Annotated in this window: 55 protein-coding genes, 1 tRNA gene and 1 pseudogene (1 of these 57 running past the window's edge); 20 read left to right on the top strand and 37 right to left on the bottom strand. The window is 67.5% G+C overall.

The features are described 5' to 3' along the window. Both ASD37_RS30445 and ASD37_RS32810 read right to left on the bottom strand, forming a co-directional pair. A protein-coding gene (locus ASD37_RS30445; RefSeq protein WP_235568608.1) for a prolyl oligopeptidase family serine peptidase crosses the window boundary here: on the bottom strand, positions 1-116 show its 5' end (the start). It extends 805 nt beyond the left edge of the window; the window shows 116 of its 921 coding nt (coding positions 1-116); its start codon is at positions 114-116; its stop codon lies beyond the left edge, outside the window. Between the two features lie 18 nt (positions 117-134). Next, a complete protein-coding gene (locus tag ASD37_RS32810; protein WP_370073107.1) occupies positions 135-617 on the bottom strand; it encodes a hypothetical protein in 483 nt (160 codons plus the stop codon). Positions 618-877: 260 nt separating this feature from the next. Here ASD37_RS32810 and ASD37_RS30440 point away from each other — a divergent pair. After that, positions 878-1096: pseudogene (locus tag ASD37_RS30440) on the top strand (phytanoyl-CoA dioxygenase family protein); the annotation flags it as partial. Positions 1097-1315: 219 nt separating this feature from the next. Here ASD37_RS30440 and ASD37_RS32470 read toward each other — a convergent pair. Further along, a complete protein-coding gene (locus tag ASD37_RS32470; protein WP_056560976.1) occupies positions 1316-2266 on the bottom strand; it encodes a TetR/AcrR family transcriptional regulator in 951 nt (316 codons plus the stop codon). Continuing rightward, a complete protein-coding gene (locus tag ASD37_RS31265; RefSeq protein WP_255354960.1) occupies positions 2230-2472 on the bottom strand; it encodes an acyl-CoA dehydrogenase family protein in 243 nt (80 codons plus the stop codon). The genes ASD37_RS32470 and ASD37_RS31265 overlap by 37 nt, the downstream gene beginning before the upstream one ends. 367 nt (positions 2473-2839) lie before the next feature. Here ASD37_RS31265 and ASD37_RS30430 point away from each other — a divergent pair, with 367 nt between their 5' ends. From ASD37_RS30430 to ASD37_RS30410, 5 genes are all read left to right on the top strand, one after another. Further along, positions 2840-4000 (top strand): cytochrome P450, encoded by a 1161-nt coding sequence (locus ASD37_RS30430; protein ID WP_235568601.1) that lies wholly within the window; start codon positions 2840-2842, stop codon positions 3998-4000. A 54-nt stretch (positions 4001-4054) separates the two neighbouring features. Then, a complete protein-coding gene (locus tag ASD37_RS32805; protein ID WP_056560973.1) occupies positions 4055-4552 on the top strand; it encodes a helix-turn-helix domain-containing protein in 498 nt (165 codons plus the stop codon). Positions 4553-4961: 409 nt separating this feature from the next. Further along, a complete protein-coding gene (locus ASD37_RS30420; protein ID WP_056560970.1) occupies positions 4962-6266 on the top strand; it encodes an NAD(P)/FAD-dependent oxidoreductase in 1305 nt (434 codons plus the stop codon). A gap of 29 nt (positions 6267-6295) precedes the next feature. Next, positions 6296-6613, top strand: a complete 318-nt coding sequence (locus ASD37_RS30415; RefSeq protein WP_056560967.1) for a hypothetical protein — start codon at positions 6296-6298, stop codon at positions 6611-6613. Positions 6614-6736: 123 nt separating this feature from the next. After that, complete coding sequence (locus tag ASD37_RS30410; RefSeq protein ID WP_056560964.1) at positions 6737-8650, top strand: primary-amine oxidase; 1914 nt, start codon at positions 6737-6739, stop codon at positions 8648-8650. A gap of 437 nt (positions 8651-9087) precedes the next feature. On the opposite strand, the gene ASD37_RS31770 is transcribed toward ASD37_RS30410, so the two are convergent. Next, positions 9088-9258 (bottom strand): hypothetical protein, encoded by a 171-nt coding sequence (locus ASD37_RS31770; protein ID WP_156721185.1) that lies wholly within the window; start codon positions 9256-9258, stop codon positions 9088-9090. Between the two features lie 67 nt (positions 9259-9325). On the opposite strand from ASD37_RS31770, the gene ASD37_RS30405 reads away from it, so the two are divergent. Next, the gene (locus ASD37_RS30405) at positions 9326-11557 is read left to right on the top strand and encodes a tetratricopeptide repeat protein (RefSeq protein ID WP_056560961.1); all 2232 of its coding nucleotides are present in this window, start codon (positions 9326-9328) and stop codon (positions 11555-11557) included. Positions 11558-11756: 199 nt separating this feature from the next. On the opposite strand, the gene ASD37_RS30400 is transcribed toward ASD37_RS30405, so the two are convergent. From ASD37_RS30400 to ASD37_RS30370, 7 genes are all read right to left on the bottom strand, one after another. Then, positions 11757-13073: an aspartate aminotransferase family protein gene (locus tag ASD37_RS30400; protein ID WP_200960039.1), complete on the bottom strand. Its 1317-nt coding sequence runs from the start codon at positions 13071-13073 to the stop codon at positions 11757-11759. Between the two features lie 164 nt (positions 13074-13237). After that, positions 13238-14323, bottom strand: coding sequence for an S-(hydroxymethyl)mycothiol dehydrogenase (locus tag ASD37_RS30395; RefSeq protein WP_056560955.1), 1086 nt, complete (start codon positions 14321-14323; stop codon positions 13238-13240). Positions 14324-14531: 208 nt separating this feature from the next. Beyond that, positions 14532-16007, bottom strand: a complete 1476-nt coding sequence (locus ASD37_RS30390) for an APC family permease (RefSeq protein WP_162253335.1) — start codon at positions 16005-16007, stop codon at positions 14532-14534. A 251-nt stretch (positions 16008-16258) separates the two neighbouring features. Continuing rightward, the gene (gene solA, locus ASD37_RS30385; RefSeq protein WP_056560948.1) at positions 16259-17392 is read right to left on the bottom strand and encodes an N-methyl-L-tryptophan oxidase; all 1134 of its coding nucleotides are present in this window, start codon (positions 17390-17392) and stop codon (positions 16259-16261) included. A 346-nt stretch (positions 17393-17738) separates the two neighbouring features. Beyond that, on the bottom strand, positions 17739-18752 hold the full coding sequence (locus ASD37_RS30380; protein WP_056560945.1) for a phosphotransferase enzyme family protein: 1014 nt from the start codon (positions 18750-18752) through the stop codon (positions 17739-17741). A 228-nt stretch (positions 18753-18980) separates the two neighbouring features. After that, the gene (locus ASD37_RS30375) at positions 18981-19610 is read right to left on the bottom strand and encodes a TetR/AcrR family transcriptional regulator (RefSeq protein ID WP_056560942.1); all 630 of its coding nucleotides are present in this window, start codon (positions 19608-19610) and stop codon (positions 18981-18983) included. A gap of 124 nt (positions 19611-19734) precedes the next feature. Further along, on the bottom strand, positions 19735-20367 hold the full coding sequence (locus tag ASD37_RS30370; protein WP_056560939.1) for a TetR/AcrR family transcriptional regulator: 633 nt from the start codon (positions 20365-20367) through the stop codon (positions 19735-19737). A 191-nt stretch (positions 20368-20558) separates the two neighbouring features. Here ASD37_RS30370 and styD point away from each other — a divergent pair, with 191 nt between their 5' ends. After that, a complete protein-coding gene (styD, locus tag ASD37_RS30365) occupies positions 20559-22025 on the top strand; it encodes a phenylacetaldehyde dehydrogenase StyD (protein ID WP_056560936.1) in 1467 nt (488 codons plus the stop codon). A 56-nt stretch (positions 22026-22081) separates the two neighbouring features. Here the strand turns inward: styD and ASD37_RS30360 are convergent, their stop codons facing one another. Continuing rightward, entirely contained in the window at positions 22082-23047 is a 966-nt protein-coding gene (locus ASD37_RS30360; RefSeq protein WP_056560933.1) for a helix-turn-helix domain-containing protein, read from the bottom strand. Between the two features lie 139 nt (positions 23048-23186). On the opposite strand from ASD37_RS30360, the gene paaK reads away from it, so the two are divergent. After that, positions 23187-24491 carry a phenylacetate--CoA ligase PaaK gene (gene paaK / locus ASD37_RS30355; RefSeq protein ID WP_056560930.1) on the top strand — a complete coding sequence of 435 codons (1305 nt, stop codon included), beginning with the start codon at positions 23187-23189 and terminating at the stop codon, positions 24489-24491. 5 nt (positions 24492-24496) lie between these two features. On the opposite strand, the gene ASD37_RS30350 is transcribed toward paaK, so the two are convergent. The 3 genes from ASD37_RS30350 to paaZ all read right to left on the bottom strand — a co-directional run bounded on the left by ASD37_RS30350 (position 24497) and on the right by paaZ (position 27583). Beyond that, entirely contained in the window at positions 24497-25114 is a 618-nt protein-coding gene (locus ASD37_RS30350; protein ID WP_056561143.1) for a TetR/AcrR family transcriptional regulator, read from the bottom strand. Positions 25115-25238: 124 nt separating this feature from the next. Further along, a complete protein-coding gene (locus ASD37_RS30345) occupies positions 25239-25526 on the bottom strand; it encodes an EthD family reductase (protein WP_162253334.1) in 288 nt (95 codons plus the stop codon). A gap of 8 nt (positions 25527-25534) precedes the next feature. Then, the gene (gene paaZ, locus ASD37_RS30340; protein ID WP_056560923.1) at positions 25535-27583 is read right to left on the bottom strand and encodes a phenylacetic acid degradation bifunctional protein PaaZ; all 2049 of its coding nucleotides are present in this window, start codon (positions 27581-27583) and stop codon (positions 25535-25537) included. A 115-nt stretch (positions 27584-27698) separates the two neighbouring features. Between paaZ and paaA the strand changes: the two genes are divergently transcribed. From paaA to ASD37_RS30295, 9 genes are read left to right on the top strand one after another with little or no spacing between them, the layout of a single operon-like run. Then, entirely contained in the window at positions 27699-28652 is a 954-nt protein-coding gene (gene paaA / locus ASD37_RS30335) for a 1,2-phenylacetyl-CoA epoxidase subunit PaaA (RefSeq protein ID WP_056560920.1), read from the top strand. Beyond that, positions 28649-28948: a 1,2-phenylacetyl-CoA epoxidase subunit PaaB gene (gene paaB, locus ASD37_RS30330; RefSeq protein ID WP_056560916.1), complete on the top strand. Its 300-nt coding sequence runs from the start codon at positions 28649-28651 to the stop codon at positions 28946-28948. The genes paaA and paaB overlap by 4 nt, the downstream gene beginning before the upstream one ends. Before the next feature lie 14 nt (positions 28949-28962). After that, positions 28963-29898, top strand: a complete 936-nt coding sequence (gene paaC / locus ASD37_RS30325) for a 1,2-phenylacetyl-CoA epoxidase subunit PaaC (RefSeq protein ID WP_056561140.1) — start codon at positions 28963-28965, stop codon at positions 29896-29898. Beyond that, positions 29898-30422 carry a 1,2-phenylacetyl-CoA epoxidase subunit PaaD gene (paaD, locus tag ASD37_RS30320; protein ID WP_056561137.1) on the top strand — a complete coding sequence of 175 codons (525 nt, stop codon included), beginning with the start codon at positions 29898-29900 and terminating at the stop codon, positions 30420-30422. Before paaC ends, paaD begins: the two co-directional genes overlap by 1 nt. A 1-nt stretch (position 30423) precedes the next feature. Continuing rightward, a complete protein-coding gene (gene paaE / locus ASD37_RS30315) occupies positions 30424-31509 on the top strand; it encodes a 1,2-phenylacetyl-CoA epoxidase subunit PaaE (RefSeq protein ID WP_056560913.1) in 1086 nt (361 codons plus the stop codon). 25 nt (positions 31510-31534) lie between these two features. Beyond that, on the top strand, positions 31535-32278 hold the full coding sequence (locus tag ASD37_RS30310) for an enoyl-CoA hydratase/isomerase family protein (RefSeq protein ID WP_056560910.1): 744 nt from the start codon (positions 31535-31537) through the stop codon (positions 32276-32278). Continuing rightward, a complete protein-coding gene (locus ASD37_RS30305) occupies positions 32275-33102 on the top strand; it encodes a 3-hydroxyacyl-CoA dehydrogenase family protein (RefSeq protein WP_056560907.1) in 828 nt (275 codons plus the stop codon). The genes ASD37_RS30310 and ASD37_RS30305 overlap by 4 nt, the downstream gene beginning before the upstream one ends. Continuing rightward, positions 33096-33533 carry a hydroxyphenylacetyl-CoA thioesterase PaaI gene (paaI, locus tag ASD37_RS30300; RefSeq protein ID WP_056560904.1) on the top strand — a complete coding sequence of 146 codons (438 nt, stop codon included), beginning with the start codon at positions 33096-33098 and terminating at the stop codon, positions 33531-33533. The genes ASD37_RS30305 and paaI overlap by 7 nt, the downstream gene beginning before the upstream one ends. Further along, positions 33530-34339 carry an enoyl-CoA hydratase/isomerase family protein gene (locus ASD37_RS30295; protein ID WP_056560901.1) on the top strand — a complete coding sequence of 270 codons (810 nt, stop codon included), beginning with the start codon at positions 33530-33532 and terminating at the stop codon, positions 34337-34339. The genes paaI and ASD37_RS30295 overlap by 4 nt, the downstream gene beginning before the upstream one ends. 622 nt (positions 34340-34961) lie before the next feature. Here ASD37_RS30295 and ASD37_RS30290 read toward each other — a convergent pair. Further along, positions 34962-35035, bottom strand: a tRNA-Pro gene (locus ASD37_RS30290). 100 nt (positions 35036-35135) lie between these two features. Here ASD37_RS30290 and ASD37_RS30285 point away from each other — a divergent pair. Further along, positions 35136-36638, top strand: a complete 1503-nt coding sequence (locus tag ASD37_RS30285) for a cryptochrome/photolyase family protein (protein WP_056560898.1) — start codon at positions 35136-35138, stop codon at positions 36636-36638. Positions 36639-36660: 22 nt separating this feature from the next. Then, positions 36661-37731: an aldo/keto reductase gene (locus ASD37_RS30280; RefSeq protein WP_056560895.1), complete on the top strand. Its 1071-nt coding sequence runs from the start codon at positions 36661-36663 to the stop codon at positions 37729-37731. Here the strand turns inward: ASD37_RS30280 and ASD37_RS30275 are convergent. The 20 genes from ASD37_RS30275 to ASD37_RS30180 form a co-directional block, all read right to left on the bottom strand. Beyond that, positions 37728-38501 carry a sulfite exporter TauE/SafE family protein gene (locus tag ASD37_RS30275; RefSeq protein ID WP_056560892.1) on the bottom strand — a complete coding sequence of 258 codons (774 nt, stop codon included), beginning with the start codon at positions 38499-38501 and terminating at the stop codon, positions 37728-37730. The two genes, ASD37_RS30280 and ASD37_RS30275, sit on opposite strands and share 4 nt — an antisense overlap. A gap of 34 nt (positions 38502-38535) precedes the next feature. Continuing rightward, complete coding sequence (locus tag ASD37_RS30270; RefSeq protein WP_056560889.1) at positions 38536-39447, bottom strand: sulfite exporter TauE/SafE family protein; 912 nt, start codon at positions 39445-39447, stop codon at positions 38536-38538. A 223-nt stretch (positions 39448-39670) separates the two neighbouring features. Then, positions 39671-41125 carry a ribosome biogenesis GTPase Der gene (gene der / locus ASD37_RS30265; RefSeq protein ID WP_056560886.1) on the bottom strand — a complete coding sequence of 485 codons (1455 nt, stop codon included), beginning with the start codon at positions 41123-41125 and terminating at the stop codon, positions 39671-39673. Continuing rightward, the gene (cmk, locus tag ASD37_RS30260) at positions 41122-41817 is read right to left on the bottom strand and encodes a (d)CMP kinase (protein ID WP_056560883.1); all 696 of its coding nucleotides are present in this window, start codon (positions 41815-41817) and stop codon (positions 41122-41124) included. Before cmk ends, der begins: the two co-directional genes overlap by 4 nt. Further along, positions 41814-42560, bottom strand: a complete 747-nt coding sequence (locus ASD37_RS30255; protein WP_056560879.1) for a pseudouridine synthase — start codon at positions 42558-42560, stop codon at positions 41814-41816. The genes cmk and ASD37_RS30255 overlap by 4 nt, the downstream gene beginning before the upstream one ends. Position 42561: 1 nt before the next feature. Beyond that, positions 42562-43257: an SMC-Scp complex subunit ScpB gene (scpB, locus tag ASD37_RS30250; protein WP_056560877.1), complete on the bottom strand. Its 696-nt coding sequence runs from the start codon at positions 43255-43257 to the stop codon at positions 42562-42564. An 11-nt stretch (positions 43258-43268) separates the two neighbouring features. After that, the gene (locus tag ASD37_RS30245; protein ID WP_056560874.1) at positions 43269-44081 is read right to left on the bottom strand and encodes a segregation/condensation protein A; all 813 of its coding nucleotides are present in this window, start codon (positions 44079-44081) and stop codon (positions 43269-43271) included. Beyond that, complete coding sequence (locus tag ASD37_RS30240) at positions 44078-44959, bottom strand: ParA family protein (RefSeq protein WP_056560871.1); 882 nt, start codon at positions 44957-44959, stop codon at positions 44078-44080. The genes ASD37_RS30245 and ASD37_RS30240 overlap by 4 nt, the downstream gene beginning before the upstream one ends. Before the next feature lie 98 nt (positions 44960-45057). After that, positions 45058-46227 carry an NAD(P)/FAD-dependent oxidoreductase gene (locus ASD37_RS30235; RefSeq protein WP_056561134.1) on the bottom strand — a complete coding sequence of 390 codons (1170 nt, stop codon included), beginning with the start codon at positions 46225-46227 and terminating at the stop codon, positions 45058-45060. A gap of 2 nt (positions 46228-46229) precedes the next feature. Further along, entirely contained in the window at positions 46230-47165 is a 936-nt protein-coding gene (gene xerD, locus ASD37_RS30230) for a site-specific tyrosine recombinase XerD (RefSeq protein WP_200960042.1), read from the bottom strand. A gap of 8 nt (positions 47166-47173) precedes the next feature. After that, positions 47174-47797, bottom strand: coding sequence for an NUDIX hydrolase (locus tag ASD37_RS30225; RefSeq protein ID WP_056560868.1), 624 nt, complete (start codon positions 47795-47797; stop codon positions 47174-47176). Next, complete coding sequence (locus ASD37_RS30220) at positions 47790-49538, bottom strand: CTP synthase (protein WP_056561129.1); 1749 nt, start codon at positions 49536-49538, stop codon at positions 47790-47792. The genes ASD37_RS30225 and ASD37_RS30220 overlap by 8 nt, the downstream gene beginning before the upstream one ends. A 100-nt stretch (positions 49539-49638) precedes the next feature. Then, entirely contained in the window at positions 49639-50580 is a 942-nt protein-coding gene (locus ASD37_RS30215; RefSeq protein ID WP_056560865.1) for a copper transporter, read from the bottom strand. Between the two features lie 31 nt (positions 50581-50611). Further along, positions 50612-51796, bottom strand: a complete 1185-nt coding sequence (gene steA, locus ASD37_RS30210; protein ID WP_056560861.1) for a putative cytokinetic ring protein SteA — start codon at positions 51794-51796, stop codon at positions 50612-50614. 120 nt (positions 51797-51916) lie between these two features. Next, positions 51917-53677, bottom strand: a complete 1761-nt coding sequence (gene recN, locus ASD37_RS30205; RefSeq protein WP_056560858.1) for a DNA repair protein RecN — start codon at positions 53675-53677, stop codon at positions 51917-51919. Next, positions 53667-54599, bottom strand: coding sequence for an NAD kinase (locus tag ASD37_RS30200; protein WP_056560855.1), 933 nt, complete (start codon positions 54597-54599; stop codon positions 53667-53669). Before ASD37_RS30200 ends, recN begins: the two co-directional genes overlap by 11 nt. After that, complete coding sequence (locus ASD37_RS30195) at positions 54596-55405, bottom strand: TlyA family RNA methyltransferase (RefSeq protein ID WP_056560852.1); 810 nt, start codon at positions 55403-55405, stop codon at positions 54596-54598. The genes ASD37_RS30200 and ASD37_RS30195 overlap by 4 nt, the downstream gene beginning before the upstream one ends. A 6-nt stretch (positions 55406-55411) precedes the next feature. After that, entirely contained in the window at positions 55412-55579 is a 168-nt protein-coding gene (locus ASD37_RS30190; RefSeq protein ID WP_198952130.1) for a hypothetical protein, read from the bottom strand. 8 nt (positions 55580-55587) lie between these two features. Continuing rightward, a complete protein-coding gene (locus ASD37_RS30185; RefSeq protein WP_056560846.1) occupies positions 55588-56610 on the bottom strand; it encodes an HAD-IIA family hydrolase in 1023 nt (340 codons plus the stop codon). A 6-nt stretch (positions 56611-56616) separates the two neighbouring features. Beyond that, positions 56617-57483 (bottom strand): tetratricopeptide repeat protein, encoded by an 867-nt coding sequence (locus ASD37_RS30180; protein WP_082570498.1) that lies wholly within the window; start codon positions 57481-57483, stop codon positions 56617-56619. Between the last annotated feature and the right edge of the window lie 188 nt (positions 57484-57671).

The raw sequence follows: 57671 nt of genomic DNA, 5'->3' as shown, positions 1-57671 counted from the left end.
CAAATAACTACGGGCACTGGCTCAGTCGCCTCAGGGAGGTAGAGGTCAAGCAGATGGCCGGACTTGTCTGCGTCGCCGTCGGACCCGCTGTACTGAATGTCCTCGATCGTTGACATGTTTGTCACGCGCCCAGCCTAGAACAGTTTGCGATGCGTGCGTCGGTCACCAATGCTCCGCGCCGGTGGCCGGCGCCGCTTCCGCGGAGTTCCCCGCGGAATGGTTGGCCGACCAACTCGCCAACAACACCAGACCGTCGGCAGAGGCGCTGCGGGCTCGGCGGTGTACGCGGTCAAGGCGAGCCCGGCATCGGCCGACAACGTCATGGTGTCGAAGGCCAGGTCGAGGGCGCCTACGACGGGATCATGGAAGTGCTTGCGTCTGGACCGGTGCAAGCGCACGTTGCCCGCTGCACACCGGATTCGGAATATCTCACTGGGCGTAAGGATCTCGCCGATGAGGTCCGACAGCGTCGGCCGAACGGCGCCTGGATGGGCTGTACCGCATAGGCGCAGAAGCACAAGGGCGATCCACTGCGACACCCTCTTTAGAGGGTTCAAGCGCCGGGCCTCGGCATGGCCCGCAACCGAACTGCCGCCCCTGCAGTACCCGCGTCTCATACCTGATGTCCAATGGCCGGTCACACTCCTCACCACTTGTCAGGTCAGGTCAGGTCAGGTCAGGTCAGGTCAGCTCACCTCACCGTCCGTCCGACTCATCATCACCTGTGGCTTCTCAAGTTTGGTGTCCACTTGAGATCCTCTTATCTGCGACGAAGCAACCGTGCTCACGCAATGTCCACACCAAGAATTCTCACTTTCATGTCCACCCGCTCGGAGACGCGAATTGACGCAGGGCCGCGATCTGCCTAAACAAACCAATGCCGCACAACGACTTTCGTCACGTCTGCATGTATCCCGCCTCCCGCCCGAGAGCTGCGCTGAGCGCAGCTACCATCTGGGCGATCACCAACTTCACCGCCGACAATGGTGCAACGGTGGTCATCCCCGGCAGACACAACTGGGATGACACCCGCAAACCCGCCCACACCGATGAGCACGTCAGTGTGGTGATGCCCGCCGGATCGGTCGTTTTCTTCCACTGCCCGGAGGTCGGATGGTGACGGGTTGCCACCCCAGACCGCCGAGGCGTCAAGGCTTCTGGTGAGCGCGCGACCGTGGGGTGCCGCCAGGTGCCGGGCGCGCCGTGGCGCACCCATCCCGGTGGGCGACGTGACGACGGCCAGTTCTCGGGTGAGTGCGGTGAGGACCCGCGGTACTGCGGGTGTCGCGCACGCGCAACTCTGCGGATGCGGGATTTAGGGGCGCTTGCGCCGCGCCTTGACCGGTCGCAGACGCAGACCCTCGATGAGAACGGTGGAGACCAGGTCGGCGTGCTTCTCGACGTCGGCGCCGTTGGCTGCGGTGGGCGAGGGCGAGCCCAGTGCCGCGGCGAGGGGTGCAAGGGTGAAGGGTGCCGCCCCACCGTGGGTAGCGAGGAAGAAGAAGGTGCTGTGCGGAATCCGCCGGATGGTGCCGTCGTCGGCGAGGTGGGCGAGCAGGCGGACGATCTGGGTCTGCGAGGGTGTGATGTAGCGCCTGAAGATGTAGTCGAGGCGCTCGGTGGATTGTCGCCCTTCGTAATTCATCAGGGCCAGCAGTTCCGGATGGGCGTGTGAGTAGACGAGGAACTGTCGCAACGCCAAGCGCAGCTGTTCCAGCGGTTCGGTGATGGTGGGGTCGAAGACGCTTTGCATGTAGCCGACCAGGCCGCCGAACCCGTGGTCGACCGCCGCGCGCCAGAGCCCCTCCTTGGTGCCGAAGCGCTGATGTAGAACGTTGTGACTGACACCGAGCTCACGGTTGATGGTCCGCAGTGAGGCACCGTCGTAGCCGAGCAGGGCGAATTGCCTTAGTGCCACGGCTAGGATCGTGTCCAGCGGCACGCCGTCGGAGGCCTTGGGTCGGCCGCGCCGCCGCTCCTGGGTCTCTCCGCTCACCACAGCCATCGCCCTAGTATGCATGAGATCGACCATTAATATATTGCTAGGCGTCCATTTGCTGAGGGAGGGTCGCCGAGATCCCAGGCCAAGGGTCTTGGCGATGATGTCGCGCTGGACTTCGCTGGTGCCGCCGACGTTGGTGGAGGCCAGGGCGGATCGGACGAGTTCCTCCATGCCGTATTCGGTGGCGTAGAGGTACCCGCCGAGCATCTGCATGCATTCCAGTGTGCTCAGCTTGGCCAATTCGGTTGCCTTGAGCTTGACCATCGACGCGGCTTGCAGCAGCAGCTGCCGGGGGTCTTTTCGACGCGTTGGACGACGTCGGAGGCCAGTAGTCGCGTGGCCTCCAGTTCGGTGGCCAGATCGGCGAGTCGGTGCGAGAGCGCTTGAAAGGAACCGATGAGAGTCCCGAACTGGTGGCGTTGGCCTACGTAGGCCAAGGCGTCGTCGAAGGCGCGTTGTGCCCCACCCAGGTAGAGCGCTCCGATGATGACGCGTTCGACGTTGAGGCCGGCCCTCGCCGGGGACAGCGCCTACCTCGACGATCACGGCGACCACACCCGTGCGACGGAGATACTCACATCGCTGTGGCTGCAATCGATCTGGCCGAGCGCAGGGAGTTGATGCACCACGGTTGGGGTCCAGGATTAAATGGTCACCTATCAATAAAAATGTTGCCGTGGCGCACCATAATTGCTAATGTGAGGCGGACATCACAGCCGAGGGCGGTCTCGCCTCTGGCGACCGCCAAGACGAGGTTGAACGACGATGATGCTGTTGCACAAAAGGATTCGTCACACCGGACCACGCTTGGGCGTGGACCTCTATGGTCGTGAGACATTGTCGAACCCTGTCAAGACCTACCGCCGGATCCGCGAGACCGGCGCCGCGGTATGGCTACCGAAGCATCAGATGTGGGCGGTCGGTCGCCACCGCGACGTCCGTCAAGCGCTGCGCGACGACGACACCTTCCGCAGCGGTCACGGCGTCGCCGCCAACAAGCTGACGAACGCACTCACCCAGGGCACCACGGTCGCCAGCGACGGCGACGAGCACGCCAACCGCCGGCGTGTCCTGCTGCACTCGCTCTCGGCCAAGGCCTTGGCCGACGTCGAGCCGACACTGCAGCAGGAAGCCTCGGGCCTGGTCGACCAACTCCTCAAGCGCGGCACCTTCGACGGCGTGTCGGATTTCGCCACCCACCTTCCGGTGCGCGTGGTCGCCGATCTCATCGGCGTCGACATCGACCACGGCCAGATGTTGCGTTGGGCCCGCGCCGGATTCAACGGATTGGGTCCACTGAATCGTCGTGGCCTGGCGGCGTTGCCGGACTCGCTGCGCTTCGTGCGATACGCCCGTGCACTACGGCCGGAGCACTTGTCTCCCGGTGGCTGGGCCGCGGCCATCATCGCCGCAGCCGACGACGGAATCCTCAGCGTGCAGGAAGCCAAGACCATGATGATCGGCATCATCAGCCCAAGCCTCGACACCACCATCCTGGCGTCGGCCCAGTTGCTGTGGAGCCTTGCCCGTACTCCCGGTGTCTGGGACGAATTGCGCGACAATCCCGACCTCGTACCGGCGGCCGCACTCGAGGCCGTGCGCCTGTCCTCACCCGTGCGGGGATTCACCCGAGTCGTCCACCGCGACGTCGAGATCGAAGATTCACAACTGCGAGCAGGCGACCGGGTCGTCCTGCTCTACGCCTCGGCCAACATGGACGAAACCCAGTACCAGAACCCCGAGGTGTTCTCGTTGCACCGCAAGGGAGCCAACCTCGGTTGGGGATTCGGCGCGCACGCCTGCGTCGGAATGCATCTGTCCAAGCTGGAGATGCACGCACTGCTGCGAGCCATGATCCCCGTCGTCGCCGACATCACGACCTCCGCCCCCGTGCCGCTCCTCAACAACACCCTGCAAGGTTTCGCGTCCTTCCGCGCCACCTTCGGCGCAGACCACCGCGGCAACTCACCGGCCAGACAAACGGGTCCCTCGCGGTGACGCCGAACGTGGCCGCCGAGCAGGCGTCGAGAATGGTGGCGCCCACGCTCCTCGATGAAGGACGCCATCATCGAAGACCCCCGCACCAGTGAACAGCACGACCCTCTGCGGCCCGAACGGCTCGCCTGGCTCCTGGCCGACACGATCAAAACCTCGGTCGCCAAACGCGCCATGTACGACACCTACGTGGAACTGGGTTGCCATCAATACCGCCGGGCCATCGCGGCCTCGATCAACACCGCTGTGCGCCATGGCGTCTTGAAACCGTTCGGACTGGCCGACGACGTCATTCGATGGCTCGACGCCGGCTGCGCGTCCAGTGGCTTGTCGACCACCGAGGCGGCGACGGCCGCCGGGTTGCCCCGGCCCACGGCTCATCGTCTCCAAACCACCCTGGACGGCGAAGGAATGGTCGACCGAAATGCGCACACCGGCCGCTGGTCACTTGGCCCCGAGCTGTATCTGCTGGGGGCCAGCGCGTCCAGTTTTCGTCTACGACTGTGCGCAGGGGTGCCCGGATGCCTGCGCACGCTTCGGGCGCCAACGATGTGAAACCAACTCTCCGGAGAACGCACCGCTGAGGTCTGGCGCGGATGCCAGTAGCCAGATGACCCGCGCCACCGACGTGAAGACGGGCGCGGTGTGAGCGCACACCCCCGCAACTGCAGGCGGGAATCGAAAGTGCATAGAAGCGGGATCGCGAGACGGCTGTACCACAGGGCCATTCACTATCGATGCCACGCGCCCTAGCCGTGCGCCGCGCATCACCGCTGATTGCAAGGTCCAGTCCGCTTCCAATCCTCGGCTCCATCAGGAATCCGTCCGACGTTCCACCTGACCGCAGATGCCCACGTTTGGTGCGCACACAGACAAGTTCGTACCCCACCTCCCGGCGCATAGTGGTCAACACCACACCTCCCGACTGTCGCCGGCCGGGCGGACTGACAACAGGAGTTCGGTGATGTCGAGTTTTAAAACGGACGTCGTGATCGTCGGCGGCGGTTTCGCCGGTATCACTGCGGCTCGCGAATTGACCCAGCGTGGCGCGTCGGTGATCCTCCTCGAGGCCCGTGACCGGCTCGGAGGTCGGACCTGGACCCGAGACAGTGACCTTGGCAAGTCTCTGGACTTCGGCGGAACGTGGGTTCACTGGAGCCAACCGCATGTGTGGGCCGAGATCGAGCGCTACGGACTTCCATTGGTCAACAGCCCTAGCCCCGACACGGCCCTGTGGCAGAGCGGCGGTCAGGTCAAGCGCGGCACCGCCGAGGAGATGTTCGCCCTGCTGGACCCGGGCATGACGGCAGTTCTGGCCGACTCGGCAGCGTTGTTCCCCAATCCCTATCGGATCCATCCGGTGTCCGACCAGGTCAAAGGAATTGATGACATCACGGTCGCTGAGAGGATCAACGAACTCGGTCTCGACGACGACCAACAGGCACTCGTCGAGGGCATGTGGGCGCTGAACTTCAACGGGCGACCAGAGGTGTCGGCCTACAGCCAGGGTTTGCGCTGGTGCGCGCTGACCGGCGGCAACTGGCACCTCCTGTTCGAGGCGTGTGCGAGTTTTAAGCTGGCCGACGGGACGAAGGCGCTGCTGGAGGCCATCGCGGCACAGACCAACGCCGACATCCGGCTCAATGCCCGCGTCCGCGGCATATCCTCCGGCGCAGACGGAGCACGGGTCGAGCTGACCACCGGCGAGGTCGTCACCGCCCGACAGGTGATCGTCACGTTGCCGCTCAACATTCTGAACAGCATCGACTTCACCCCCGCACTGCCGTCGGACCTGACGGCAGTCGCCACGGAAGGCCAGGCCTCCACCGGCTGCAAGGTCTGGGTGCGCGTCAAGGGGTCCATCGGTCACGTCGCCGCCCTGGGCCCCAGCTCGTGTCCACTGAACTTCTTCCAATACGAGTACGACGTCGACGGCGACAGTTTGATCGTTGCGTTCGGCCCCGACGCGCACGCGATCGACGTCACCGACCGCTCGGCCGTCGAAGCCGCACTGCAACAGTGGATTCCCGACATCGAGGTGCTGGCGATCGACGCCCATGACTGGGTAGCCGACGAGCTGGCGCGGCAGACCTGGCCGATGTTGCGCCCCAACCAGCTCGAGGCGGTTCAGACCGCGGCGCACAATGCATTCGGCCGCGTACGACTGGCCGGCAGCGACTACGCCGAAGGGTGGGCCGGCTTCATCGACGGGGCCATCGAAAGCGGCAAGAGGATCGCCGTCTGCACGCTGGCTGACCTGCACCCCTAATTGCACATCACAGACCGGAAGAGGAAGACATGTCCTACTGCGCGGAGATCGTCACCTACTCCATCGCGGCCGAGGAGGCCGAGTACCTTCGGCTGCGCGCGGCCGCGATCCAAGAAGTCAAGGCAGCTCACCCGGACCTGCTCGCAGTTCCGTTCTGCGGCAAGCGAAGCGACGGATCATGGGCCGATGTTTGGATCTACCGCACGGCCGAAGCGGCCGACGCCGCCAACGACGACGCCCCGAACCTCCCCCACTTCATGGCGATGTTCGCCGCACTGCGCGACGTGTCGATCGATGCCTTGGATTTCCCCGAGGGTGCAGTGAGCCCACTCGACGACGGCCTATGACGACTGATCGCTAACAGATTCCGGGGAGAGATACTCACCGAACCGTAGATCTCAGCACGTTAGCAACTACAACGAGCCGTTGCGCGACAGCGGTTTTCACAGAGAAGAATCTAGGAGACGACGATGACCCCGGCAGTGTCAGCACATCCCTTGGCGGCGGTGACTGCTTATGAAATCGAATGCGTCCGAGCACTCCTGGCCGACACGGGCCGAGTGCGGGGGTCCACCCGTTTCGTCTACGTCGGCCTCGTGGAACCCGCCCACGGCGAGGAGGCCTTCGATCGCCGGTTCCGGGTGCTGCTCCACGACGTCGCGGGAGCGCCGCCGCTGGACGTCGTCGTCTCCGTCACCCGGGGCGTCGTCGACTCCGTGCGAGAACTCGACCAAAGCGTCGATGGCCAACTTCCCGTCCTGGACGAGGAATTCGAACTCGTCGAGCAGGTCCTGTCCACCGACCCCGAGTGGCTAGCGGCGTTGGCCGCCCGCGACTTGGACGTCGCCCAGGTGCGGGTGGCACCGCTGTCGGCAGGGGTGTTCGAGTACCCCGAGGAGATGGGCCGACGCATTCTGCGAGGGCTGGCCTTCGTGCAGGACCATCCCGAAGACCATGCCTGGGCGCATCCCGTCGACGGGCTCGTCGCCTACGTCGACGTGGTGAACAAGACCGTCGACCAGGTGATCGACCTGGGCGCGGTGCCCATCCCCACCACGTCGGGAAACTTCACCGACACATCGGTGTTCGGACCACTACGGACCAGTCAGAAGGAAATCCGCATCACCCAGCCCGACGGGCCGAGCTTCACCATGGTCGACAACTACGTCGAATGGGAGAAGTGGTCCCTGAGAGTCGGTTTCGACGCCCGAGAAGGTCTGTTCCTTCAGAAGGTCGGGTTCCTCGACAACGGTAGGGTGCGGCCGATCATCGCTCGGGCGTCGATCGCGGAGATGGTGGTGCCCTACGGCGACCCGTCACCGGTGCGCTCATGGCAGAACTACTTCGACACCGGGGAATACCTGGTCGGACGATTCGCCAACTCCCTGGAGCTCGGCTGTGACTGCGTAGGTGACATCACCTATCTCGACGCCGTGCTGTCCGACGAGTTCGGCAACCCCAAGATCATCCCCAACGCCGTCTGCATCCACGAAGAGGACTTTGGGATCCTGTGGAAGCACACCGACCTGTGGGCCGGAACCTCCGAGACACGACGGCAACGCCGCCTGGTCATCTCGTTCTTCACCACCGTCGGCAACTACGACTACGGCTTCTACTGGTACCTCTACCTCGACGGCACCATCGGCTTCGAAGCCAAGGCCACCGGCATCGTGTTCACCTCCGCCTACCCGGGCAAGGACTACCCCTACGCCTCGGAGATCGCCCCCGGCCTAGGCGCGCCCTACCACCAGCATCTGTTCAGCGCCCGCCTCGACATGGAGGTCGACGGACTCACCAACACCGTCGACGAGGTCGAAGTGCTCCGTGTGCCGATGGGCCCGGGAAACGAACGCGGAAACGCGTTCACGACCTCACGGACCACACTGAGAACCGAATCGCAGGGCCAACGCCTCGCCGAGCCGGCACGGGGACGTGCGTGGCACGTGTCCAATTCGACCTCACACAATTATCTCGGCAACCCCGTCGCCTACGCCTTGCACCCCGAAGGCAACCCGGTCCTGCTCGCCGACGACGACGCACCCATCCGCAAGCGCGCCATGTTCGCCACCAAGCATCTGTGGGTGACCGCGTACGACCATGACGAGCGGTACTCGGCAGGCGATTTCGTCAATCAGCATGCCGGGAACTCCGGACTGCCGGCCTTCGTCGCCGATGACGCCAACATCGAGAACACCGACCTCGTCATCTGGCACACCTTCGGGCTCACCCACTTCCCGCGCCCCGAAGATTGGCCCATCATGCCGGTGGACTACACCGGCTTCGAGCTGAAACCCTACGGATTCTTCGACCGCAACCCCGCCCTCGACGTCCCGCCCTCGGCCACGCACTGCCACACCACCGGCGACCCTGCCCGCCTCGACTAAGCCTCGACGTCGTCGAGTCCATGGCGGGGGCGGCGGTGCCGATTCTCCGCGATCGCACTTGGGACGAGCTGTTCACAGTCGGTTGGGATGCCTAGGAGAACACGATCACAGCCCCGGTTGCCAGGATCGTGTCCGGGACGCGTCCACGAGGAGCGTCACACTGTCGCATGCCGTGGTCATACTGGAGAACAACCTTCCGGAGAGCCAGACTCTCTGGGTCCTGGCAACGAGGGTGGGTGATCGAGGGTGGCCGGATCGACGCGTATTCAGCCGTTCGTAGGGCCGCTCATCCTCGACGCCGTGGCCGCCCCTGCGGGCGGGTATGCGCTCAACCGGCTCACCGGGGACCAGCCCTCGCCGTGGTGGTGGGCACTTGTCGCAGGTTGCGTCGTGGTCGTGGTGGCATCGGGTGTGTGGGCGTGGTTAATCGAACGGCGTCACTCCGAATCAGTCGTGCCCCCGGATGCTCCCGCGGCCAGTGGTTCGGTCAGCGGTGAAACCGTGGCCACCTCAGCAGATAGCGGCGACACGTCGATCGCCAGCGGCGGCGTCTCGATCTCGGCGAAGAACCATTCGTTCGCCGCCTGGAACGTGACGGGACCAGTCACCCTTGGTGGTTCGCCGCCACCGAGTACAGGTGAGAGCGATTCCCCTGCGCACGACGACCGCTGACCGATGGGCACCGAGGACGACGGCGCATCGCGCGATGAACGCGGCGTCCGCATAGAGATCAGGGCCGACAACAACTCCAACGCCATCGGCAGCGTCGAGCACCTCACCATGACGACTCCTCGCGCCGTCGCGATCGGCAGTGTCGGGAACCTGAATGTCGTTGTGCCGCCGCCACCGAAAGCCACGACCTCAGTCCTGCCGCTAGCGGCCATGCAGTCCTCCGCGTCGACGTTCGTGGGCCGCAAGGAACAGATCACGACCTTGTCCGGCTACCTCCTCGACGAGCCCACGCTCAGCGGACGAGCCGCCGCCATCGTGATCGGTGCTCCCGGGGTCGGAAAGACTGCGCTCGTCCGGCACGTAGCAAGTAGCGCCGTCAGCCAAAAACCTTTCACCGAAGCGCTTTTCGCAGACCTCCATGGATACGACGCCGCCACCGACCGAGTGCAGGCCACCGAGATGTACGGGCCGCTGCTGCAGGGGCTGGGAGTTCCCGGCGCACAGATACCCGATTCGGTGTCGGCGCGCTCGCGGCTCTATCACGAGGTCCTCGACCATCGTGCAGCTGCCGGACAGGCAGTCCTGATCTGGTTGGACAACGTCAGCAACCGAGCACAGATCAACGGCCTGATCCCCGCCAGCCCCCTACACCGGACGGTGGTGACCACTCGCGACACCTTCCCCCACGACGCCAGCCACCTCCCCATCGCACTCGACCTCCTCCCGATCGCCGACGCCGTCGACCTGCTCCGGCAAGAGACCCACGTCGGCGGTGATCTCCGAGTCGACTCAGATCCTGAGGCGAGCGCGCGTTTGGCCGAGCTGTGTGACCGCCTACCACTGGCGCTGCAGATCATCGCCTCGTTGATCGTGGACGAACCCTCGCGCCCGATAAGGGAATTCGAGGCGGAGCTCCGAGCCGAAGAACATCGCTTGGACGCACTCCACTACGACGAGCGCCTCTCCGTGAGAGCAGCATTGGCGCTGTCGTACAACCGCCTACCGGACCACCTGCAACGACTGTTCAGGTTGTTGTCCCAAGTTCCCGGTGGCGACGTGGGCTTCGACGCGGCACGTTGGCTCATCGATGCCGACGCGGGCACGATCCGCCCGCAGCTGATGGCCTTGGTACGTGCACATCTCGTAGAACAGCACGTGGCGAACCGGTGGAGCATGCACGACCTGGTGCGAATCTTCGCCAGTGAAATGGCCGGCCACGATCCAGAAGACGCCGATCGCGCGTTGAAGAACCTGATCCACAAGTACGGCGTTGCGGTCATGATGGCGTTTGAGTGGCTCACCGCGGTGGCGTCGGAGACCACTCGTCAGGTGTTCACAACCCCGGCCAAGGCAGCGGCGTGGTTCGACGCTGAACGCACAACGGCGATTTCGATCGTCTCCGCCATCGCCGACCGGGACGGCTACGAAACGTTCCTGCTGGAATTCGGGGTCCCTCTCGGCGACCTGCTGAACAGTCAAGCTCACTGGCGGGAAGACTTCTACGAAGTCGCCGCCATTACAGCCTCGGTGGCAGCCCGCGTCCCGCCGCAGCACGCCGCAGCCAGTGCGCTCAGCAATCTGGGCACCGCACTTCGCATGCAGCGCAAGTACGACGCCTCCCACAGGTTGTTCGCGGAGGCCGTGACAATGTACGAACACCTCGGCGACCTCGATCGAGCCAGCGGCGCGCGCAGCAACATCGGCAATCTCCTTCAGCAACAAGGGCGCCTGGACGACGCGATCGCGATCTACCGCAAGGATCTACGGCAGTGCCCGCCGGCGACGCACCCGTACCCCGCGGCGGGAACCCTGACCAACCTCGGTGCGGTCCTGGTCAAAGCGCGCCGCCCCGGTGAGGGGGTCACGCAACTCCTCCACGCTGTGCGTTTGCGGCGCACTCTAGGTGGCCTACCAGGCCTTGCGCTGACGCTCCGCAATCTCGGTGCGGCCTACATTGCGCTGTCGGAGACCACTGGGGACACCGGGGCCGCCCGAAAGGCAGTCGACGCACTCACCGAAGCCCGTCAGATCAGCATCTCCATGCTGGACGCACAGGGACACGCAGAGGCTGCGAACAACCTGGCCGTTGCCCTGTGCTCACTGCGGGAATTCGAGAACGGCATCGCCCTCTTCGACGAAGCGTTGGCGTACTTCGACCAGACCGGCCAAGTCGACCAGGCCACCCAAACGCGGTGGCACCGAGACTGGGCGCGGCAAGCCTCCGGCCTGCAGTAAAGACGAGCCCGTAACACCCCCGCCACGACAGGCTTGGAGTCGACCGGATGCACCGTGGAGCCTCAGCTCCCCATAGATGCACACCCGGCGTGTGTTCGCCGGTGGTCGGTGGCCGCGCGAGGGCGGTGGACCTCGACGGTCAGCCGTGACGGCCCGATGTAGAGGTCGACGACGAACCGCCACCTCCGAGGAGGTGGCGTCACACGCCGTCGAGGCATTCGGTGAGTCGGTCGAGGAGGATCTCGGCGTGCTCGGTCCCAAAGGGCATGGGCGGGCGGATCTTCAGCATGCTGTTGAACTTACCGATCCGGCTGATCAACACCCGGCGGGCGACCATGCCCTCCACGATCTGCTTGGCCAATTCGGGTGCGGGCTTCCCGGTTTCGGGGTTGAGGAACTCCAGCCCGTGGAACATGCCGCTCCCCTTCGCCGCGCCGAGGAAGTCGTAGGAATCGGCCAGTCGCGTCAGCTCGCGGTGCATCAGCTGCCCACACGCATGTGCGGTCTGTACGAGGTCTTCGCTCTCGATCACCTCCAGCACCGCCAGCCCGGCGGCGGCCGAGACGGGGTTGCCGGCGAAGGTGTTGAAGTAGGTGTTCTGGCTGCCAAACTCCTCGAGCAGCGCGGCGGTGGTGACCACTCCACCCATGGGGTGCCCGTTGCCCATCGGCTTTCCCAGCACCACCAAGTCTGGTGTCAGACCGTGCATCTGGTGGCCCCACATGTGTGTGCCGACCCTGCCGAAGCCTGATTGCACCTCGTCGGAGATGACCAATCCGCCCGCGGCGCGGACCCGGGCGGCGACGCCTTCGATGTAGCGGCGGGGAAGCCGGGGCAGCCCTTCGGTGGAGAACAGCGGGTCGAACAGCAGCGCGCTGACGCCGTGTCCGTGGTCCTGCAGCGAGGTGATCGCGGCGTCCACGGAGGCCAAGGCCTCGGCGAGCACGGCGTCTTCGGATCCGTCGACGTGGTCGAGGTCCGGAGCGGTGATCGTGCGGACGTAGGCACCCAGGGGTTCGCGGACTGTCAGGCCGGTGGTCAGCTCGGCGACACTGGTGGTGTTGCCGTGATAGTTGAAGTCCGACACCAGGACCCCGGTGTTGCCGGTGTGCTGGCGCGCGACGCGCAAGGCAAGTTCGTTGGCTTCGGAGCCGCTGTTGGTGAGGAACATCCGCTCCAGTGGCTGGTCGAAGGTGGCCAGAAGCTGTTCGGCGTAGTCGAGCACGCGGTCGTTGAGGTAGCGGGTGTGGATGTTGAGTCGCTGCAGCTGGTCGTAGACGGCGCCGGTGACGTGGGGGTGGCAGTGCCCGACGTGGGGGACGTTGTTGTACCCGTCCAGGTAGACGTTGCCGTTGACGTCGGTGAGATGCACTCCCGAGGCGGACTCCATGGCCAGCGGCGTGTCGTAGAACAGCGGTGAGTGCTGTCCCAAGGTCGTCGCTCGCCGGCGCAGGAGGGCGGTGGCCGTGGTCACCGTCGCCGCCGCGTCGGTTACCGGGCTCGATGTCGTGGTCACGGACTTCCTCCTAGTTCAGCGATGTCAGCTTAACCGTACGGGATGTGCACGGCCTGTGTAAATAGTTAACGATGCGTTCAGGATGAGTGATCTGGTCGACGAGACCAGGGTGGCCGGTCCCCCTCCGGCGCACCCGCGAGCAGGTGGCGACGGCGGGGTGCCGCTCACCAGATCACCACCGATCGCAGCACCTCACCGGCATGCATCCGGTGGAAGGCGGATTCGACGTCGTCGAGGCCGATGCGTTCGGTGACGAACCGCTCCAACGGCAGTCGGCCCTGGGCGTAGAGGTCCACCAGCATCGGGAAGTCCCGTTCGGGGACGCAGTCGCCGTACCACGACGACTTCAACGATCCACCGCGAGAGAAGAAGTCGACCAGCGGCATGTCGAGAGTCATCTTCGGCGTCGGCACCCCCACGAGCACGACCGTGCCGGCCAGATCCCGGGCGTAGAAGGCCTGCTTCCACGTCTCTGGACGCCCGACGGCGTCGATCACCACGTCGGCGCCGAAGCCGCCGGTCAGCTCCCGCACGGCCTCCACGGTGTCGACGTCCAGGGCGTTGACGGTGTGGGTGGCTCCGAAGTCGCAGGCCCACTCCAGCTTTCGGGGATCCTGGTCCACGGCAATGATGGTGCCCGCGCCGGCGAGTCGGGCACCCATGATCGCGGCGTCGCCGACGCCACCACATCCGATGACGGCGACGGAGTCACCGCGCGAGACGTTGCCCGTGTTGACCGCGGCGCCGAGGCCGGCCATCACACCGCAGCCGAGCAGGCCGACGACGGCGGGATCGGCGGTCGGGTCGACCTTCGTGCATTGACCGGCGTGGACGAGGGTCTTGTCGGCGAAGGCGCCGATGCCCAGCGCCGGGGTCAGCGGCGTTCCGTCGGCGAGCGTCATCGGTTGGGTGGCGTTGAACGTGTCGAAACAGTATTGGGGCCTGCCGCGGCGGCACGCCCGGCACCGTCCGCACACGGCCCGCCAGTTGAGCACCACGAAGTCGCCCACCGCGACCGACTCGACGCCAGGTCCGATGCTCTCCACCACGCCGGCCGCCTCGTGGCCCAGCAGGAACGGGAAGTCGTCGTTGATGCCGCCGTCGCGGTAGGTCAGGTCGGTATGGCAGACCCCGCACGCCTGAACGTCGACGACGACCTCACCGGGACCGGGGTCGGGGATGGTGATCGTGGTGAGTTCCACCGCGGCGCCTCGCGATCGGGCGATGACACCTCGTACGTGCTGCGGCATGACTTCCTTTCAGATGGTGAAACGTCGGTGCGGATAGGCGCCCACCACGTGGGCGCAGTGAGGCGAAAATCGTTGGTGCCCGACACTGTCGACTCGACGACGCGACGCGGACCGAGGCGGTGCGGCGGCAGGTCATTGACGGTTCGCGGGCACGCGGGAGCCCGGTACGCGGCGATCGGTGACCGCCGCGTACCGGGCTGCGTCGGCCTTAGATCAGTGACTGCCGTCCGATTCGGGCGTAGGTCTCCGGGCGCTTGGCCCGGAAGAACAGTGCCAGCACGATTCCGGCGGCGAAGACGCCCCACGTGACGACCTGCAATGCGACCGCGATGCCTTCGTCACCGCCGGTGACCAAGGTGAAGTTGGTGAACGACAGGTACAGGGCGGCGCCCAAGCCGATGATGGCCAGCACGGGTGCGACGCGGGTGTGCCACGAGGTGGTGTCGGTGATCTCGGTCCGCGACCGGTGGAAGAACACCAGGACCGCCACGCTGGTCAGGAACATCAGCAGCAGCAGGGGGAAACCGCCGGCGCCCGCGAGCCAGGCGTAGGTCTTGGCCGGGTCGGATCGGGAGAACACCAGCACCCCGGCCAGGAAGATGGCGGTGAACACCAGCGAGCTGACGTGTGGTGACCCGTGGCGGGGGTGAACCTTGCCCAGGGCCGAGGGCAGTGCCCGGTCGACGCCCAGGGAGTGGCCGTAGCGGGCGACGATGTTCTGGCACGACAGCACCGCGGCGAAGGCGGAAGTCACGACGAGGATGTTGATGGTGTCGCGTCCCCAGGTGCCGACGAAGGCTTGCATGGCGTCGGTGAACATCGCCGGTGCGTTGGCGTTGGCGACGTCGGGGGCTTGGCTGGGGCCGTAGGCGACGATCAGCAGCCAGGTCGTCAGGATGTAGAACGCGCCGATGCAGACGACGCCGAGGTAGGTGGCGCGTGGGACGGTGCGTCGCGGGTTCTTGGTTTCCTCCCGGAAGATGGCCGTGGCCTCGAAGCCGAGGAAGGTGATCACCGCGAACAGCACGGCCACACCGACCTGGCCCTGGCTGAACGCCGACCAGGTGAACGGCTCCAGGGAGCGGCCTTCGGGGCCGCCCTTGACTCCGACGGCGGCGTCGAACACCAGGACGATCACGATCTCGACGACCATGACCACCGAGAGCACCTTGGCCGACAGGTCGATCCGCAGGTATCCCAGCGCACCGACGATCAGCACCAGCAGGATGCAGTAGGACCACCAGGGCAGATCGGGTCCGTGCAGGGTGATGGCGACGGTGTCGTGGGCGACGATGCCGAAGAACAGCGTGATGCCCAGTCCGACCATCATGTAGCCGAGCATGGCCAGAAAACTCGACGCCAGGCCCACGGTCTTGCCGAGTCCGGCGCTGATGTAGGCGTAGAAGGCGCCGGGGTTGGGCAGGTAGCGACTCATCGTGGTGTAGCCGACGGAGAACAGCAGCAGCACGACGGTGGCGGCGACGAATGCCAGCGGTGCTCCCACGCCGCCGAAGATGATGACCAGCGGGAGAACTCCCACCACGCTGGCCAGTGGGGCGGCGAAGGCCAATACGGTCAGCGCCAGTTCCACGACGCCCATGCGGCCCTGCAGGTGCGCTGTGTCTACGGCGGCGTCCGGCGGCACAGCGCCGTCCGTGTAATCGATGGCAGTTGTGTGATCCATGGTGAACCGATCTCCTCGGCGTTCAGATGACCGCGTCCCGGCACGGGTCCGCGTGCTTACAGTGATCCGATGCCGCGACGTGAGCTTGCGCATTCGCGCACGGCACTTGTGCTCACGCGACGGGCGGTCCTGCCCGACCTCGGGTGACCTCCCCGGCGATACGACGGCGGCGCCGACGAGCCTTGCGCGCGAGGTGTTCTCGCGTGGCTCACCGGCGCCGCGGTCATGGGTCGAAACGAGTTGGGCAGCAGTCAGTTCCCGGCGGACAGACTGTGGTCCCGGGACAGGTCGAAGCGGTGCAGCTCGGGGTGGGCCACCCCGTCGGCGAGGTCGGCCAGCACCGCGCCGATGACCGGTGCGTACCGGAAGCCCCGGCCGTTGCAACCGGCGCCCACGATCACCCGTTCGCTGTCGGGGTGATGTCCCAACAGCCAGTGACCGTCTTCGGTCTCGGTCCACATGCACACCGTCATCGAGATCGGGTCGCCGGTGATCTCGGGCAGTCGATCACGCACGACCGACACGATCCGGTTGACGTCCTCGGCGGTGACGTCCTGGGTCAGGGTGTCGGGTTCGACGGTGTTGCCGCGGCCCGGGACGCTGAACTTGAATGTTCCGTCTGGTTCGGGGCACCCGTAGGCAGGCGCCGAGTCGTCCCCGGGCGGCGCGGCCACGTAGATCGAGGACAGCCGCTCGGCGGTGAGGTCGACGGCGAAGTTGGCCAGCACTTGACGTTCCACGTGGGTCGGAAGGTCCAGGTGCAGAACGTCGTTGGAGAACGCGCCGACGGTGACGACGACCCGTTCGGCGGTGTAGGTCGCGGTCGCGGTCCGCACCGAGACGCCCTTGTCCGTGGCGGTCCACTCCAGGACCGGCTCCCCGTAGTGGACTTCCACCCCGGCCTCACGCCCCAGCTGCTGCATCGCCCGCAGCGCCGGTTGCACCAGGCTCACTGCGGCGTTGGGCTCCCACACCGCCAGCTCGCCGTCGCCGATGCGTACTCGCGGGAACCGGGCCCTGGCCTCGGCACCGCTGAAGATCTCGTGCTCGAACGGCGAGGCCTCAAGGTTGCGTAGCGTGTTGTCGAACCACTTGGAGCCGGGCTGACCCACGAAGACGTTGCCGGTCTTGACCATTACCTCGGTGCCGGTGCGCTCGGCGATCACCCCCCATGCGTCGAACGCCTGGCGGGTGAGGTCGACGTATTCGGGTCCGGTGCTGTTGGACTGGCGTGCGAGCCGGGTGGCCCCGGCGTGGGAGCCGTGGTCGTGAGGCGGGACGTAGGCGTCCAGCGCCAACACCGACCGTCCACGCTCGGCGAGCTGCCCGGCCACCGAACTGCCCCACGTACCGGCGCCGATCACGATCACGTCATAGTGCGACATAGCGATTCATTTCTCCTTGTGTCGATCGCCGGGGCGACGCTCTGTGCGGGTGAGAAGTCCACTCCGTCGAGATGTTCCGAGCGGAACGTCGAACCAGTCGATCGCGCCTTCGCCGATGTCGACTGTCGTATCCATTGTCGCCTCGCTCAACTGGGCTGTCAATACGGTACGTAAGATTAATGAACGATGCGTTAACTTTTTTGTGGTGCGGCCACGGTGTCGCGACGCCGGGCGGGCGTGGTCGACGCGGGACCGGTCGGGCGCCGCATCTCTACGAGAGCCTCACGACGAGACCCGCTGTCGTAGACAGACTTTCGAGACGACGTGGGCCGGGGTGCCGCGGGGGTCAGGACAACGCCGCGGGCCGTCGAAGGATGCCCTCGGCCCACTCGCACGTCCCCCGCGCCAGCCCGGGCAACATCTCCCGGGTCACGTCGATGTCGGGATTGTTGCCCAGGAAGGCGATGGTCAGCAGGCGCCGGTAGAGCAGGAAGGTGTCGATTTCGCGTTCATGCTCCACCGGCAGCGGTCGCACCGACCGGTACGCCTCGAGCCAGCTGGCGATGAACTCTCCGGCACGCGGGTGGTCTTCGATGAACGTCATCGCCGTGGCCAGGTCGTACAACAGCCAGCCGAAGCCGCAGTCGTCGAAATCGATTATCCGACAGTCGTTTCCGTCGATGAGCAGGTTGGTGGCACGAAGGTCGGCGTGGATGAGCCCGAATCGGTCGGGCCCTTGGCCGAACCCCCTCAGCCGCCGGCGGACGTAGTCTTCGACGGCGGTGAGTTGGGCGAGCTCTTCGCGATCGTGAACCCCGGCCTGCCACCGACCCCACAACGGAGTAGGACCGAAGGCCGCGTCGACGTCCCAGGTGTAGCGGGTGAACCACGCCGGTCGATCCCATCCCGCCGCGTGCTGGTGCAGTTGGGCGGTGATCGCTCCCAGGTGGGGCATGACGGTCGCATAGTCGTCCTCGGCCGGATGCTCTCCGGTGACGCACTCGAAGACGCACACCTGGTAGTCCAGGCCGGACTCGTGATGCTCGACGGTGATCAGCGGCCTGCCGTCCTGGCTGACCAGCACGGCCGGGACCAGGTCGGGCGCCTCGGCGCGGATCGCGGTGATCCACGCCAATTCCGACTCCCGCTCCCGCACCGACCGTCCCTCGGGACGGCTGATCCGCAGAACCGACGGGCACTCCCCCGGCGGGCGGAGGCGGAATGCGACATTCTCCGAGACCGGCAGCAGGTCATGGGGCGTGCCGGCGGCGAAACCGAATCGCGGCAGCGCCTGTTCGAGGATGCCGTAGGCGTGCGCCATGACACTCGACGCGGTTACGGGGGTGTGATCGTCGGCCACGATGAGATCCTGTCGAATCGAGCACCGATGATCCCAGGGCTCCACGGCTGCGGCGGGCCGGGCGAGGCGACTCTCACCGTGACCGGCTCAGCTGTGGCGTCAGGTCCATCGGGCGTTGTAGGTGATCTTCACCATAGGCGTCCTATCCGGACACAATCAAGGCATGGCGCAAGAAAGTTATACGGTGCGTTCAATGTTTACGTCGACGAAACGAACCGCTGGCGCTGGTCAGGGCGCTTCGAGCCCTCTTACCAGGGAATCGACCGCTGCGGCGAGTTGATCTGCCTTCGCCCATCCACGGGCTACCTCGGTCAGCGCCGCCCGCATCGTGCCCACGATCATGACCGCCAACGCCTGCGGGTTGGCCTTGGAGCGCAACCGGCCCGCCCGCTTGGCGGCCTTCAGGTCGGCGGCGATGTGGTCGACCCACGCCCGTGAGGCGTGCCCGCGCACCGGGTTGAGCGCGGCGTCCAGTGACGGGTCGTCGATGGAGTAGAACCGCCCCACCAGCGGGCGCTGGGCGATGTCGAGCAACGCGGCGGTGAGTTCGGCGATGCGATCGGCGAAATGCCCGGGCTCACGGTAGATCTCGTCGGACAACTCGATGAGTTCCCGGTTGATTTGTTCGTAGAGTTCGCGGTAGAGCTCTTCACGGCCTTGAGGAAAGTAGCTGTACACGGTGACCTTGCTGGCCCCGGCGCGTGCCGCGATCGACTCGACGGTCGCCGATCCGAAACCCGCCTCGGCGAACACTTCCAGCGCCGCCTGTAGAAGCACCTGGCGCGTGCGCAACTTGTTGCGCTCGCGGATCGACATCGGCGCCGGAGCGTCGGTGTCGGCGGCAAGTGGGCTGTCCATCGTCTACCTCGTTCACCTCGTCGACTACCGAACATACTTACTGTACTTGTTCTTAACTCCGCGTACAGGGACGTGGCGAGGTCGTACAGGCGGCGAGTCTGCACCCACCCAGCGCAGCCCCAGGTCACTGCGGGGAGCGGTGCAACCCGTCGAAGAGCACGGAAGTGACCACCTGGGCCAACGTGGCCGCGTCGACGGCACCGTCGGGGTGATACCAGTCGACCAGGGAGTTGACCATGCCGAAGATGAGGCGCGAGATGGTGTCCGGGTCGACGTCGCCGCGCAGCCGTCCCTCTGCCACGGCCTCGCGCACCATCGTCGCCAACTGGACGTCGATCGCGCGACGACGCACCATGGCCGCCTGCTCCGAGGGGCTGTTGCCGCGCACCCGCAGCAGCAGTGTCACCGCCGGTAGGTGGGTGGCCAGGATCTGCACCGAGGCCGCGACGGCGCCTCGAAGCCTGCGGTAGGCGTCCACGTCGGTAGCGTCGCGCGCGTCGGCCACCACCTGGTCCAGGCCGTCGAGCGCTTCGTCCAGCGCGGCGGCCAGGATCGACTCCTTGCCGTCGAAGTGGTGGAAGATCGCCGACTTGCTCACGCCCAGGTCCTTGGCGAGGTCACTGATCGAGGTGGCGTCGTAGCCCTGCCGGATGAACAGGTCGATCGCTCGCCGCAGCACGTCGTCGCGACTGTAACCAGGGCGACCACGCGGGCGTGACCCCTCGGCGTGCGAGGCGGCGGCGGTGGTGGCGGTCATGGACCCATCATCGCAGCCTGCCCCGACCAACACCGCTCCCCCGCGACCAACCGCCGCCACGACCCCGGCGGTGCCGCGCGGCGCAGAGCCGACGCCCGGCGCTGTTCGTCAACTGCCGTGCAGCGATCGGCAACTCGCGGCAGCGGCTCCTTGTCACCGTGGAGTGAGCCAAATCCTCAGGAGGACAACCCATGACGGTCACCGCTGACACCAGCACCGATTTGACCACCGAAATGTTCATCGACGGCACGTGGTCGCAGGCCCAGGAGACCTTCGACGACCTCAACCCCGCCACCGGTGAGTTGTTGGCCAAGATCGCCAACGGCAGCGCCGAGGACGTCGACCGCGCCGTCCGCGCCGCACGGCGAGCACTCGACGGTGAATGGGGCGACACCCCCGGCATCGTCCGGGCCCGGTTGTTGAACCGCCTCGCCGACCTGATCGAGCGCGACGCAGACGTCCTGGCCCGGCTGGAAGCCCTCGACATCGGCAAGCCGGTCGGCCAACCCGGGATGCTCGACGTCCCCAACGCGGTGGCCACCTTCCGCTATTTCGCTGGGTGGGCGGACAAGATCGAAGGCGCCGCCATCCCCACCGCGGGCTACATGGGAATGGCCAAGACCCACTCCTACACCGTGCGCGAGCCGATCGGCGTCGTCGCGGCCATCATCCCGTGGAATACCCCGCTGATGATCGCGGGCTGGAAGCTGGCGCCCGCGCTGGCCGCCGGCAACGCGCTGGTCGTCAAACCGGCCGAGGACGCGCCGCTGTCGATCCTGCACCTGGGCAAGCTGGTGCAGGAAGCCGGCTTCCCGGCCGGGGTGGTCAACATCGTTCCCGGCCTGGGCGGGGTGACCGGGGAGGCCCTCGTCGCCCACCCGGACGTGCAGAAGGTCAGCTTCACCGGGTCCCCCGAGATCGGCCGCCACATCCTGCAGGTCGCCGCGCAGACCTTCAAGCGCACCACCGTGGAGCTTGGCGGCAAGAGCCCCCAAATCGTCTGCGCCGACGCCGATCTCGACGCCGCAGTGCAAGGCATCGCGATGGGGTTGTTCTTCAATCAGGGCGAAGTGTGCGCCGCCGGAACGAGGATCCTGGTGCACCGCTCGCTCTACTCGGCGGTGGTCGAGCGACTCGCCGCGGCTGCCGAGGCGCAGGTGCTGGGCGACCCGTTCGACGAGTCGACCACCATGGGCGCCCTAGTCAACGCCAAACAGCAGCAGCGCGTCCTGGACTACATCGACAAGGGTAAGGCCGAGGGGGCACGACTGGTGGCCGGCGGGTCCGCGCCCGCCGGGCCCGGTTTCTTCGTGTGGCCCACCATCTTCGCCGACGTCGACAACTCGTCGACGATCGCCCAGGAGGAGATCTTCGGCCCGGTCGGCGCTGTCATCGCGTTCGACACCGTCGACGAAGCGCTGGCCATCGCCAACGACACCGCCTACGGGTTGGCCGCCACGATCTGGACCCGCGACGTGTCCCAGGCCCACACCATGGCCCGCCGGGTCCGCGCCGGAGCAGTGTGGGTCAACGGGTGGGCCGCCATCGATCCGGCGTTGCCATGGGGCGGGCTCAAGGCCAGCGGCATCGGCCGAGAATTGGGCTGGTCGGGCATCCTGGCCAACACCGAGGAAAAAGTGGTCACCATCGTGTTGTGACCGGCCGGTGGCGTGCGCACCGCGCACGCCACTACCGGCTCGGCCTCGTGAAAGACCTATGCCGCAAGGCCGTTGGCCTTGCGGAACTCCCGAGGGGACGCACCGTAGGCGTTGCGGAACAAGCGGGAGAAGTGCGCGGCGTCGGGAAAACCCCACCGGTGACCGATGAGGGCGATCGGCAAGTGCCGGCACCCGGGGTCGACCAGGTCGCGGCGGCAACGTTCCAGCCGCCGCGTGCGGATCAACGCCGTCGCCGACATTCCTTCTGCTTCGAAGGCCTTCTGCAACAGCCGCACCGACACGAAGTGCGCATCGGCGACGGTTTTGCTGCACAACTCGCTGTCGGTGAGGTGCTCGTCGATGAACTTGCTCGCCTGGGCTACCAGCATCCGATGAGCGCCGGCGGAATCCTCCTCCAGCGGGCGCTGCATCTGTTCGGCGAACGCCGCGGTGATGAGGTCGACCACCGCATCCCCCAGATGGGTGGCGATCACCGGACGCGTCCCCGTGCGCTCGGCGCCCAGCCCCCGCATCAACGGCGCGATCAGCGACCCCAGACCGGTGTCCCCGGCCAAGCGCACCGCGGTCAACTCGGCCATGTGCTTCTCGGGCAGTCGCACCAACGACCGGGGGAACATCGCAATCGTCATCCGGAAGTCGTCGCCAAAGCGCAGCCGGTAAGGGCGCGAGGTGTCGTAGATCGCGAAGTCGCCCGGCCGCAGATGAGCTTGGCGGCCGTTCTGCTCGATGACGCAGTCCCCGCTGACCTGCAGGCCGAACTTGTACAGCTCGGGGTCGGCGCGCCGGATCAGTTTCGGCGTGCGCTCGACCACCGCTCGCGAGGCCGACACCTCGGCGAGCACCACCGCGCCCAGGCTCGTGGAGTCCACACCGCCAAGGAAGTCGTCCGCCGCGCGGCCCTCGCAATGCGCGTCCAGCGGCACGAACGTGTCGCAGATGCTGTCCTGCCAGGCGTCGAACCCACGCGGCTCGGCGACGGGCATGGCGGTGTCCAGTGTCATCGGTCGCTCCTTCTGTGACAGCCATCACCGTACGTACCGAATGTTCGGTCAGTCAAGATGCGTGCGGCAGCGTCCAAGTTCCGCGGGTCCTGGTGAGACACCGTAGAACCCAGCGACCAAGAAGAAAGCGAGTGGTCACATGCTGGATTTGAGCCCACGCCCAGGAGACCTCGACGCCGTCGAAACGATCTCGCCCGATCAACTGCGCGAGCTGCAGCTCGAACGGCTGCGGTGGTCGGTGCACCACGCCTACGACAACGTGGCCTTCTACCGGCAGTCCTTCGACGCCGCCGGCGTACACCCCGACGACGTCAAGTCCCTCGAGGACCTGGCCAAGCTGCCGTTCACCACCAAGCTCGACTTGCGGGACAACTACCCCTTCGGCATGTTCGCCGTACCGCGCGAGCAGGTGTCGCGGATCCACGCCTCCTCCGGAACCACCGGCCGCCCCACCGTGGTCGGCTACACCGGCGAAGACCTCGACATGTGGGCCACCGTGGTGGCCCGCAGTGTGCGCGCCGCCGGCGGCCGACGCGGTCACGTCCTGCACAACGCCTACGGCTACGGCCTGTTCACCGGCGGTCTGGGCGCCCACGCGGGCGCGGAGAAGCTGGGGTGCACCGTGGTGCCGGTCTCCGGTGGCATGACCGAACGCCAAGTGCAGCTGATCCGCGACTTCGAACCCGACATCATCACCGTCACCCCGTCCTACATGCTCTCCATCATCGACGAGATGGAACGCCAAGGAGTCGACCCCCGGTCGACGTCGCTGAAGGTCGGCATCTTCGGTGCCGAACCGTGGACAAACGACATGCGCCGCGAGATGGAAGAGCGTCTCGACATGCACGCCGTGGACATCTACGGACTCTCCGAGGTCATCGGTCCCGGTGTGGCCAGCGAGTGCGTGGAGACCAAGGACGGGTTGACCGTGTGGGAGGACCACTTCTATCCCGAGGTGGTCGACCCGGTGACGTTGCAACCGGTGCCCGACGGGCAGCCCGGCGAACTGGTGTTCACCTCGCTGACCAAGCAGGCGATGCCGATCATCCGCTACCGCACCCGGGATCTGACCCGGCTGCTGCCGCCGACGGCGCGCGCCATGCGACGCATCGAGAAGATCACCGGGCGGACCGACGACATGATCATCCTGCGGGGGGTCAACCTGTTCCCCACTCAGATAGAGGAACTGATCCTCGCGGTTCCCGAGCTGGCCCCGCACTTTCAGTGCGTGCTGTCGCGCACCGACAAACTCGACAAGCTCACCGTGCGCGTCGAGCACCGCCTCGGTGCGGGGACGGCCGCCGAGGCGGCCGGGACCCGGCTGGTGGGGCTGATCAAGAACTCGATCGGCGTCACCGTGGCCGTGGACGTGCTGGCACCGAATTCGGTGGAGCGTTCGGCGGGCAAGATGCGCCGCGTGGTCGACGACCGCCCGCCGCGGTGAGGCCACTAGCGGGCCCGGATGCCGTCCATCAGCATTGAGGTGACCTGCTCGGCCAGGGCGGCGGGTTTGATGTGGCGGTCGGGGCGGTACCACTCGCGCACCGAGTTGGTCATGCCGAAGATCAGCCGTGCGGTGGTGCGGGCGTCGACGTCGGCGCGCACGTCGCCTTCGTCGATGGCCTGCTGCACCACCCCGGCGACGAACTTGTCGTAGGAACGTCGTTGCTCAAGCGCCCAGCGTTCGGGTTCGGTATTGCCGTGCACGTTGAGCAGCAACGTGACGTAGGGAAGTCGCTCGGCCATGATCTGCAGGTTGCGTCGGATCAGGTAACCGAGCCGGTCCACCGCCGGTCCGGTGGTGGCGGCGTCCTCGGTGGTGCTGGCGATCAACGGCTCCAACGCCCGCTCCAGGCCGAGCCGCAGCAGCTGTTCCTTGCCGTCGATGTGGTGATAGATCGAGGACTTCGACAGCCCGGAGGCCGCCGAGAGGTGCTGGAAGCTGGTGCCGTCATACCCCCGGTCGGTGAACACCTGCACCGCGACGTCGAGTAGCCGGTCCAAGGTGTAGGTGGGGCGCAGCTCGCCCGACGGCAGCCGCTTGCCGGGCGCAGCGCTGTGGGTCATGGCGTCCATGCTCGCACGCAGTCACCGCCGCCGGGCTCCTCCGACACCTCGCAGCCGCCGGGGCGTGAACCGCAAGGGGGGCCGGCGTCACCGCCGACCCCCCTTGCGTGCCCGTGGGCGAAGCTCACCCGGTGGTCACCTCGCCGGTGAACATGACCCGGTCGGCGGGCAACGTCTCGGCGTCGGCGGCGACGGCGGCCATCTCCGGTGAGCGCAACGCCGTCTTCAACGCCGCGGCGTCGTCGAAGTCGAATTCGGCCACCAGGTAGGGCGCGACCCCGCCCAGGGCGCGCGGCTTGGAGAACGACGTCGCCCGCAAGCCGGGCAACGTCTGACACAGCGGGACGTGCTCGCCGAAGTACTTGCCGTCGAAGGCCTCCGGGTCTGCCGGGCTCTGGTACTGAACGGTCATGCGGTGCATTACTTCTCACCGTCCTGGGCCCAGGTCTTAGCGACCAAGGTCAGCACGTCATAGGTCGCCACCGGGGCGTCGTCCTGGTTGACCACCACTGCGTCCCACCGGACTTCGCCGTAGTCCGCGCTCGAGCGTGGGGTGATCTGCTTGACGGTCAGGGTCACCGCGATCGAGTCACCGGCCTTCACCGGGGTCAGGAACCGCAGGTGGTCCACGCCGAAGTTGGCCAGGACGGGGCCGGGGTTGGGTTCGACGAACAGACCGGCGGCCAAGGACACGACGAGGTAGCCATGGGCGACGATGCCACCGAAGAGCGGGTTGGCCGCCGCGGCCTCGGGGTCGGTGTGGGCGTAGAAGGTGTCGCCAGTGAACTCCGCGAAGTGGTCGATGTCGGCCAGGCTGACCTCGCGCCGATCGGAGGTGATGCTGTCACCGATGCGCAACGACGCCAGATCCTTGCGGAAGGGGTGCACCTCGTCGGTCCCCCGCTGGGCGCCGGTCATCCAGCGCCCGGTGATCGCGGTGAGCATGTCCGGAGAACCCTGAATAGCGGTGCGCTGCATGTGATGCAGCACCCCACGGATCCCGCCGAGTTCCTCCCCGCCCCCCGCGCGGCCGGGGCCGCCGTGAACCAGGGTGGGCAGCGGACTGCCGTGGCCGGTGGATTCGGCGGCGTCGTCGCGGTCGAGGACCAGCAGGCGACCGTGCCAGGGCGCCAAGCCCAGGGCGACCTCGCGGACGATCTGGCGGTCGTGGCTGACCAGGGAGGCCACCAGGCTGCCGCGTCCGCGTGCTGCCAACTCGACCGCCTCGGCGGTGGTGCCGTAGGTCAGCACCGTGGCCACCGGGCCGAACGGTTCGACGTCGTGGGGCTCGGTGGCGCCGGGGCGGGCCCGCAGCAGCACCGGCGCCATGAACGCGCCGCGCTCGGCGTCGGCGTCGACGACGTCCACGTTGTTCGGATCGCCGAAGACGATGTCGGCCGAGCTGGTGAACGCCTCGATAGCCTTGCGGACTTCTTGGCGCTGGCCCACGCTCGCCAGCGCGCCCATGCGGACACCCTCGCTGTCGGGGTGGCCGACGGTGATCTTGGCCAGCCGGGCGCTGAGGGCGGCGACCACGTCGTCGGCGAGGGCCTCGGGCACGATGACCCGGCGGATGGCGGTGCACTTCTGGCCGGCCTTGACGGTCATCTCGGCGACCACGCCCTTGACGAACAGGTCGAACTCGGGGTCTTCGGCGGTGACGTCGAGGCCCAGGATCGAGCAATTCAGCGAGTCGGCCTCCACGCCGAGGCGTACGCCTCCGTGGAGGACCGAGGGGTGGTTGCGCAGCAGCCCGGCGGTGTGGGCCGAACCGGTGAACGCGACCGAATCCTGTTCGGTGAGTTCGTCGAGCAGGGTGCCGGCACTGCCGCAGACCAGCTGCAGGGACCCCTCGGGCAGGATCTGCGACTCGACGATGCGCCGTACCACCGCTTCGGTGAGGTAAGCGGTCTGGCTGCCGGGCTTGACGATGCTGGGCAGCCCGGCGAGGAAGGCCGGGGCGAACTTCTCCAGCATGCCCCACACCGGGAAGTTGAACGCGTTGATCTGTACCGCGACCCCGGGGCGCGAGGTGTAGAGGTGCTGACCCAGGAAGGTGCCGTTCTTGCCAAGGGTTTCCACCGCGCCGTCGAGGACGATGGTGTCGTTGGGGAGTTCCCGGGTGCCCTTGCTGGCGTAGGAGAACACGGTGCCGATGCCGCCGTCGACGTCGACCATCGAGTCGCGGCGGGTGGCGCCGGTGCGGGCGGACAGGGCGTAGAACTCGTCCTTGAACCCGCCGAGGTGCTTGGCCAGGGCCTTGAGCAGGCCTGCGCGCTGGTGGAACGTCAGCGCCTGAATGGCCGGTGCGCCGACGGTGCGGGCGTGGTCGACCATCGCGGCGTAGTCCAGGCCACGGCTGGAGATGCGCGTGACCTCTTCTCCGGTGACGGCGTCGGCGACCGACTCTCCCTCGTCCGGGGAGCTAAACCACTGCCCCGCCACGTAACTCTGCAGTACTGCGCTCACAGTGCGCTTCCTTCCGATTTGAAGTGCCCGGGCCCATTGCGCGCCCCTGGCTGCGTGTGCCACAGTAGTACAGAACGTTCGGTCAGTAAATACCCTCGTCGCACCGGAGGTGCCCATGACATCGACTGTCGCAGAACCCGAGTTCGTCGCCCAGTTCGAGGCCGCGATCGCCGCCAAGGACCGCGTCGAACCCCGCGACTGGATGCCCGAGGCCTACCGCAAGACGCTGATCCGCCAGGTCGCCCAACACGCCCATTCGGAGATCATCGGCATGCAGCCCGAAGGCAACTGGATCGGCCGGGCCCCGTCCTTGCGGCGCAAGGCAATCCTGCTGGCCAAGGTCCAAGACGAGGCCGGCCACGGCCTCTACCTGTACTCCGCCGCCGAAACCCTGGGCGCCTCGCGCCAGAACCTGACCGACCAACTGATCGCCGGCACGCAGAAGTACTCCTCGATCTTCAACTACCCCACGCTGTCCTACGCCGACGTCGGGGTCATCGGCTGGCTGGTCGACGGCGCGGCCATCTGCAACCAGGTGCCGTTGTGCCGCACGTCCTTTGGGCCCTACGGGCGTGCCATGATCCGCATCTGCAAGGAAGAATCCTTCCACCAGCGCCAAGGCTTCGAGCTGCTGATGACGATGATGCGTGGCACCGACGAACAACGCGCCATGGTGCAGGAATCGGTGAACCGCTTCTGGTGGCCGGCGCTGATGATGTTCGGTCCCCCCGACGAGGACTCCACCAACACCGAGCAGTCGATGGCCTGGGGCATCAAGACCCACACCAACGACGAACTGCGCCAACGCTTCGTCGACATGTCGATCCCGCAGGCCAAGATCCTCGGCGTCACCTTCCCCGATCCGGATCTGCGGTGGAACGAGGAACGCCAGTCCCACGACTTCGGCGAGATCGACTGGGACGAGTTCTGGGCCGTGGTCAAGGGTGACGGACCCTGCAACGCCCAACGGTTGGCCCATCGCCGCAAGGCCCGCGACGACGGCAACTGGGTGCGCGAAGCCGCGCGCGCGTTCGCCGCCAAGCAGCAGCCCCAGGAGGCAACGGCATGACCGACACCAACCCGAGCACCGACTGGCCGCTCTACGAGGTGTTCGTCCGCGCCAAGCGCGGCCTCAACCACGTTCACGTGGGCTCACTGCACGCCCACGACGACCAGATGGCGCTGCTACACGCCCGCGACGTCTACACCCGCCGCAACGAGGGCGTGAGCATTTGGGTGCTGCCCTCGGACCGGATCGTGGCCTCCAGCCCGGATGAGAAGGACCCGTTGTTCGCCCCCAGCGGAGACAAGGTCTACCGCCACCCCACCTTCTACGCCATCCCCGATGACGTCCCCCACATGTGAGCAGCGAGAAACCCATGCCTGACGTGCACACCCACGAACCCGACGACCACGACAACGCCTACTCCGGACTGTTGGTCAACGACGCCCACTGGGCGTTCGGCACCGACTTCGAGGACCCGCTGGCCGGGGTGGACACCACCGTGCCCTCCACGGTGGACCCCCACGTCCTGGCCCAGTACTGCGTGATGCTCGGTGACGACGCACTCATTGCCTCCCAACGCATCTCGCAGTGGTGCAGCAACGCCCCCGACCTGGAGGAGGACATCGCGCTGGCCAACATCGCACTCGACCTGCTCGGGCAGGCACGTCTGCTGCTGGCCCGGGCCGCCGCAGCGGACCCCTCCGTGGTTCCCGTCCTGCCCGCCGACTCGCCGGTCCCCGACGAGGACCGGTTGGCGTTCTTCCGCGACGACAAGGACTTCCGCAACGTACGGCTGGTGGAGGTGCCCAACGGCGACTTCGCCGAGACCATCGCCCGCATCCTGATGCTCGCGACCTGGCGGCTGGCGATCATGGAGCGGCTGAAGAGCAGCACCGACGCGGTCCTGGCCGCCGTTGCGGCCAAGGGCGCCAAGGAACTTGCCTACCACCGCGACTTCGCCGGCCGATGGTTCGTCACCCTGGCCCACGGGACCGAGGAGTCCCGCCGCCGGCTCACCGAGGCGCTAGCCGCGCTCTGGCCGCTGTGGACCGAACTGACCGAAACCCACCCCGTCGAAGCCGCCGCGGCCGCCGCCGGGGTCGGAGTCGACCCCGCCACCGTCGCCGACGACGTGGACGTGGTGTTCGAGCAGGTGTTGGCCGCCGCCGGGATGGACCGCCCTGCAGCCCGGCCGCTGGCCGGGGTGCAAACCCGCAAGGGACGCGACGGCCTGCACACCGAGGCACTGAGTCCGTTGCTGGCCGAGATGCAGGTCGTCGCCCGCGCCCACCCCCGCGGGACGTGGTGATGAGCGAGAACACCGCCGCGGCGTCGACGGCGACCCTCGAGCGTGCCCGGGCGGCGGCCGCGTCGGTCGTCGACCCCGAGCTGCCGATGCTCACGCTGGCCGATCTCGGCGTCCTGCGACAGGTGGACGTCACCGACGGCGCCGTCACCGTGTCCATCACCCCCACCTACTCCGGCTGCCCGGCGATGGCCACGATGCGCGACGACCTCGTTCGAACGTTGCGCGACAACGGCTTTGACCAGGTGCAGGTGCGCATCGCCCTGCACCCGGCGTGGACCACCGACTGGATCACCGCTGAGGGCAAGGCAGCACTGACCGCCGCCGGGATCTCCCCACCCGGTGCCGCCCCACGCCACGACGGGCCGATCGCCCTGGCGCTGACCCCAACCCGCCGGTCGGTGCGCTGCCCGCGCTGTGCGTCACCCCAGGTGGAACTCACCTCCGAATTCGGATCCACCGCCTGCAAGGCGATGTACCGGTGCAGCTTGTGCCTGGAACCGTTCGACCACGTCAAGGAGATATGAGGTGACCGAAACCCTCACCGCCGCAACCGGTAACCGGCAAGCGTTCCATTCACTCACCGTGGCCGCAGTGGAGCGACTCACCGACGACGCCGTCGCCGTCACGCTGGACGTGCCGCCAGATCTTCAGGAGCTGTTCGCGTTTCGCGCCGGACAGTCGCTGACCGTGCGACGCACCGTCGACGGGGTCGAGCACCGGCGCAGCTACTCGATCTGCTCACCGGCAGGCACCCTGCCCCGCATCGGTGTCCGCGAGATCCCCGACGGGTTGTTCTCCTCCTGGCTGGTGCGCCAGGTCGAGGTCGGCGACCGCGTCGAGGTGGCGCCGCCCACCGGCAGCTTCCGCGCCGACCCCGACGAGGCAGGCCGCCATCTGTGCATCGCCGCGGGCTCTGGCATCACCCCGATGCTCTCCATCGCCGCCACCGTGCTGGCCAACCCGGCGTCGCACGTGACCATGGTCTACGGCAACCGGACCACCACCTCGGTGATGTTCGCCGAGGAGCTCGCCGACCTCAAGGACGCACACCACCACCGGTTCAACATGATTCACGTACTGTCCCGCGAACCCCGCGACGTCGAACTGTTCTCCGGGCGCCTCGACGCCGACCGGCTGCGCGCACTGTTCACCCACGCCGTCCCCGTTGCCGGGGTGGACCACGTGTGGCTCTGCGGGCCGCTGGGAATGCTCGACGCCGCCCGCGAAGTGCTCGCCGAATTCGGCGTGCCGGCCCAGAACGTGCACTTCGAACTCTTCTACGTCGACGCGCCGCCCCCGCAGCTCGTTCACGCCGACCGGGTGCTCGACGGGGTCACCAGCGAGGTCACCGTCGTGCTCGACGGTCGCACCAGCACCACCGCCATGGCCCGGGACCAGACCCTGCTCGACTCGGCCCAAGAGACCCGCACCGATCTGCCGTTCGCCTGCAAGGGCGGGGTCTGCGGCACGTGCCGCGCCAAGGTGTGCAGCGGCGAGGTCGACATGGTCCGCAACTACGCCCTCGAACCCGAGGAAGTCGCCGACGACTTCATCTTGACCTGCCAAACCTTCCCCGTCAGCGCAGCGGTCACCGTCGACTTCGACGCCTGAGCCACACCGACTCCAAGGAACCACCATGACCGCACCGGTGCTCGTCGACGAGCACGCCGACCGGGTGATCCTGCGGCTCAACCGACCCGAAGTGCGCAACGCAATCGACCAGGCGACCGTCAGCGCGTTGCACGACGCCTGCGCCGAGCTGGAAGCGCACCCCCGGATCGCCTTGATCATCGGCTCCCCCGGCGTGTTCGCCGCCGGCGCCGACATCGCCCAGCTCCGGGACCGACGCCGCGACGACGCCCTTGCCGGTATCAACTCCGGGCTCTTCAACCGCATCCACGAGCTGCCGATGCCGACCATCGCTCTCCTCGACGGGTTCGCCCTCGGCGGCGGTGCAGAGCTGGCATACGCCTGCGACTTCCGGATCGGCACCCCCAACGTCACCATCGGCAACCCCGAACCCGGTTTAGGCATCCTCGCCGCTGCCGGGGCGACGTGGCGACTGCGCGAACTGGTCGGTGAACCGTTGGCCAAGGAGATCCTGCTTGCTGGGCGCACCCTGAACGCCGAGGACTCCGCCGCGGTGCGGTTGCTCAACGAGGTGGTGCCGGCCGAGGACCTCGAAGCCGCCGGACACCGCCTCGCCGACCGCATCGCCAAGAATGCGACATTGGCTGTGCGCCTGACCAAATCGGCGTTCCACGCCCCCCGCGATGCCCACCCCCTGATCGACAACCTCACCCAGGCAGTGCTCTTCGAAACCCAGGACAAGGTCGACCGCATGACCGCGTTCCTGGACCGACGCAAGGAGAAACGATGACCGCGCTTCCGCACCAGATCGGTGTGTACGGCGGCGGACGGATGGGAGCGGGCATCGCCCACGCCTTCGCCGCCGCGGGTAGCCACGTCACGATCGTCGAAAGCGACGACCCCGCGGCCGACGCCGCGCGCGAACGGATCCGCGCCTCACTGGCCAAGGCCGCCGAGAAGGGGGCACCGGTCACCGGGCAGGTCGTCGTCGTCACCGATCCGGCGGCCCTGGCCGCCTGCGGACTGGTCGTGGAAGCCGTGCCCGAACTCCTCGAGGTCAAGACCGCGGTGCTCACCACCGTGGCCACCGTTGCACCCCAGGCGGCGATCGGCACCAACACCAGCTCACTGTCGATCGACGCGTTGGCCCACGGGCTTGCCGATCCGACCCGGCTGATCGGATTGCACTTCTTCAATCCCGTCCCGGTCAGCGACCTCGTGGAGATCGTCGTCGGTGCCCGCACCGATCCCGCCCTGGTCGGCGATGCCAGGTCGTGGGTGCAGGCACTGGGCAAGACCGCGATCACCGTGGCCGACTCCCCTGGCTTCGCCAGCAGCCGACTCGGGGTCGCCATCGCATTGGAGGCCATGCGGATGCTGGAGGAAGGCGTCGCCTCCGCACACGACATCGACACCGCCATGACCCTCGGCTACCGCCACCCCGTCGGGCCGCTGAAGACCACCGACATCGTCGGCCTCGACGTGCGCTTGGCCATCGCCGAACACCTCGAACGCGAACTGGGGCCCCGCTTCGCCCCGCCTAAGGTGTTGCGCGACAAGGTCGCCGCCGGTGAGCTGGGACGCAAGACCGGTCAAGGCTTCTACCCATGGTGACCCTGGATCCCACTGAGCTGGCACGCCGCAGCGCCGAGGTCATGTGGTCCGCCGACACCGCCAGCACATCACTGGGCATGATCATCGACAACCTAGGCCCCGGCCGGGCGACGGTGTCGATGACCGTGCGACCCGACATGGTAAACGGATGGGACCTGTGCCACGGCGGACTGATCGCCAGCCTCGCCGACAGCGCCTTCGCCCTGGCCTGCAATACCCACGGCACCGTGACCGTCGCCTCGGGCTTCGCCATCGAGTTCCTCGAGCCCGCCCACCTGGGCGACGTCCTGACCGCCGACGCACGCGAAGTCATCCTCCGCGGGCGATCCGGGGTGTACGACGTCACCGTCTCCACCGCCACCGGTGTCATCGCCGAATTCCGCGGCCGCAGTAGGTCACTCAACCGTCCCATCCTGGAGGAGCAACCATGACCACCACCCCGACGTCCCTGTCCACCGACGTCACCGTCGAGCACACCGACGCGGTCGCCGTCGTCACCATCAACCGCCCCGACCGGCGCAACGCCCTGACCGGGCCGGTCAAGGAAGCCCTGCGCGACGCTCTGGCCGCCGTCGCCGCCGACCACACGGTGCGTGCGGTGATCCTCACCGGTGCCGGCGCCCACTTCTGCGCCGGCCAGGACCTGGCCGAGCACGCCATCGCGCTGCGCGAGGATCCCGACCACGCCTTCGACACCGTCGAACAGCACTACTCACCCATCGTCACCTCCCTGGCCACGATGGCCAAACCCGTCGTCGCCGCCGTCGAAGGCGTGTGCGTGGGTGCGGGTCTCGGGTTCGCACTCGCCTGCGATTTGCGCGTCGTATCCACGGGCGCCACCCTGGCCACCGCCTTCAGCTCCATCGGACTGACCTGCGATTCCGGTCTCTCGCATACCCTTTCGCGCGCAATCGGAGACGCCAAGGCCCGCGAACTGGTCCTGTTGGCCGAACCGCTGACCTGCGTACAGGCCCAGAACCTGGGACTGGTCACCCGATCGGTCGAGCCGGGACAGTCCCTCGACACCGCCATGGCCCTAGCGTCAGGCTTGGCGGCCGGGCCCACCCGGGCCTACACCGAAAGCAAACGTCTCCTCGCCGAGTCGCACCTGCACTCGCTGCAGGACAACCTCGCCGCCGAGGCTCTCGCGCAGACCCGTGCAGGAGCCACCGCCGATCACCGCGCGGCCGTGACCGCATTCCTCGCCAAGGGAAAGCCCGTCTTCACGGGGGCTTAATATCCACACCGCTCGAGGGATTTCCATGTCAGCGACCAACGAGCAGAACTAGTTGCGCTGCCCCAACGGCTGCCAGTACTACGTCGTCGACGAAAGCATCGACGTCGGCCTCGTCGTACCAAAGGAGAGGTGAGGCGCACGACGCCGACAAACACTCTCGACATCGTCGCGTCTCACTGTGGCTTCGACACCTCGCGAGGTCCTGCCGTCATCGGTCCACCGGTGGGATGCCTGGGGCGAAGTGGGCGGTGTCGTTGAACGACCGCAGTCGCCACCAAACCCAGGCATCGATGGTGAACCTGACAGCGGTCCATTCCCGACGGCGTCTAAGGCCAACGGTTGGCTGCCGGTCACCCGACGACATGCCTCGGCGAGGACACCCCAGGTTTTGTGCCGTGTCTTGCCGACTCGGGTGCACTTCGACGGCGCATGGCACGGCCACGATCCGTCGGTCGCGCTGTCGATCTACTCCGACGCACAGCGCGAGGATCTGCCCTCGGCCGCTTCCACTCTGTCGGCGCTAGTTGGCCCACCGAAACTCGCTTGGGACACTGGCCGAAACTCATCAAATCCCCGAAACGCCAAAACCCGCTCTGACACTGGTCAGAGCGGGTTTACTACGTCGGGCTGACAGGATTTGAACCTGCGACCACTTGACCCCCAGTCAAGTGCGCTACCAAGCTGCGCCACAGCCCGCGACACTGCCGGGATCACCGGCAGCCGTCGAAATGCTACAGCAGCGAGTGCCTGCAATCCCAACCGCGTCGCCGTCGGTGGTCGTGGGTATGAAGAAGGCGTGACCCCAGTGGCTCCGACGACGCGCGACGACACTCCTCTTTGGCTCTTCGCCGACCAGTTGGGGCCCGCGATGTACGGCGGCGAGCATGCCCACCGCGAGGTTCTGCTCGTCGAGGCCACCTCCGCCCTCCGGAAGCGGCGTTACCACCGACAGAAGCTGCACCTGGTCCTGTCCGCACTCCGGCACGCCAAGGACGACCTCGGCGACCGCGCCACGCTCGTCGAGGCCGACACCTACACCGACGCCCTCGAACAGTTCGGCCGACCAGTCCTCGTCCACCAGCCGACCTCACATGCCGCCGAGCGGTTCGTCCAACGCCTTCAGCAGCAGGGCCTCGTCACCGACGTCCTGCCCACCCCGATGTTCGCGTTGCCGCGCAAGGACTTTCAGCAGTGGGCCGGCGATCGGACCCGTTTCCGCATGGAGGACTTCTACCGCGACCAGCGCCGCCGCTTCGACGTCCTGATGGACGGCCGCGAACCCGTCGGCAACCGGTGGAACTACGATGAGGACAACCGCGAGTCCCCACCCAAGAAGCAGAAGACCCTCGGGCTGCCCAAGCCCTACCAACCGCGCGAGGACGACGTCGACGACCAGGTGCGGCGCGACCTCGACGCCATGGACCTCGACACCGTCGGCGTCGACGGCCCCCGCTTGTTCGCCGTCACCCCCACCGAGGCCAAGCGCGCGCTCGAGCGGTTCGTCGAACACCGACTGCCCCTGTTCGGCCGCTACGAAGACGCCATCATGGGCCAGGACTGGGCCATGTCGCACTCGCTGCTGTCGGTCCCCCTCAACCTCGGCGTGCTGCATCCCCTCGACGCGGTCGAGGCCGCCGAGAAGGCCTACCGCGACGGGCAGGCACCGCTGGCCGCCGTCGAGGGCTTCATCCGCCAGATCCTCGGCTGGCGCGAGTACATGTGGCACCTCTATTGGCACTTCGGGCCGAAGTACACGAAGAACAACGCCCTTGGCGCGCACCAGGATCTACCCGACTGGTGGACCAACCTCGACGCCGACGCCGTCACCGCCGAATGCCTGAAGCACGCCTTAGGCGGCGTCCGGGACCGCGGCTGGAGCCACCACATCCAACGCCTCATGGTGCTCGGCAACCACGCCCTGCAGCGCGGCTATCGGCCCGACGCGCTCACCGAGTGGTTCGCCACCGCCTACGTCGACGGCTTCCGGTGGGTCATGCCGACCAACGTCATCGGGATGTCTCAGCACGCGGACGGTGGCCTGCTCGCCACCAAGCCGTACGCCTCGGGTGGCGCATACATCAACAAGATGAGCGACCACTGCGGCGACTGCGCCTACGACCCGAAGAAGCGACTCGGGGACGACGCCTGCCCCTTCACCGCCGGCTACTGGAACTTCGTGCACCGCAACCGCGACATGCTCGCCAAGAACAACCGCACCCAACGCGTCGTCGCCAACATGGACCGGCTCTCCGACCTCGACGCCGTGCTCGAACAGGAAGCAGATCGCCAAAACTTCTAGCCGTCGCGCCTACGATCGAGACATGTCCGACGACCTCGCGATCACCGACGTTCCCTTCACCCACGACCCATGGGTGGCCTCCCGCAACCGGTATGACGCGATGCCCTATCGCCGCGTGGGAACCTCGGGTTTGCTGCTCCCCGCGATCTCGTTGGGCCTTTGGTACAACTTCGGCGACAACCGGCCGTTCGACGTCATCCGGCAGGTGCTGCGCCACGCCTTCGACCGCGGCATCACCCACTTCGACCTCGCCAACAACTACGGCCCGCCGTACGGATCGGCCGAAGAAAACTTCGGCCGGATGATGCGCCGCGACTTCAAGCCCTACCGCAACGAGTTGCTGATCTCCACCAAGGCCGGCTGGGACATGTGGCCGGGACCCTACGGTCAGCTCGGCAGCCGCGCGTACCTGTTGGCGAGCCTGGACGAGTCCCTCGACCGCATGAGCCTGGACTACGTGGACATCTTCTACTCCCACCGCATCGACCCGGTGACTCCGCTCGAGGAGACCATCGGCGCCCTCGACACTGCGGTGCGGGCGGGCAAGGCGCGCTACGTCGGCATTTCGTCGTACTCGCCCGCCAAAACCGCCGAGGCGTCGGCCATCGCCGCACGCATGGGCACGCCACTGGTCATCCATCAGCCGTCGTACTCGCTGCTGAATCGGTGGATCGAGGGCGGCCTGACCGACGAGCTCACCAAGGCGGGCATGGGCGCGATCGCGTTCACCGCACTCGGCCAGGGCCTGCTCACCGACCGCTACCTGGAGCGGGCGGCGGGCGACGTCGACCGCGCCACGGCGCGTCCCACCTTCGACGACGACTTGGTGACCGACGAGGTCCTCGGACAGTTGCGGGGTCTCGCGGCCATCGCGAAGCGTCGTGGTCAGTCGTTGGCGCAGCTGGCGCTGGCCTGGGTGCTCCGCGACCCCGCGGTCAGCTCGACACTGATCGGCGCCTCCAGCGTCGAGCAGCTAGACGAGAACCTCGGCGCGCTGGACAATCTGGAGTTCACGGCTGACGAGCTGACCGAGATCGACCAGTACGCCTCGGACTCGGGCATCGACCTGTGGCGGGAGAGCTCCGACGTCTAGATGGCGAGCAGGCGGTACAGCCCGATCAGGCCGACGATCACGATGATCACCCGCAGCGCGTTGGGCGACAGCCGCCGCCCGTAGTGGGCGCCGAGGAATCCGCCGAGCAGTGAGCCAACGGCGATCAGGCCCGCAGCGAGCCAGCTGATCCGGTCGAACGCGACCAGCGTGTACGCCGCTGCGGCGACGACGTTCACCAGCAGCGACAGCAGGTTCTTGGCGGCGTTCATCCGCTGCATCGACTCGGGTAGCAACGCGCCCATCACGCCGATCAGCAGGATGCCCTGCGCGGCGGTGAAGTAGCCGCCGTACACGCCGACCGCGAACGTCCCCAACACCAGCAACGCCATCCGCCCGGTTGAGATCGGCGCTGCCTCGTCGGACGACCGCTTCTTGGCCCACGCCTGGATCCGGGGGCCGAGCACGACTAGCAGCAGGGCACCGATGAGGAGCACGGGCACGACCGCGACGAACACCTTCTCCGGCAGGTGTAGCAGTAGCCACGACCCCAGGACCGCGCCGAGTAAGGACCCCGGGATCTGCCACTTCAGCCGGCCCCACTGGCCCTTCAGTTCGCGGCGGTAACCCCAGGTGCCCGAGATTCCGCCTGCCACCAGGCCGACCGCATTCGACATCGTGGCGGTCACCGGCGGGTAGCCCAGCGCCACCAGCGTCGGGAAGGTGATCAGGGTGCCCGAGCCGACGACCGCGTTGATCGCGCCGGCTCCGACACCCGCCAGGGCGATCAGGATCATGTGGGCGACGGACACCCAGCGACCCTATCGGGCCGGGGTCGACGCGCCGTCAGCGAGCGTCGTCGACCGTCTCGGCTTCGAGTGCGTCGGGGACGAACGTCGGCGCCTTCGACAGCTTCCACGCGAGGTACACGAACGACGCCCATGCCACGACGATGGTGGCGTAGATCAGCGTCGACCACGGCGACGTGACGTCGAAGTAGTGGACCAACTTCTGCGAGTTGGTCAGGACGATGACGCCGCCGACCGCGGTGCCAAGCAGCGCGGGGCTGACCCGGCTCACCAGCCAGGCCGCGAAGGGCGCCGCAATGACGCCGCCGATCGCCAATCCCAACACCACCGGCAGGTTGTCGAAGAACTCCTCGCGAAGCCCGATGAGGAACCCGACCGACGCCGACACCGCGACCAGGAACTCCGACGCACTCACCGAGCCGATGACCGTGCGTGGCGCCGTCTTGCCCTGCGACAGCAGCGTGCTGGTGGTGACCGGACCCCAGCCACCGCCGCCGGACGCGTCGATGAAGCCGCCGAACAATCCCAGCGGCGCGAGGAACTTGGCGCCGTGCTTTGTCGTGCCGACCTTGACCGCGGGCGGGTTCTTCAGTGAGAACCGAAGCAGGACGTAGACGCCGATCGCCAAAAGGATCGCCGCCATCACCGGCGCCGCGTCCTCGGTCGACAACGACGACAGCACCGTCGCGCCGAGGAACGCTCCGACCGCACCCGGGACGCCGAGCCGCAGGACCAGTCCCCAGTCGATGTTCTTGAACTTCCAGTGCGAGATGCCCGACGCGAAGGTGGTGCCCACTTCGGCGAGGTGCACCGCGGCGCTGGCCTGGGCCGACGCGACGCCGCTGAGAACCAGCAGCGTCGATGCCGTGACGCCGAAGGCCATGCCGAGCGCACCGTCGACTAGCTGGGCGCCGACGCCGACGAGGGTGAAGATGATGAGCGAACGCACGAGGTCCGACTACTTTCGATCAATGGCACCAAAGATGTGCCACAGGGGTTGTGGACGCGAATCAACCGCGCGTACAACACCATTCGTCGAAAGCGATGAAACGTCGTGAAGGCCAGAACGGCTCCAGCGCGAACGCATGAGAGGGCGCGGTCCGGAAGGCCAAATCAGCCATCACCACTCCCCTCTCATTCGTGTTGCATTCAGCATACGCACAGGTCGAGCGTCAGCGCTTCTTGTGACCCTGGGCGCGCTTCTCCCGCACGCGGACGTTGATCTTGATGGGGCTGCCCTCGAACCCGAACTTCTCGCGAAGCTTGCGCTCGATGAAGCGCCGGTAGCCCGCCTCGAGGAACCCGGAGGTGAACAGCACGAAGGTCGGCGGCCGCGCAGTTGCCTGGGTGGCGAACAGGATCTTGGGCTGCTTGCCACCGCGCACCGGCGGCGGCGTCGCGGCGACGAGTTCCTTGAGGAACGTGTTGAGCTGACCGGTGGTGATGCGCTTGTCCCACGAGGCGAGCGCGGCCTCCAGGGCGGGCACCAGCCTCTGCACCGCACGTCCGGTCTTGGCGGAGATGTTCACCCGCTGCGCCCACTGCACCTGCTCGAGGGACAGGTCGATCTCGCGGTCCAGCAGGTAACGCCGGTCCTCGTCCATCAGGTCCCACTTGTTGAACGCCAGCACGACGGCCCGGCCCGCCTCGATCACCATCGAAAGCACCCGCTGGTCCTGCTCGGTCAGCGGTTCCGACGAGTCGATCATGACGACGACGACCTCGGCCGCGTCGATCGCGCCGTGCGTGCGCACCGACGCGTAGAACTCGTGGCCGCTGGCCTGGCCGACCTTGCGGCGCAGACCGGCGGTGTCGACGAAGCGCCAGGGCTTGCCGCCCAGTTCGATCAGCGAGTCGACGGGGTCGACGGTGGTACCGGCGACGTCGTGCACCACCGACCGTTCTTCGTCGGCGAGGCGGTTGATCAGCGAGCTCTTGCCGACGTTCGGCTTGCCCACCAGCGCCACGCGCCGCGGACCGCCCGTGCCGGACCCCATCTCGGAGACCTCTGGCAACACCTCGAGGACGGCGTCGAGCAGATCGGCCACACCGCGGCCGTGGATCGCGCTGACGGGGAACGGCTGCCCCAACCCGAGGGACCACAGCAGCGCGGCTTCGGATTCCATCTTCTCGTTGTCGACCTTGTTGGCCGCCAAGAAGACCGGCTTGCCCGACTTCTGCAGTCGCTTGGCGGCGGCCTCGTCGGCGTTGGTCGCACCGGTGACCGAGTCGACCACCAGGATGATCGCGTCGGCGGTGCGCATCGCGACGGTGGCCTGCTCGGCCACCAGTTGCTGCAGACCCTTGGCGTCCGGTTCCCAGCCGCCGGTGTCCTGCACCATGAACCGGCGTCCCAGCCAGTTCGCGTCGTAGGACACCCGGTCGCGGGTGACGCCGGGGATGTCCTGCACGACGGCCTCACGACGGCCGAGGATGCGGTTCACCAGCGTGGACTTGCCGACGTTGGGCCGTCCGACCACCGCGACGACGGGCGGCGGGGCGAACTCTGCCTCCAGATCGCCGACCTCTACGCCCTCGGGCGGCAGTTCCCAGTCACCCTCGTCGGTCCAGGTACCGTCGGCCTCGACGCCAATGTCGCCGATGTCACCAATGTCGTTGTCACTCATTGCTTTACACTCTGTTCTTGTCGAGCTCGCTCGACCAGGTCGAGAAGACATGCCACGGTCTCGGACTGAGACATGTCACTGCTGTCGACGACGATCGCGTCGTCGGCCGCGCGCAGGGGCGACACGGCACGGGTGGAATCCAGGTGGTCGCGGCGCAGCACGTCGGCCAGCACCGCGTCGTAGTCGCCGGGCAGGCCGGACTCGACGTTCTGATCGTTGCGGCGACGGGCCCGCTCTTCTGGCGAGGCCGTCAGGAAGACCTTGAGGTCGGCGTCGGGGAGCACGACGGTGCCGATGTCGCGGCCCTCGACCACGACGGCCACCGTGCCGTCGGCCAGTTCGCGCTGCCGGTCCACCAGTCGGGTCCGCACCTCGGGGACGGCGGAGACCGCCGAGACCGCCTTGGTCACCGCGTCACCGCGGATCTCGACCGAGACGTCCTCTCCCCCAAGAAAGTACAAGTCTTCGTCGGGGTCGAAACCGACGGCCAGGTCGACGCGCGACGCCAACTCGGCCACTGCCGCGGCGTCGTCGAGGTCCAAACCGGCGCGCAGAACGGCCAGCGTCACGATCCGGTACATGGCACCGGTGTTCAGGTAGCGCGCCTCGAGGGCCCGCGCCAAACCCCTTGAGACGGAGGACTTTCCGGTACCGGCCGGCCCGTCGATGGCAACGGTCAGGGGGGCGCTCACATCCCCACCGCCTTGTAGAGTTCGCCAACCTCTTTGCTCGTCAGAACCCGGATGCTGCCGGGCTTCTGCTCACCGAGGGTGACGGTGCCGATGTCGGTGCGGACCAGGTCGGTGACGGGAAAGCCGACCGCGGCCAGCATCCGTCGCACGATTCTCTTACGCCCCTCGTGCAGCGTCACCGTCACCAGTGACTTGCCGGGCACCGTGTCGACCATCGCGAAGTCGTCGACGTGAATGGGGCCGTCGTCCAACTCGATGCCCGCCTTCAGCTTCTTGCCGAGGCCACGCGGCACCGATCCGACGACCGTCGCCAAATACGTCTTGGGCACCTCGTAGGACGGGTGCATCAGACGGTGGGCGAGCTCGCCGTCGTTGGTCAGGATCAGCAGCCCCTCGGTGTCGGCGTCCAGCCGGCCAACGTGGAAGAGCTTCTTGGTGCCGCGGACGCGATACTCCACCAGGTCGCCGACGCAGGGCCTGCCCTGGTCGTCGGACATCGTCGAGTGCATGCCGCGCTCTTTGTTGATCGCCAGGTACACCAGGGTGTCGTCGCGCCGGATCTTCACGCCGTCGACGCGGATCTCCGCGTTGTCGGCGTCGACCCGCGTGCCCATCTCGGTCACGATGTGTCCGTCGACCTCGATCCGGCCGTCGCGGATCATGCGTTCCGCCACGCGGCGGGAGGCGACCCCCGCTTGGGAGAGCACCTTCTGCAGTCGGGTGCCTTCGTCTTCGTCGGCCATGTCAGTCCTTGTCCACGTCGAAGGCCAGCGGTTGATTGTTGGGCACCACACCGAGTTTTACGAACCTGGGTTCGTCGGCCAATGACTCGGTGATGTCGTCGATGTTGTCGATGTCTGGGAGAAGCGGAGCGATGTCGGGCAGATCCGCCAGCGTGGACAGGCCCAGCCGCTCGAGGAACAGCTCGGTGGTCGCGAAAGTCGTTGCGCCCGTGTCGGAGTCGGTACCGGACTCGGTGATCAGCCCGCGGGCCAACAGGGTGCGCATGACCGCGTCGCAGTTGACGCCACGCACGGCGCTGACCCGCACCCGGCTCACCGGCTGCCGGTAGGCGACCACGGCCAGCGTCTCCAGTGCGGCACGCGTCAACTTGGAGCGGGTGCCGTCCAGCAGGAGCCGCTCGACGAACGGCGCGTACCGGGACCTGGTGTACATCCGCCAGCCACCACCCGCCTCGCGCAGGTCTATGCCGCTCTCGCGGGCGGTGAACTCGTCGGCCATCAGGCGCAACTTCGCCGCCACCCGGTGGGCGGGCTGGTCGACTGCCGTGGACAGTGCGTCGACGGTCACCGGCGTGTCGACCACCAACAAGAGTGCCTCCAACACGGCACCGAGCTCCGAGTCCTCCATGTGGGGCTCGATCGCAAGGTCGACCCCCAGATCGGAGGCAAAGTCGGGTTCGGGACGGTCTTCGGTCATCTGCGTATTTCTCACTCTTCCACCGCCGTCGCCAGGTATTCGCTGGTCGGGCGATCCCCGGTCCACGAAACCTGCAGCACTCCAAGCGGTTCTGGCTGGTCAAATGCTACCGCGTTGGCACGGAACAACTCCAACAGCGCCATGAACCGCCCGACGATCTCGATCGTCGCCCCGCAGTCGGCGACAAGGTCGGAGAACGACGCCCACTCCCCGATCCCGCGTTCTTCGAGCATGCCCAGCAACAGGCGGGCCTGCTCGGGCACCGACACTCCCTGAACGTGCAGGTGGCTCAGGCCGACCGTCGGGACCGGCCGTGGGGTGAAGGCCGACGCGGCGATCTGAGCGAAGGCGTCGGCGTCCACACCCAGCATGACCTCGGGTAACAGGTCGGAGAACTTGTCTTCGAGGGACACCAGTCGTGGGTAGCTGCGCAGCGCGGCGGCCTCGAGTTCGCCGAACATCACCGCCACGTGCTTGTACGCGCGGTATTGCAGCAGCCGGGCGAACAGCAGGTCGCGAACCTCGAGCAGCGCGAGGTCTTCCTCGTCGTGCACCTCACCGGCGGGCAGCAGTCGGGCTGCCTTGAGGTCGAGGAGGGTGGCGGCAATCACGAGGAACGCCGTGGTCTCGTCGAGCGCAAACTGGCGACCGATGTGTTTGGTGTAGGCGATGAAGTCGTCGGTGACCCGGTGCAGTGCGACCTCGGTCACGTCCATCCGGTGGGCGAAGATCAGCTGCAGCAGCAGGTCGAACGGACCCTCGAAGTTGCTCAGACGGACCTGAAACCCCGTCTGCGGTGCCTCCTCCGGTGCAGGCGAGCTCACGCGCCGAACCGGTCGATGACCTCACGCGCCAACGACCGATACGCCTGTGCACCAGTGGATTTGGGCGCCCAGGTGGTGATGGGCTCACCGGCGACGCTGGTCTCGGGGAAGCGGACGGTCCTGGTGATGACGGTGTCGAACACCAGATCGCCGAACTGCTGCAGCACCCGCGCCATCACCTCACGGGAGTTGACGGTGCGCGGGTCGTAGCGGGTGATGAGGATTCCGCCGATGTCCAGCTTCGGGTTGAGACGTTCCTTGACCTTGGTCACGGTGTCGGTCAGCAACGCCAGTCCACGCAGCGAGAAGTACTCGCACTCGGTGGGGATGATGACGCTGTCCGCGCAGGCCAGCCCGTTGACCGTGAGCAGGCCCAGGGACGGCTGGCAGTCGATCAGCACGTAGTCGTAGCGGTCGAGTATGGGGTGCAGCGCCCGGGACAGCGAATGCTCGCGGCCGACCTCGTTGACCAGCTGAATCTCGGCCGCGGACAGGTCGATGTTGCTCGGCACCAGGTCCATGCCCTTGACGCGGGTCTTGATCAGCACGTCTTCGACCGACACCCGCGGCTCGATCAGCAGGTTGTGCACCGTGTGGTCGAGCTCGTAGTGCGGCACGCCGAGGCCGGCGGACAGCGCACCCTGCGGGTCGAGGTCGACCAGCAACACCCGACGGCCGTACTCGGCGAGGCTCGCACCCAGGTTGATGGTGGACGTCGTCTTGCCGACGCCACCCTTCTGGTTGCACATCGCGATGACCTTGGCCGGGCCGTGCACGCTCCGGGGCTTTGGTTCCGGGATGAACCGGGGAGGACGGCCCGTGTGGCCTACTGCTTCCGACACGCCAGAGCCGTCGGGGGTACCAGCGTCGTCGGTCACTCGGGACCGCCGCCGGTCAGGCGTCCTTCGGGCTTGGCGAACATCGCTTGGAGTTTAACTCCGGTGAAACGCTCCGGACGCCAGACCCGCGCGGTCGGCTAGAAGAGCTTGTTCCGCTTGGACCGCTGGGACTCCGCGATCGCCCTGGCAATCCGTGCGGCCACCCGCTCGGCCTGCGTGGAGGTGTAGCCGATCAGCGACGGCCGCGACCACATTCCGAGGAACCACAACCCCGGCTCGGCGGCGACGTCACCGCCGACCATCGGGGTCCCGGCGTCGGTGAGCACGCCAAGCTGGCCGACGAGCGGCTCCAGCCCGGTCCGGTAGCCCGTGGCGGCGATCACCACGTCGGCGTCGAGTCGGGTGCGGTCGGTCAGCACCACCGAGGACGACTCGAACGCGGTGACCGCGGCGACCACCTCGATGGCACCGTCGCGGACGGCGTCGACGACCTCGGGGTCGACGATCGTCGGCGCCGCGTGCAGGCGGTGGGCCCGGCTGAACGGACCCTCCCGGGGTATCGGCAGGCCGAACTCGCTCAGATCGCCGAAGGTGGCCAGCCTGGCGCGCCGCGCCACCGCGTCGGCCAGCCGCGGCGGCAGATGGAACAGCGGCCGTGAGACCACGTCGTTGGGTCGTCCGCCTGGCCCCGTCCGCGGCATCACGTTCGGCGGGGTGCGCACCGACAGCCACACCTTGGCGGCGCCACCGGTCGCCAGGTCGTGCGCGATCTCCAGGCCCGACGAGCCGGCGCCCACCACCAGCACCCGCTTGCCCGTGAACGGACGTGGACTTCGGTAGGCCGACGAGTGCAGAACCTCGCCGGGGAACGACGCCGATCCCGGCCAGTCCGGCAGCACCGGCGTGTGGAGGTAACCGGTCGCCACGACGACGTGCGCGGCGCCAACGATCCCGTCCGGGGTCAGTACGCCCCACCCGCTTGGCTTGCGCCGGACCACCCGCTCGACGGGAGTGTTCAGGCGCAGCTCGACGCCTCGCTCGCCGGCGTGCTCCTCGAGATGGGCGACGACCTGCTCGCGGGTCGGAAACATGGGAGTTCCCTTGGGATACGGCCGTTTTGGCAGGTGCGAATACCGGTGGCCGGTGTTGAGCCGCAACCGGTCGTATCGCGATCGCCACGCCGCGCCGACCCCGTCGCCGCGCTCGAGCACCACCGAGGGGATCGACAGGTCGCTCAGACACAGTGCGGCAGCCAGGCCCGCCGTCCCGGCACCGACGACGACCACCTGATTCTCGGGTGCCGACATCCTCAGCGCGCCCGCGGATGGGCGCCGGCCCACACTTCGCGCAGTGCGCTGACGGTCACCAGCGTGTAGATCTGCGTGGTGGTGACCGACGCGTGCCCGAGCAACTCCTGCACGACGCGGACGTCGGCACCGCCCTCCAACAGGTGGGTGGCGAACGAGTGCCGCAGCGTGTGCGGTGACACCGACCCCGAGATGCCCGCCCGTTCGGCGGCGTCCTGCAACACCTGCCAGGCGCTCTGCCGCGACAGCCGACCGCCGCGGGCGTTGAGGAAGATGGCCGGGGTGCCCTTGCCGCGGCGCGCCAGGTCGGGGCGGCCGCGGACGTAGTAGGCCTCCAGCGCGCTGACGGCGGGCCTGCCGATCGGCACCAGTCGCTGCTTGCCGCCCTTGCCGCGCAGCAGCACCGACCGCGACTGCACGTCGACGTCATCCACGTCGAGGCCGACGGCTTCGGAGATGCGGGCGCCGGTCGAGTACAGCACCTCGAGAAGCGCTCGGTTGCGCAGCGTCAGCGGGCCGTCGGTTTCACTGTCACCCCCGGCGCCCTCCAGCAGCGCGACGACGTCGTCGAGGCTGATGCTCTTGGGCAGTCGGCGGGTCGGAGTCGGCGGCTTGACCGCACGGGCGACGTCGACGGGGGTGAGCCCCTCGGCGGCCGCGAAGCGGTGAAAGCCGCGGACCGCGATGAGGGTGCGCGCCGCCGACACCGCCGACAGCGGCGTGGTGCCGAGGTCTTCGTCCCCGACTCGCAGTGACACCAGGAAGTCGGTGACGTGCTCCTCGGTGACCGCTGCGACGTCGTCGACGCCCCTGGCCGTCAGATGAGCGGCATAGCGGCGCAGGTCGCGCCGGTACGAGCTCAGCGTGTTGGCGGCCACCCCGCGTTCGATGGTGAGGTGGTCGAGGTAGCCCCGGAGCTGGTCGTTCAAGGCGCCCAGCGCGGTGGTCACCCGTTGGTCCGCCGTGCGGCGAACCTCGTCGGCTTGTCGCGCCACGGCGCGTCGACCGGGCGCAGCTCCCGAACGTCGCGGTCGACGGCGTTGGCGGCCAGAATGCCCGACACGGCAAGGGAATTCACGACGTCGCCGCTGAGCACCATCTCGACCGCGTCGGCGAGCGGGAACCACTTCAGCTCGAGGTCCGCCTCTTCGTCGTGCGCTTCGGGTCGCCCGACGTCGGTCAGACCGGTGGCGAGGTAGATCCGGACGGATTCGTCGCTGAATCCCGCCGCCGAGATCACGTCGACCAGAACGGCCCAGTCTCTGGCCGTCAGCCCGGCTTCCTCCTCGAGTTCGCGTGCCGCACCCAGCTGCGGGGCCTCGCCGCCGACGTCGAGAAGGCCGGCGGGCAGCTCCCACAGCCGGCGTCCCACCGGATGGCGGTACTGATGGATCAACGCGATGTTGTTGTGCTCGTCGAGCGCGACGATGCCCACGGCACCAAAGTGTTCGACCACCTCGCGCCGCGCCGTCCGGCCGCCCGGCATGGCCACCTCGTCGGCGCGCAACGCCAGGATCTTCCCGACGTAGACGGTCTCACTGTCGACGGTGGTGAACTCGTGGTCAGCCACGGGGTGCAGGCTCTGACAGCTCGGCACCGTTGGCACGTTGCGTGGCGAGCTCGACCGGAAGGCGTTCGGCGGCCTTGTAGTCGAGTGCCGCGCCGACGAACGCGACGAACAGCGGGTGCGGGCGGGTGGGCCTGCTCTTGAGCTCGGGGTGGGCCTGGGTGCCGACGAGGAAGGGGTGAACCGCCGAGTCGTACTCCACGAATTCGACGAGGTGACCGTCCGGTGAGGTCCCCGAGAACCGCAACCCGCTCTCCGCGATGCGGTCACGGTAGGAGTTGTTGACCTCGTAGCGGTGCCGGTGACGCTCGGACACCCTCGTCGACTCGTAGGCCCTGGCGACGATCGAATCCTCTTCCAGCACTGCGGGATAGGCGCCGAGGCGCATGGTGCCGCCGAGGTCGGCCTCACCGGCCACGATGTCCTGCTGGTCGGCCATCGTCGAGACCACCGGATCCGGCGTCTCGGGGTCGAACTCCGCGGAGTTGGCGTCGTCGATGCCGACCGAGCGGGCCGCCTCGATGACGATGCACTGCAGGCCGAGGCACAGCCCGAGCACCGGGATGCCGTGCTTGCGCGCGAACTTGATGGCTCCGAGCTTGCCCTCGATGCCACGGATGCCGAACCCACCGGGGATCAGCACGGCGTGGACGTCGTTGAGCGCCAGTGCCGCCTTTGGATCGGTCTCGCAGTCGTCGGAGGCGACCCACTGGATCTCGACCTTGGCGCGGTGCCGGAACCCGCCGGCCCGCAGCGCCTCGGCCACCGACAGGTACGCGTCGGACAGGTCGATGTACTTGCCCACCAACGCGATTCGCACGGTTTCCTGCGGCTCGTGCACGCGGCGCAGCAGGTCGTCCCACTCGGTCCAGTCGACGTCGCGGAACGGGAGGTTGAGCCGCCGCACCACGTACGCGTCGAGTTCCTCGCGGTGCAGCACCTTCGGGATGTCGTAGATCGACGGTGCGTCGGGGGTGGAGATCACGCCGTCCACGTCGACGTCGCACATCAGCGCGATCTTGTTCTTGAGCGGCTCGGGCACGTCACGGTCGCAGCGCAGGATCAGCGCGTCGGGGCTGATGCCGATGCTCCGCAGCGCGGCCACCGAGTGCTGCGTCGGCTTGGTCTTCAATTCGCCGGACGGCGCGAGGTACGGCACCAGCGACACGTGCAGGAAGAACACGTTGTCGCGGCCCACCTCGTGGCGCACCTGCCTGGCCGCTTCCAGGAACGGCAGCGACTCGATGTCGCCGACCGTGCCGCCGATCTCGGTGATGACGACGTCCGGGCGTTCGCCTTCGGCGTCCGGCTCGGCCATCGCCAGGATGCGGCGCTTGATCTCGTCGGTGATGTGCGGGATGACCTGAACGGTGTCTCCGAGGTACTCGCCGCGCCGTTCCTTGGCGATCACCGTCGAATACACCTGGCCGGTGGTCACATTCGCCGATCCCGACAGATTGCGATCCAGGAAGCGCTCGTAATGTCCGACGTCGAGGTCGGTTTCGGCGCCGTCCTCGGTGACGAAGACCTCACCGTGCTGGAACGGGTTCATGGTGCCCGGATCCACGTTGAGGTACGGATCGAGTTTCTGCATCGTCACGCGAAGGCCGCGTGCGGTGAGCAACTGACCGAGGCTGCTGGCGGTAAGACCCTTACCGAGCGAGGACGCCACACCACCACTGACGAAGAGATGCTTGGTCGTGGCCTGTGGGTGCCTACGTAACGGATTCGTTCGGCTGAGCAAGGGGGCGACCTCCGTGGCGAATGGCTTGGGGCCTGCCGACCCACGGAAATTCACCCTAACACCGACGGCGACAACTGGTGACTGACGCGCCGATCGACTGCTACTGAGCGAGTGTGACGGACGACGCACCGCGCCCGATGCCGTACTGACCCGGCCGGCCGCCGTCGGCCATTTCCTGCAGCCCGAGCACCGCGGTGATGCGTCCCGACGGCCGCTCGACGTCGTCGACCGTACCGACCGCGTTGGTGAGGCTGGCGTCGGATCGGACCACCGAGACGGCGCCGGTGCCGGTCGCCGAGCCGTCGCGCCCGGCGAGCAACGTGCCCGCGCCGTGGGGCGCCAGACCTGCGGCGAAGCGTGCGACGGTCGCGCCCTGGTTGCCCGCGTCGTCGGCCAAACCGCCGCCCGTGACGACCAGGGCGGTGTCCGCGGGCCCGATTCGATCGGTGCCGTAGGTGAGGAAGCCGGTGTCGCGAAGCGCCACCAGCACGCCGTCCCGCTGCGCGTCGTCGACGGCGGGGGCGTTCTGGTCCTTCCCGGTCAGCAGCGCGATGCCGAGCAGATCACCGGCTTGGGTGCCCTGGTCCACCGAGGTGGTGCTCAGTTGGCGGCCGGCGGGCACGATCGGCGAATTGATGACCGACAGCAACTTCTCCGAGGAATTGGCGTCGACGAACTCCTGCGTCAGCGTGATCGTCCCCGTCACCACACCGCCGGCCTCCTCGACGAGCCTCGACAGCGCAGCTACGTCGTCCTCACTGGCGTCGGGAGTCCGGAACATCACCGTCGACTTGCCCTTCATCGCGTCACGGATGATCCGCGGCGACATCTGGGCGTCGAAGTCATTTGCCGCACTCAGCTTTTCGTTGAGGACGTTCTTCTCGTCGGTCAGCCCGTTGATCTGGTTTTGCATCTGGGCCTTGTCGTCCTTGAGACCCGCCAGCAACGTGTTGGACAACAACCCCGACCCCAGGGCTACGCCGATCGCCAAGGCGAGGAAGACCGCCGCCAGTGAGATTGCGTGTGAGCGTAGGGAAATCACGAAACCTCCGAAAGACGTGACGGGCGACGAGTCAGGTGACCAGGCCCTGCACCCACAGCGAGAACTGATTCCAGTACTGGGTGACCCATTCGATGACGACGGCGTCGGCGCGTGACACCCAGAGGGCGGCGATGACGGCGATCAGCATGGCCAGCACCAGCAGCGCGATGGCGCCACCGGACACGCGGCTGCGGTAGAGCGTTGCGACGGCCTTGGCGTCGACCAGCTTCTCGCCGACCTTCAGCCGCGTCAGGAACATCGACGGGTTGCTCTGCTGACGTGAGCGGTCGAAGAACTCCTCGATGCTGGCGTTGTGGCCCGCGGTGACGATGAGGGAGGCGCCGTGGTGATCACACAGCAGCATCGCGAGGTCGGCGGCCGAGCCGGCGGCCGGGAACGTCATGGCGCCCACCCCGAGATCCTGGATGCGCTCGAGGCCCTTGGCGTGGCCGTCGGCGTCGGCCGGCAGCACCACCTGGGCGCCGGACCGCAGCACCTCGACGCTCATCTCCTCGGGGTCACCGACGATGAGGGCAGGCCGGTGTCCCGCCCTGCGCAGCACGTCGGCGCCGGAGCCCACGCCGACCAAGACCGGCTGATACTCCTTGATGAACGGCTTGAGCGCCTTGAGGTCCTCGGCGGCGTCGGCCTCGTCGGCGACGATGACGACGTGCCTGCGGTGCAGGTCCACGTCGATGTCGGGGATGCCCATGCCGTCGATCAGCAGCGGGCTTTCACTGCGGATGAACTCGATGGTGTTGCCCGCGAACGCTTCGAGGTGCGCGACGAGACCGCTCTTGGCCTCGTGCATGAGGTCGTGGATCTCTTCGTCGGTGCGCTCGACGCCCAGCGCGAGGCGTCGGTCACCGGAGTAGACGCCGCCGTTGTGCAGGCGCACCTTGCTGCCGTCCTTGATCTTCTTGAAGATCTCCGGACCCGCCTCGTCGACCAGCACGACGCCGTTGGCGACGAGCACCTCCGGGCCGAGGTTCGGATAGCGACCCGAGATCGAGGGCGACGCGTTGACCACCGCGGCGACGTTGGCCTCGACCAGCGCGTCGGCCGTGATGCGGTCCAGGTCGAGGGCGTCGATGACGACGATGTCGCCGGGTCCCACGCGTCGGAGCAGGCGGTCGATGTCGCGATCGACGCGGGCCGTACCGGTTACGCCGGGTCGTGAGCCGGCATTACGCGAGAGAAGCGCTGACATCTTCATGGTGGGATTCTGTCGGGCAACCCTCAAGTTGAGGTGGAGGCGCGCCGTATCACCAGCCTCAGAAGTTACGTTCTGTCACATCTGCAACACGAACGCGTGGGCGGTTCCGTCTCGAATCCCCTACTCGGCGGCTTCCTTTTGCGCCCCTTCGAGCAGTTCGCGCGCATGTGCCCGACCGCTGTCGGACTCCCCAAGCCCGGCCAACATCCGCGCCAGCTCGCCGACCCGGTCGTCCTCGTCGAGGCGGCGCACCTCGCTCGACTTGGCCTTGCCAGACCCGCTGTCGACGACCAGGTGCACGTCGGCATAGGCCGCCACCTGCGGCAGGTGCGTCACCACGATGACCTGATGCGTGCGGGCCAACCGCGCCAACCGACGGCCGATCTGCACCGCCGCCCGTCCGCCGACGCCGGCGTCGACCTCGTCGAAGACCATCGTCGTGCCCTCCGCCGACGCGGCCAGCACCACCTCGAGGGCCAACATCACCCGGGACAGCTCGCCGCCGGATGCGCTCTTGGCGAGCGGCAGGGCGTCGGACCCGGAATGTGGCGTGAAGCCGAACTCGACGGCGTCGACCCCGTCGTGGCCGGCGTGCACCACCGCACCCGAGGTCAGCGTCAGCGGGGCCGAGTCGTCGGCCCTGGCCAGCAGCGGACCCACCGCGATGCTGAACCCGGCCCCCGACATCGCCAGCCCGGCGAGCTCGGTCGTCACGGCCTTGGCCATCGCCTTGGCGGACTTGGTGCGCACCTTGGTGACGTCGGCGGCCGCCGCGACGACCTTGCCCTCGAGTTGGTCCACCTTCTGCTGCAGCGCCGCCAGTCCCTCCTCGGAGACGTCGAGCTGCGCCAACCGGCCGCGGGCGTCCTCCGCCCACGCCAACACGCCGTCCACGTCGGCCGCGTACTTGCGGGTCAGGTTGCGCAGCTCGCCCTGACGCGCCAGTTTGCCCTCCAGAGTGCTTGCGTCACTGGGCAATTCGGCCAGGAAGTCGCCGAGCTCACCCGTCACGTCGCCGACGACGGCCAGCGCCTCGCCGAGCCGGTCGCCCAGCGTCCGAAGGGCGGCGTCGTCGGTGGCCTGCAGAGCCGTCTTCGCCTGGCCGATGCCGTCGACCGCCGACACCGCCCCCTGCACCGGCTCGTCCAGCTCTCCGGACAGGGCGATCCGCGCGGTTTGGGCCGCATCGCGCAGCGCATCCAACTCGGACAGACGGCGGATGTCGGCCACCAACGACTCGTCCTCACCGAGCTGCGGGGCGACGGCGTCGATCTCGCCGAGCCCAAACTGCAGCCGGTCGGCCTCCAGCGCCAACTCGCGCGCCCGCTGCCTGCGGTCGGTCAGATCCCGGCGCAGGGTCAACCACTCCTCGCGATGCGCCCGATACCGCGCCAACGGGGCGTCGACGTCGGCGAAACGGTCGAGCGCCGACCGCTGCTCGTCGGAGCGCATCAACCGCAGCTGGTCGTTCTGCCCATGCAGCGCAAGGAGTTCGTTGGTGAAGGTGCTCAACGACTTGGCGGGCACACTGCGCCCACCGAGGTAGGCGCGCGACGGACCGTCACGGCTGACCGAACGAGCGGCGATGACGCTGCCGTCGTCGTCGCGGTCGGCACCGGAGGAATCCAGGATCTCGTCGATCCGCTCGGCGACGGCGCCCTCGAGTTCGGTCGTCGTGAAACGACCTTCGACGACGGCCCGTTCAGACCCGGACCGGACCCGACTGGCGTCCGCGCGGGCGCCACCGAGCAGGTGCAAGCCGGTGACCACCATGGTCTTGCCCGCGCCGGTCTCCCCCGTCAAGACCGTGAGCCCACGGTCGAATTCGGCGGTGGCGGACCTGATGGCGCCGAGTTCGGCGATGCGGATCTCAGCGAGCACTGTGTCCCCGCCAGCCGGTGACCGGCAACTGGAACTTGCGTACCAATCGGTCGGTGAACGGGGCGCTGTCCAACCGGATCCACCGCAACGGAGTCCCACACCGAGTCACCTCGAGCCGGCCACCCGCGGGCACCACCATCTCGCGGCGACCGTCACAGAACACCATGGCGTCGTACCCGGTGGCCTCGACCTCGATCGCAATGGACGCGTCCGGGCTGGTCACCATGGGCCGCGCGAACAGGGCGTGAGCGTTGTTGGGCACCACCAGAATCGACTCGAGATCGGGCCACAGAATCGGGCCGCCAGCAGAGAACGCATACGCGGTGGACCCGGTCGGGGTCGACACCAGCACGCCGTCGCACCCGAACGCCGAGACCGGGCGACCGTCGACCTCGAGGACGACGCCGAGTACCCCCAGCCTGGGGCCCTTCTCGAGGCTGGCCTCGTTCAACGCCCACCCGCGCTGCTTGATCTGGCCGTCCACGCGCACGACGATGTCGAGCGTCATCCGATTCTCGACGCTGTAGTTGCGGGTGATCACCTGATCCAGCACGGTGTCGATGGCGCCGGCCTCTGCCTCGGCGAGGAAGCCGATGCGGCCGAGGTTCACCCCCAGCACCGGGATCTCGACGTTGCGGGCGAGTTCCGCGGCCCGCAAGAACGTGCCGTCACCGCCGAGCACGAGCACCATCTCGCACCCTTCGGCGGCGCGCTCGTCGGCGTCGACCACCTGAATCTCGGTGCCGATGGTGTTCACGACCGAGGCGCTGCTGGGCAACGGCTGATGCTCGACCTGCTCGGCGGCGAGCACTCGTAGCCCGATTCCGTTGGCGCTGAGCACCTTCTCCACTCGACGAGCAGTCTCGGTGGCCTCGTCACGTCCGGTGTGGACGACGAGCAGCACCTGGCGTTCGCAGGTCATTGTGGCCCTTCTTCGATCGCTCGACGCACGGCGCTCTCCAGGGACTCGCCAAGGAGTGGACGGTCTGTCTGCGCACGCAGGCGCAGGAAGAATTCGACGTTGCCGGACGGCCCGGGAAGCGGGCTCGACGTGACGTCGACGGTCTGCCAGTCGAGTTCGGCGGCTCTGCGCGCGACCGACAGCACCGCGTCAGCTCTGATCTCGGGATCCGACACGACACCCCCCGGCCCCACGCGCGCCTTGCCAACCTCGAACTGTGGTTTCACCATGGGAACGATATCGGCGCCCGCCGACGCGCAAGACACGAGCGCAGGCAACACCGTCGCCAACGAGATGAACGACAGGTCGGCGACCACCAGGTCGACGGGGCCTCCGATGAGGTCGGCGGTCAGCGCCCGCACGTTGGTGCGCTCCATGACCACCACGCGGGAATCGGAACGCAACGGCCACGCCAGTTGGCCGTAGCCGACGTCGGCGGCCACCACCTGCCCCGCGCCACGATCCAACAACACCTCGGTGAAGCCACCGGTCGACGCGCCGGCGTCCAGGCAGCGGCGACCCTCGACGGGTACGTCAAAGGCGTCAAGGGCGCCGATCAACTTGTGCGCGCCGCGCGACACCCAACTCCGCTCGGCGGCCCCGGTGACGGTGAGGTTCGCGTCGGGGGTGACTGCGGTCGCCGGCTTCGCGGCCGGCATGCCGTCGATGCGGACCCGACCGGCACCGATCAGTTCCGCCGCTTGCTGGCGGGACCGTGCCAGACCACGTCGGACCAGCTCGGCATCAACGCGAGCGCGCCGAGTCACGTGTGCTTACCTCTCGACTGATTCCAGCGCCCGAACCAGCAGGTCGTGTGCCTCTTCCAGGCTTGCCGCGATGCGTTCGACGTCGACGTGTTCGGCGTCGTCGGCACTCGGATCGGGCAGGTCGGCGAGCAATGCCGCGACCATGGCGCGGATCTGGTCGGGATCGGTCGTCATCTCGACCTTCACGCTAGCTGATCGGACGAACCTGCCAACGACCAGCGTTCCAGTGCTTCATGTGCTGTGTGGTCCCCGCCGAGGATGGCGAACCGAACTCCGTCGACGCTGGAACCCCAGACGGTGCTCGCGACGGCGCGCACGATGCTCAACGGGTCCTCGGCGTCGCGGCCGGTCCAGTACACCGTGACGTCCTGCGGGCCGACCTCCACGCGCCACGACGGATGCGGCGCCACGCGCAGTGTGGCGCTGTCGGCGTTCAGCGACCGCAGATCCGCGGCCAAGTAGTTCGGCCGCTCGGCGGCGTCGGCGTAGATCATGTCGGCGACCGAGCTGACGCCGGTCAACACCAACATGCTCGGCAGGCCGGCGGCGTTGGCGCCGGAGATGTCGGTGTCCAGTCGGTCCCCGATCACCAGGGGGCGTTCGAACTCGCCGCGGGCCAGCGCGTCGAGCAGCAGCGGCGGCTGTGGCTTGCCCGCCACCTGCGGTCGCTGATCGGTCGCGGTCTCCAGCGCCGCGACCATCGACCCGTTGCCCGGCAGCAGACCGACTTCCGACGGAAGGGTGCGATCCACGTTCGCCGCCACCCACAGCGCACCGTCGCGGATGGCAAGCGCGGCCTCGGCGAGGTCGGCCCATCCGGTCTGCGGCGAATGGCCCTGCACCACCGCGTCGGGCTTGTCCGCGAACTTGCGGACCGGCTCGAGACCGACCTTGCGGACCTCATCCGCCAAGGCCTCGGTGCCGATGACGAGAACCTTTGACCCGGAAGCCATTTGGGCTGCCAACAGTCGCGCAGCACTCTGCGCGCTGGTGACGACGTCGTCGGCCTTGGCGTCGAAGCCCATCGCGACGAGATTCTTCGCGACGTCGTCGGAACCGCGCGACGCGTTGTTCGTCACGAACAACGTGCGGGGCCGGACGGTCGCGAGCGTCTCGACCGAACCTTCGGTGGGCTGCTGCCCGCGGAAGACCGTGCCGTCGAGGTCGAGCAGCAGACAGTCGTGGAGCTCTGCAAGTGTCGTCACGTCAGCTCAGCTCAGCTCGGTGATTCGTTCGTCGGCGTCGGTGACGCCGTCGACGTCCGCCGCCTCGGCGTTGATGAACCACTGGAGCGCTTCGTCGTTGCGACCCAGCGCGAGAAGGGTGTCCGCGTAGGCATAGAAGAGCCGTGTCGCAGTCAACCCCGTTCGCTCTGGATCCAGCGGAGGCGACGACAGCACTGCCAGCGCCTGCTCGTGCTGACCGAGATCCGACCGGGCACCCGCGACGACGATCCGCAGTTCGTCGGCGTCGTCACCGGTGAGTTCCTCGGCCTCGGGGGTGTGGGACAGATCGATCGCGCGCTGAGGACGGCCCACGCCGCGCTCGCAATCCGCGATCAGCGCGAGCAGCGGCGACTTGCTGCCCATCCGTCGCGCGGTGCGGAACTCCGAAAGCGCCTGAGCCCAATCCCCGCAGTGATAGGCCGCGATGCCGACGGCCTCGCGCACGGCGGCGATCCGGCCAGAGCGCGTCCGCGCGGCCTGCGCATGCTTCAACGCCAATTCTGGATCCACGTCGAGGAGGTCGCCGGCCGCGACCAGATGCTTGGCCACGTAGTCGGCGGTGGCCTTGTCCAGGGTCATCAATTCCCCGCGAACGTCCGGGGCCAGTTGCTTGGCCTCGACGTCATCGGGGATGGGAGGTGCATCCTTGTCGGAACGAGGATCCTGGGACGGCGAACGCGGTCGGCGCGGCCGATCGGGGCCGCCGGATCGCGGTGCCCCGCGACGATCACCGAAGCCGGAGCCGGGTGCAGAGCCACGGCGGGGATCCGAAGAACCCCGTCGCGGTGCGCCGGCGCTGGGAGTACGCCGAGGCCGTTTGTCGTCGCCTCCGCGTTGCGTGTCCTGGGCCACGTTGCCTTCCCTGTTCTACTCGCCGTCTCGCAAAGGATACGGCGACATTCGATGCCGCGCGACGATTGCCCATTTGAACGACAAGTCGCTGAAATGCCTAAGGCCCCCAATGTTATTGGGGGCCTTAGGGCTTAAAGGGTGTTCGGCGGTGTCCTACTTTTCCACCCGAAAGGGCAGTATCATTGGCG

The sequence above is a fragment of the Mycobacterium sp. Root135 genome (assembly GCF_001426545.1).
Classification (GTDB): domain Bacteria; phylum Actinomycetota; class Actinomycetes; order Mycobacteriales; family Mycobacteriaceae; genus Mycobacterium.
This window is presented reverse-complemented; position numbering and strand designations above follow the sequence as displayed.

What these genes read in the sequence shown, in the direction of transcription:
- ASD37_RS30410 (WP_056560964.1), top strand. Translation starts at nt 6,737, where the DNA reads ATGACCCCGGCAGTGTCAGCACATCCCTTGGCGGCGGTGACTGCTTAT.
- paaD (WP_056561137.1), top strand. Translation starts at nt 29,898, where the DNA reads ATGAGCGAGAACACCGCCGCGGCGTCGACGGCGACCCTCGAGCGTGCC.
- ASD37_RS30360 (WP_056560933.1), bottom strand. Translation starts at nt 23,047, where the DNA reads ATGACACTGGACACCGCCATGCCCGTCGCCGAGCCGCGTGGGTTCGAC.
- steA (WP_056560861.1), bottom strand. Translation starts at nt 51,796, where the DNA reads ATGAAGATGTCAGCGCTTCTCTCGCGTAATGCCGGCTCACGACCCGGC.
- ASD37_RS30280 (WP_056560895.1), top strand. Translation starts at nt 36,661, where the DNA reads ATGTCCGACGACCTCGCGATCACCGACGTTCCCTTCACCCACGACCCA.
- paaA (WP_056560920.1), top strand. Translation starts at nt 27,699, where the DNA reads ATGACATCGACTGTCGCAGAACCCGAGTTCGTCGCCCAGTTCGAGGCC.
- ASD37_RS30310 (WP_056560910.1), top strand. Translation starts at nt 31,535, where the DNA reads ATGACCGCACCGGTGCTCGTCGACGAGCACGCCGACCGGGTGATCCTG.
- paaB (WP_056560916.1), top strand. Translation starts at nt 28,649, where the DNA reads ATGACCGACACCAACCCGAGCACCGACTGGCCGCTCTACGAGGTGTTC.
- ASD37_RS30375 (WP_056560942.1), bottom strand. Translation starts at nt 19,610, where the DNA reads ATGGACAGCCCACTTGCCGCCGACACCGACGCTCCGGCGCCGATGTCG.
- ASD37_RS30305 (WP_056560907.1), top strand. Translation starts at nt 32,275, where the DNA reads ATGACCGCGCTTCCGCACCAGATCGGTGTGTACGGCGGCGGACGGATG.
- styD (WP_056560936.1), top strand. Translation starts at nt 20,559, where the DNA reads ATGACGGTCACCGCTGACACCAGCACCGATTTGACCACCGAAATGTTC.
- ASD37_RS32805 (WP_056560973.1), top strand. Translation starts at nt 4,055, where the DNA reads ATGAAGGACGCCATCATCGAAGACCCCCGCACCAGTGAACAGCACGAC.
- ASD37_RS30420 (WP_056560970.1), top strand. Translation starts at nt 4,962, where the DNA reads ATGTCGAGTTTTAAAACGGACGTCGTGATCGTCGGCGGCGGTTTCGCC.
- ASD37_RS32810 (WP_370073107.1), bottom strand. Translation starts at nt 617, where the DNA reads ATGAGACGCGGGTACTGCAGGGGCGGCAGTTCGGTTGCGGGCCATGCC.
- scpB (WP_056560877.1), bottom strand. Translation starts at nt 43,257, where the DNA reads ATGACCGAAGACCGTCCCGAACCCGACTTTGCCTCCGATCTGGGGGTC.
- paaC (WP_056561140.1), top strand. Translation starts at nt 28,963, where the DNA reads ATGCCTGACGTGCACACCCACGAACCCGACGACCACGACAACGCCTAC.
- ASD37_RS30405 (WP_056560961.1), top strand. Translation starts at nt 9,326, where the DNA reads ATGGGCACCGAGGACGACGGCGCATCGCGCGATGAACGCGGCGTCCGC.
- der (WP_056560886.1), bottom strand. Translation starts at nt 41,125, where the DNA reads ATGAGTGACAACGACATTGGTGACATCGGCGACATTGGCGTCGAGGCC.
- paaI (WP_056560904.1), top strand. Translation starts at nt 33,096, where the DNA reads ATGGTGACCCTGGATCCCACTGAGCTGGCACGCCGCAGCGCCGAGGTC.
- ASD37_RS30255 (WP_056560879.1), bottom strand. Translation starts at nt 42,560, where the DNA reads ATGGCCGACGAAGACGAAGGCACCCGACTGCAGAAGGTGCTCTCCCAA.
- solA (WP_056560948.1), bottom strand. Translation starts at nt 17,392, where the DNA reads ATGTCGCACTATGACGTGATCGTGATCGGCGCCGGTACGTGGGGCAGT.
- ASD37_RS30345 (WP_162253334.1), bottom strand. Translation starts at nt 25,526, where the DNA reads ATGACCGTTCAGTACCAGAGCCCGGCAGACCCGGAGGCCTTCGACGGC.
- ASD37_RS30295 (WP_056560901.1), top strand. Translation starts at nt 33,530, where the DNA reads ATGACCACCACCCCGACGTCCCTGTCCACCGACGTCACCGTCGAGCAC.
- paaK (WP_056560930.1), top strand. Translation starts at nt 23,187, where the DNA reads ATGCTGGATTTGAGCCCACGCCCAGGAGACCTCGACGCCGTCGAAACG.
- ASD37_RS30190 (WP_198952130.1), bottom strand. Translation starts at nt 55,579, where the DNA reads ATGACGACCGATCCCGACCAGATCCGCGCCATGGTCGCGGCATTGCTC.
- ASD37_RS30390 (WP_162253335.1), bottom strand. Translation starts at nt 16,007, where the DNA reads ATGGATCACACAACTGCCATCGATTACACGGACGGCGCTGTGCCGCCG.
- ASD37_RS32470 (WP_056560976.1), bottom strand. Translation starts at nt 2,266, where the DNA reads ATGGTCAAGCTCAAGGCAACCGAATTGGCCAAGCTGAGCACACTGGAA.
- ASD37_RS30350 (WP_056561143.1), bottom strand. Translation starts at nt 25,114, where the DNA reads ATGACCCACAGCGCTGCGCCCGGCAAGCGGCTGCCGTCGGGCGAGCTG.
- ASD37_RS30370 (WP_056560939.1), bottom strand. Translation starts at nt 20,367, where the DNA reads ATGACCGCCACCACCGCCGCCGCCTCGCACGCCGAGGGGTCACGCCCG.
- ASD37_RS30235 (WP_056561134.1), bottom strand. Translation starts at nt 46,227, where the DNA reads ATGTCGGCACCCGAGAATCAGGTGGTCGTCGTCGGTGCCGGGACGGCG.
- ASD37_RS30415 (WP_056560967.1), top strand. Translation starts at nt 6,296, where the DNA reads ATGTCCTACTGCGCGGAGATCGTCACCTACTCCATCGCGGCCGAGGAG.
- ASD37_RS30395 (WP_056560955.1), bottom strand. Translation starts at nt 14,323, where the DNA reads ATGCCGCAGCACGTACGAGGTGTCATCGCCCGATCGCGAGGCGCCGCG.
- ASD37_RS30200 (WP_056560855.1), bottom strand. Translation starts at nt 54,599, where the DNA reads ATGACCTGCGAACGCCAGGTGCTGCTCGTCGTCCACACCGGACGTGAC.